The 57671-nt window shown below is 57.3% G+C and carries 53 protein-coding genes and 1 pseudogene (2 of these 54 running past the window's edge); 43 read left to right on the forward strand and 11 right to left on the reverse strand.

Annotation, left to right across the window (positions count from 1 at the left end; translation table 11 throughout):
• A protein-coding gene (locus FLT43_RS22470; RefSeq protein ID WP_087440666.1) for an ABC transporter ATP-binding protein crosses the window boundary here: on the forward strand, positions 1-1215 show its 3' portion. The gene continues 531 nt to the left of window position 1, outside the view; only the last 1215 of its 1746 coding nucleotides appear in the window; the start codon falls outside the window, past its left edge; it ends in the stop codon at positions 1213-1215.
• On the forward strand, positions 1208-3037 hold the full coding sequence (locus FLT43_RS22475; protein WP_087440667.1) for an ABC transporter ATP-binding protein: 1830 nt from the start codon (positions 1208-1210) through the stop codon (positions 3035-3037). The genes FLT43_RS22470 and FLT43_RS22475 overlap by 8 nt, the downstream gene beginning before the upstream one ends.
• A 348-nt stretch (positions 3038-3385) precedes the next feature.
• Here FLT43_RS22475 and FLT43_RS22480 read toward each other — a convergent pair whose 3' ends face one another.
• Positions 3386-3661 carry a hypothetical protein gene (locus FLT43_RS22480; protein ID WP_087440668.1) on the reverse strand — a complete coding sequence of 92 codons (276 nt, stop codon included), beginning with the start codon at positions 3659-3661 and terminating at the stop codon, positions 3386-3388.
• Positions 3662-3805: 144 nt separating this feature from the next.
• On the opposite strand from FLT43_RS22480, the gene FLT43_RS22485 reads away from it, so the two are divergent.
• The 15 genes from FLT43_RS22485 to FLT43_RS22555 all read left to right on the forward strand — a co-directional run bounded on the left by FLT43_RS22485 (position 3806) and on the right by FLT43_RS22555 (position 22573).
• A complete protein-coding gene (locus tag FLT43_RS22485) occupies positions 3806-4867 on the forward strand; it encodes a DUF4198 domain-containing protein (protein WP_087440669.1) in 1062 nt (353 codons plus the stop codon).
• A 91-nt stretch (positions 4868-4958) separates the two neighbouring features.
• Positions 4959-6995 (forward strand): copper resistance protein CopC, encoded by a 2037-nt coding sequence (locus tag FLT43_RS22490; RefSeq protein WP_087440670.1) that lies wholly within the window; start codon positions 4959-4961, stop codon positions 6993-6995.
• Between the two features lie 195 nt (positions 6996-7190).
• Complete coding sequence (locus FLT43_RS22495) at positions 7191-8663, forward strand: catalase (protein ID WP_087440671.1); 1473 nt, start codon at positions 7191-7193, stop codon at positions 8661-8663.
• Between the two features lie 76 nt (positions 8664-8739).
• Positions 8740-9036 (forward strand): Fur family transcriptional regulator, encoded by a 297-nt coding sequence (locus tag FLT43_RS22500; RefSeq protein ID WP_087440672.1) that lies wholly within the window; start codon positions 8740-8742, stop codon positions 9034-9036.
• A gap of 430 nt (positions 9037-9466) precedes the next feature.
• Positions 9467-10654, forward strand: coding sequence for an anhydro-N-acetylmuramic acid kinase (locus FLT43_RS22505; RefSeq protein ID WP_087440673.1), 1188 nt, complete (start codon positions 9467-9469; stop codon positions 10652-10654).
• A gap of 69 nt (positions 10655-10723) precedes the next feature.
• The gene (locus tag FLT43_RS22510; protein WP_087440674.1) at positions 10724-11905 is read left to right on the forward strand and encodes a serine hydrolase domain-containing protein; all 1182 of its coding nucleotides are present in this window, start codon (positions 10724-10726) and stop codon (positions 11903-11905) included.
• Between the two features lie 1169 nt (positions 11906-13074).
• Entirely contained in the window at positions 13075-13836 is a 762-nt protein-coding gene (locus FLT43_RS22515; RefSeq protein WP_087440675.1) for an IclR family transcriptional regulator, read from the forward strand.
• A 74-nt stretch (positions 13837-13910) separates the two neighbouring features.
• On the forward strand, positions 13911-14921 hold the full coding sequence (locus FLT43_RS22520; protein WP_087440676.1) for an ABC transporter permease: 1011 nt from the start codon (positions 13911-13913) through the stop codon (positions 14919-14921).
• 41 nt (positions 14922-14962) lie between these two features.
• Entirely contained in the window at positions 14963-15883 is a 921-nt protein-coding gene (locus FLT43_RS22525) for an ABC transporter permease (protein ID WP_087440677.1), read from the forward strand.
• Between the two features lie 41 nt (positions 15884-15924).
• Positions 15925-17520, forward strand: coding sequence for an ABC transporter substrate-binding protein (locus FLT43_RS22530; protein ID WP_087440734.1), 1596 nt, complete (start codon positions 15925-15927; stop codon positions 17518-17520).
• Between the two features lie 48 nt (positions 17521-17568).
• Positions 17569-18828 carry a M20 family metallopeptidase gene (locus FLT43_RS22535; RefSeq protein ID WP_087440678.1) on the forward strand — a complete coding sequence of 420 codons (1260 nt, stop codon included), beginning with the start codon at positions 17569-17571 and terminating at the stop codon, positions 18826-18828.
• A gap of 1 nt (position 18829) precedes the next feature.
• Entirely contained in the window at positions 18830-19810 is a 981-nt protein-coding gene (locus tag FLT43_RS22540; protein ID WP_087440679.1) for an ABC transporter ATP-binding protein, read from the forward strand.
• The gene (locus tag FLT43_RS22545; RefSeq protein WP_087440680.1) at positions 19807-20769 is read left to right on the forward strand and encodes an ABC transporter ATP-binding protein; all 963 of its coding nucleotides are present in this window, start codon (positions 19807-19809) and stop codon (positions 20767-20769) included. Before FLT43_RS22540 ends, FLT43_RS22545 begins: the two co-directional genes overlap by 4 nt.
• A gap of 90 nt (positions 20770-20859) precedes the next feature.
• Positions 20860-21798: a DUF1177 domain-containing protein gene (locus FLT43_RS22550; protein WP_087440681.1), complete on the forward strand. Its 939-nt coding sequence runs from the start codon at positions 20860-20862 to the stop codon at positions 21796-21798.
• 73 nt (positions 21799-21871) lie between these two features.
• A complete protein-coding gene (locus FLT43_RS22555; protein WP_087440682.1) occupies positions 21872-22573 on the forward strand; it encodes an AroM family protein in 702 nt (233 codons plus the stop codon).
• 881 nt (positions 22574-23454) lie between these two features.
• Here FLT43_RS22555 and FLT43_RS30285 read toward each other — a convergent pair.
• Positions 23455-23811, reverse strand: coding sequence for a hypothetical protein (locus tag FLT43_RS30285; protein ID WP_244194031.1), 357 nt, complete (start codon positions 23809-23811; stop codon positions 23455-23457).
• Between FLT43_RS30285 and FLT43_RS22560 the strand changes: the two genes are divergently transcribed.
• The 5 genes from FLT43_RS22560 (at position 23806) to FLT43_RS22580 (ending at position 28983) form a co-directional block, all read left to right on the forward strand.
• A complete protein-coding gene (locus FLT43_RS22560; RefSeq protein ID WP_244194032.1) occupies positions 23806-24165 on the forward strand; it encodes a glycosyl hydrolase family 8 in 360 nt (119 codons plus the stop codon). The genes FLT43_RS30285 and FLT43_RS22560 overlap by 6 nt on opposite strands.
• A 479-nt stretch (positions 24166-24644) precedes the next feature.
• A complete protein-coding gene (locus FLT43_RS22565) occupies positions 24645-25649 on the forward strand; it encodes a glycosyltransferase family 2 protein (RefSeq protein WP_087440683.1) in 1005 nt (334 codons plus the stop codon).
• Positions 25646-26134, forward strand: coding sequence for a GtrA family protein (locus FLT43_RS22570; RefSeq protein WP_164776474.1), 489 nt, complete (start codon positions 25646-25648; stop codon positions 26132-26134). Before FLT43_RS22565 ends, FLT43_RS22570 begins: the two co-directional genes overlap by 4 nt.
• Before the next feature lie 29 nt (positions 26135-26163).
• Complete coding sequence (gene wsfD, locus FLT43_RS22575; RefSeq protein WP_087440685.1) at positions 26164-27585, forward strand: glycan biosynthesis hexose transferase WsfD; 1422 nt, start codon at positions 26164-26166, stop codon at positions 27583-27585.
• Between the two features lie 144 nt (positions 27586-27729).
• Entirely contained in the window at positions 27730-28983 is a 1254-nt protein-coding gene (locus FLT43_RS22580; RefSeq protein ID WP_087440686.1) for an anaerobic sulfatase maturase, read from the forward strand.
• Positions 28984-29040: 57 nt separating this feature from the next.
• Here the strand turns inward: FLT43_RS22580 and FLT43_RS22585 are convergent, their stop codons facing one another.
• Positions 29041-29700, reverse strand: coding sequence for a hypothetical protein (locus tag FLT43_RS22585; protein ID WP_244194033.1), 660 nt, complete (start codon positions 29698-29700; stop codon positions 29041-29043).
• A 162-nt stretch (positions 29701-29862) separates the two neighbouring features.
• Here FLT43_RS22585 and FLT43_RS22590 point away from each other — a divergent pair, with 162 nt between their 5' ends.
• Together FLT43_RS22590 and FLT43_RS22595 are read left to right on the forward strand one after the other, a co-directional pair.
• The gene (locus tag FLT43_RS22590; protein ID WP_087440688.1) at positions 29863-30441 is read left to right on the forward strand and encodes a hypothetical protein; all 579 of its coding nucleotides are present in this window, start codon (positions 29863-29865) and stop codon (positions 30439-30441) included.
• A 152-nt stretch (positions 30442-30593) separates the two neighbouring features.
• The gene (locus FLT43_RS22595) at positions 30594-31988 is read left to right on the forward strand and encodes an L-cystine transporter (RefSeq protein WP_087440689.1); all 1395 of its coding nucleotides are present in this window, start codon (positions 30594-30596) and stop codon (positions 31986-31988) included.
• Positions 31989-32127: 139 nt separating this feature from the next.
• Here the strand turns inward: FLT43_RS22595 and FLT43_RS22600 are convergent, their stop codons facing one another.
• On the reverse strand, positions 32128-32289 hold the full coding sequence (locus FLT43_RS22600) for a DUF1328 domain-containing protein (RefSeq protein ID WP_087440690.1): 162 nt from the start codon (positions 32287-32289) through the stop codon (positions 32128-32130).
• A gap of 245 nt (positions 32290-32534) precedes the next feature.
• On the opposite strand from FLT43_RS22600, the gene FLT43_RS22605 reads away from it, so the two are divergent.
• The 8 genes and pseudogenes from FLT43_RS22605 (at position 32535) to FLT43_RS22640 (ending at position 41729) form a co-directional block, all read left to right on the forward strand.
• A complete protein-coding gene (locus FLT43_RS22605) occupies positions 32535-33143 on the forward strand; it encodes a DUF948 domain-containing protein (RefSeq protein ID WP_087440691.1) in 609 nt (202 codons plus the stop codon).
• A 176-nt stretch (positions 33144-33319) separates the two neighbouring features.
• Positions 33320-34459 carry a SpoIIE family protein phosphatase gene (locus FLT43_RS22610; RefSeq protein WP_087440735.1) on the forward strand — a complete coding sequence of 380 codons (1140 nt, stop codon included), beginning with the start codon at positions 33320-33322 and terminating at the stop codon, positions 34457-34459.
• An 18-nt stretch (positions 34460-34477) separates the two neighbouring features.
• Positions 34478-37909 carry a response regulator gene (locus tag FLT43_RS22615; protein ID WP_087440692.1) on the forward strand — a complete coding sequence of 1144 codons (3432 nt, stop codon included), beginning with the start codon at positions 34478-34480 and terminating at the stop codon, positions 37907-37909.
• A 51-nt stretch (positions 37910-37960) separates the two neighbouring features.
• Complete coding sequence (locus FLT43_RS22620) at positions 37961-38827, forward strand: CheR family methyltransferase (protein ID WP_087440736.1); 867 nt, start codon at positions 37961-37963, stop codon at positions 38825-38827.
• A 12-nt stretch (positions 38828-38839) separates the two neighbouring features.
• Positions 38840-40048: pseudogene (locus FLT43_RS22625) on the forward strand (response regulator); the annotation flags it as partial.
• A gap of 105 nt (positions 40049-40153) precedes the next feature.
• Positions 40154-40474, forward strand: a complete 321-nt coding sequence (locus tag FLT43_RS22630) for an STAS domain-containing protein (protein WP_087440694.1) — start codon at positions 40154-40156, stop codon at positions 40472-40474.
• A gap of 29 nt (positions 40475-40503) precedes the next feature.
• Complete coding sequence (gene rsbW, locus FLT43_RS22635; protein WP_087440695.1) at positions 40504-40962, forward strand: anti-sigma B factor RsbW; 459 nt, start codon at positions 40504-40506, stop codon at positions 40960-40962.
• Positions 40959-41729, forward strand: coding sequence for a sigma-70 family RNA polymerase sigma factor (locus tag FLT43_RS22640; RefSeq protein ID WP_087440696.1), 771 nt, complete (start codon positions 40959-40961; stop codon positions 41727-41729). Before rsbW ends, FLT43_RS22640 begins: the two co-directional genes overlap by 4 nt.
• Before the next feature lie 108 nt (positions 41730-41837).
• On the opposite strand, the gene FLT43_RS22645 is transcribed toward FLT43_RS22640, so the two are convergent.
• The 3 genes from FLT43_RS22645 to FLT43_RS22655 all read right to left on the reverse strand — a co-directional run bounded on the left by FLT43_RS22645 (position 41838) and on the right by FLT43_RS22655 (position 43419).
• Complete coding sequence (locus tag FLT43_RS22645) at positions 41838-42245, reverse strand: hypothetical protein (RefSeq protein WP_087440697.1); 408 nt, start codon at positions 42243-42245, stop codon at positions 41838-41840.
• 14 nt (positions 42246-42259) lie between these two features.
• The gene (locus FLT43_RS22650) at positions 42260-42634 is read right to left on the reverse strand and encodes a YtxH domain-containing protein (protein WP_244194037.1); all 375 of its coding nucleotides are present in this window, start codon (positions 42632-42634) and stop codon (positions 42260-42262) included.
• An 89-nt stretch (positions 42635-42723) separates the two neighbouring features.
• Positions 42724-43419 carry a phosphatase PAP2 family protein gene (locus FLT43_RS22655; protein ID WP_087440699.1) on the reverse strand — a complete coding sequence of 232 codons (696 nt, stop codon included), beginning with the start codon at positions 43417-43419 and terminating at the stop codon, positions 42724-42726.
• A gap of 205 nt (positions 43420-43624) precedes the next feature.
• Here FLT43_RS22655 and FLT43_RS22660 point away from each other — a divergent pair, with 205 nt between their 5' ends.
• Complete coding sequence (locus FLT43_RS22660) at positions 43625-44635, forward strand: asparaginase (RefSeq protein WP_087440700.1); 1011 nt, start codon at positions 43625-43627, stop codon at positions 44633-44635.
• A gap of 83 nt (positions 44636-44718) precedes the next feature.
• Positions 44719-45441 (forward strand): copper homeostasis protein CutC, encoded by a 723-nt coding sequence (locus tag FLT43_RS22665; RefSeq protein WP_244194034.1) that lies wholly within the window; start codon positions 44719-44721, stop codon positions 45439-45441.
• 59 nt (positions 45442-45500) lie between these two features.
• Here FLT43_RS22665 and FLT43_RS22670 read toward each other — a convergent pair whose 3' ends face one another.
• Positions 45501-45725 (reverse strand): DUF1128 domain-containing protein, encoded by a 225-nt coding sequence (locus FLT43_RS22670; protein WP_087440702.1) that lies wholly within the window; start codon positions 45723-45725, stop codon positions 45501-45503.
• A gap of 177 nt (positions 45726-45902) precedes the next feature.
• Here FLT43_RS22670 and yyaC point away from each other — a divergent pair, with 177 nt between their 5' ends.
• The 6 genes from yyaC to FLT43_RS22700 all read left to right on the forward strand — a co-directional run bounded on the left by yyaC (position 45903) and on the right by FLT43_RS22700 (position 53206).
• Positions 45903-46454: a spore protease YyaC gene (gene yyaC, locus FLT43_RS22675; protein WP_087440703.1), complete on the forward strand. Its 552-nt coding sequence runs from the start codon at positions 45903-45905 to the stop codon at positions 46452-46454.
• Between the two features lie 490 nt (positions 46455-46944).
• Positions 46945-47733 carry an alpha/beta fold hydrolase gene (locus tag FLT43_RS22680; protein ID WP_087440704.1) on the forward strand — a complete coding sequence of 263 codons (789 nt, stop codon included), beginning with the start codon at positions 46945-46947 and terminating at the stop codon, positions 47731-47733.
• Between the two features lie 208 nt (positions 47734-47941).
• Entirely contained in the window at positions 47942-48667 is a 726-nt protein-coding gene (locus FLT43_RS22685) for a DUF6483 family protein (protein WP_087440705.1), read from the forward strand.
• A gap of 368 nt (positions 48668-49035) precedes the next feature.
• Complete coding sequence (locus FLT43_RS22690) at positions 49036-49701, forward strand: PilZ domain-containing protein (RefSeq protein WP_087440706.1); 666 nt, start codon at positions 49036-49038, stop codon at positions 49699-49701.
• A gap of 106 nt (positions 49702-49807) precedes the next feature.
• The gene (locus FLT43_RS22695) at positions 49808-51136 is read left to right on the forward strand and encodes a glycerol-3-phosphate responsive antiterminator (protein ID WP_087440737.1); all 1329 of its coding nucleotides are present in this window, start codon (positions 49808-49810) and stop codon (positions 51134-51136) included.
• Between the two features lie 105 nt (positions 51137-51241).
• Positions 51242-53206, forward strand: a complete 1965-nt coding sequence (locus tag FLT43_RS22700) for an O-antigen ligase family protein (protein WP_087440707.1) — start codon at positions 51242-51244, stop codon at positions 53204-53206.
• A 384-nt stretch (positions 53207-53590) separates the two neighbouring features.
• On the opposite strand, the gene FLT43_RS22705 is transcribed toward FLT43_RS22700, so the two are convergent.
• Complete coding sequence (locus tag FLT43_RS22705; RefSeq protein ID WP_087440708.1) at positions 53591-54535, reverse strand: D-2-hydroxyacid dehydrogenase; 945 nt, start codon at positions 54533-54535, stop codon at positions 53591-53593.
• Between the two features lie 172 nt (positions 54536-54707).
• On the opposite strand from FLT43_RS22705, the gene FLT43_RS22710 reads away from it, so the two are divergent.
• Positions 54708-55718, forward strand: coding sequence for an LLM class flavin-dependent oxidoreductase (locus FLT43_RS22710; protein WP_087440709.1), 1011 nt, complete (start codon positions 54708-54710; stop codon positions 55716-55718).
• 36 nt (positions 55719-55754) lie between these two features.
• Here the strand turns inward: FLT43_RS22710 and FLT43_RS22715 are convergent, their stop codons facing one another.
• Both FLT43_RS22715 and FLT43_RS22720 read right to left on the reverse strand, forming a co-directional pair.
• Positions 55755-56066, reverse strand: coding sequence for a dehydrogenase (locus FLT43_RS22715; protein ID WP_087440710.1), 312 nt, complete (start codon positions 56064-56066; stop codon positions 55755-55757).
• Between the two features lie 78 nt (positions 56067-56144).
• Complete coding sequence (locus FLT43_RS22720) at positions 56145-56597, reverse strand: cupredoxin domain-containing protein (RefSeq protein ID WP_087440711.1); 453 nt, start codon at positions 56595-56597, stop codon at positions 56145-56147.
• Positions 56598-56797: 200 nt separating this feature from the next.
• On the opposite strand from FLT43_RS22720, the gene uptA reads away from it, so the two are divergent.
• Positions 56798-57409, forward strand: a complete 612-nt coding sequence (uptA, locus tag FLT43_RS22725) for an undecaprenyl phosphate transporter UptA (protein ID WP_087440712.1) — start codon at positions 56798-56800, stop codon at positions 57407-57409.
• Positions 57410-57411: 2 nt separating this feature from the next.
• Positions 57412-57671 carry the beginning of a thioredoxin family protein gene (locus tag FLT43_RS22730; protein ID WP_087440738.1) on the forward strand. The gene runs 307 nt beyond the window's last position, so 260 of the gene's 567 nt are visible here — the first part of the coding sequence; its start codon is at positions 57412-57414; its stop codon lies beyond the right edge, outside the window.

Genomic DNA, 57671 nt, shown 5'->3' on the forward strand with positions numbered 1-57671 from the left:
TACTTCGGCCCCCGTATTCGCATGCGCTCCCGCGCCGTGCAGGATGCGCTTGCCGGGATGACCGAATCGGCGGAAGAACAGTTCGGCGGCATCAAAGTAACGAAAACCTTTGCGGTGGAGCATATCGCCCAATCCCGCTTCGACGAGACGGTCGACCATATCCGCGACAATCAGCTTCGTCTCGTGCGGATGACGTCGCTGTTCCAGGCGCTCATCCCCTTCGCCGGCGCGCTGTCGCTGGCGTTAGCGATCACATACGGAGGGATGATGTCCATCCGCGGGGAGCTGTCGCTCGGGAGCTTCGTTACATTGACGCTTTACCTGCGCATGATCATGACGCCGCTGCAGCAGATTGGCAACGTGATCAATACGATCCTGCGCTCCCGCGCGTCGCTGGACCGGCTGAACCGTCTGATGGAAGAGGAGCCGGATATCCGGGAGGCGGAAGAGGCGGTTGCGCTGCGTCCGGGGGAGGCGGAGCTGGAACTGCGCCATCTGTCCTTTACTTATCCGGAAAGCGGTACCCCCTCGCTGGAGGATATCAGCATCCGCGTCGCTCCGGGCAAGACGCTCGGCATCGTCGGGAAGACGGGGAGCGGCAAGACGACGCTCGTGAAGCTGCTGCTGCGGGTATACGATCCGCCGGAGGGAAGCATCTTTATCGGCGGCTGCGATATCCGGCATCTGACGCTGGAGAGCCTGCGCACGCAGATTGCCTACGTGCCGCAGGATGGTTTTTTGTTCAGTACGACAATTCGCGACAATATCGCTTTTTATAACCGCGAGATCGATGACGGGCCAGTTCGGGAAGCGGCGAAGCTGGCGGACATTTACCGCAATATCGAAGACTTCCCCGACCAATTCGGCACGAAGCTGGGCGAACGCGGACTCACCTTGTCCGGCGGCCAGCGCCAGCGCACCAGTCTGGCCCGCGGGCTTATCAAGAACGCGCCGATCCTTATTCTGGACGACAGCGTCAGCGCCGTGGACGTCGTCACCGAATCCACCATCTTGGCGAATCTGCGCCGCGCCCGCAAGGGCTTGACGACGCTCATCATCGCTCACCGCATCAGCGCGGTGCGCCATGCGGACGAGATCATCGTTCTCGATGAGGGGCGGATTGTGGAGCGCGGCACGCATGCCGGGCTGCTCCGCCAAGGCGGATACTATGCTTCGCTCTATGCGATTCAAGAGGAGGGGATGCTCGATGCGTGAACGTGAAGCAGCAAGCACGAAGCCGGCTGCCGCGCAGGACATCTCGCGCGAGGATCGCATGCGCTCCTTCGCCGCGATGCTGGCCTACGCCAAGCCGTACCGGCTCACCTTCCTCGCGGTGTTCGTCTGCACATTCTTCGCCATCGGCGCGGATCTGCTGCAGCCCTATCTGGTCAAGGTGGCGATCGACGAGAATATGCTGACGGGTGCGCACGGGGCAGATACGCTGCTGCTGCTCGGGGGGTGCTACTTCCTGCTGGCGGCGGTCAGCCTGGTCTTCTCCTACGTGCAGGCGAATCTGCTCCAAAAAGTAGGGCAAAGCATCGTCGGCCAGCTTCGCAAAGATCTGTTCCGCCATATTTCGAAGCAGTCGATGTCCTTCTTCGACCGCCACCCGATCGGCAGTCTCGTGACGAATGTCTCCAGCGATACGGAGACAATCAATCAATTTTTCACGCAAGTGCTCTTGAGCTTGGTGCGCGACGGCTTGTCGCTTTTGCTGGTCGTCGCCTTCATGTTCTCTCTGGATGCGCAGCTTGCGCTGTACTGCCTGCTGCTGTTCCCGGTCATCTTCGCTATCGCGGCCGCTTTCCGTTCGCTGCTGCGTTCGGCGTACCAACGGGTGCGGGGAGAGCTGTCGCGGCTTATCGCTTTCCTGGCGGAGAACTTGGCGGGCATGAGCTTGATTCAAGCATTCCATCAGGAAAAGGATCAGACCGACCAGTTCACCCGCCGCAACCGCAGCTATTTGCGCGAAAATTTGCGTGAAGTGCGCACGAGCATTTTGTTCAACCGCTCGTTCGATATGCTGGGCAACCTGTCCGTTGCCTTCGTCGTCTGGCTGGGCGGCATGGCCGTGCTGGATACATCGCTGGAATTCGGGGTGTTATACGCCTTTATCAATTATATTCGCCAATTTTTCCAGCCCATCAACCAGATTACCCAGCAATGGAACACGCTGCAGTCGACGACGGTATCGATGGACCGCCTATGGCGCATTTTCCGCGTCGAGCCGCAGGTGACCGACCCGGAACCCGGGCAGACGGTCGCGGTGAAGCCGCAGGAGGTTCTCGGTCAGGTGGACTTCAACCATATCCGCTTCGCTTATGTCGACAAGCGCGATGTGCTGCATAATCTCGATCTGCATATCGCTCCCGGGGAATTCATCGGCATTGTCGGCACGACCGGCGCGGGCAAAAGCTCGCTCGTCAGCCTGCTGGCCCGGTTCTATGATGCCCGTCAGGGCAGCGTCGAGATCGACGGCGTCGATATTCGCCGGATGAAGCAGGAAACGCTGCACCGGATCGTCGGCCTGGTCCAGCAGGACCCGTATCTGTATTCCGGCACGATTGTAGACAATGTCCGCCTGTTCCAGGAGGAAGTGCCGCGGGATCGAGTGATCTGGGCCTGCCAGGCGGTCGGTTCGGACAGCATGATCAAGCGGCTCAAGCACGGCTATGACACGCGCCTCTCGGAGCGGGGCAGCGGGTTGTCCGCCGGCGAACGCCAGCTGATCTCCTTCGCCCGGATTCTCGTGTTCGAGCCGCGCATTCTCATTCTCGACGAGGCGACGGCCCATCTGGACTCGCATACCGAGCGCCTCATCCAGCAGGCCTTGAATGTCGTCTCGAAGGGCCGGACGACGATCGTCATCGCGCATCGCCTCTCCACGATTCAACATGCCGACCGCATCATCGTCATGAGCGGCGGCCGCGTCATCGAGGAGGGCGATCACGAGGCGCTGATGAAGCAGGGCGGCAGCTACGCCGAACTGGTGCGCCATTCCCGCACCGGCGCCGCGGAGCTGCAGGCGTCGATGTAGCGCGCCGGCTTCTCCGCCAGGGCGGGGAACGCACCGCATGAGGGGTGCGCCCCGGCCGGAAGGCGGCGCTAGCATGGAGGGTACGCCCCGGCGTGAATGCAGCGCTTAGCGTGGAGGGTGCGCCCTGGCCGGAAGGCAGCACTTAGCGTGGAGGTTTGGCCGTGAGGCAGTGTGCGAGGCTATGCCCCGCATGGAGGCCAATTCCCTCCGGAGCGGCCTCGCTCGTATCAGCGTCCCCCCTATTGTCCCCGCCTCCACCGAATCTGGTCGAAGTTGAATCGAAGCCTTTGCGAACCCGCATGGACGGCATCCATGCGGGTTTTTTTATATTCCGGGCGGACGGATCAATCAATTCCTGCATGGGTGCAGCATTTTACCCTTCAGAGGGGAGAATCGGGCAAAATTCCTGCAAAACAGCATCATTTCGCCCCCAAATCCCTTCCAACCCGGCCCAAACGGAGGAAATTGCTGCGGATTTGCAGGATTTCCTTTTTCCTGATTTGAGGTCAAGAAAAAAGCTGCAGAATTGCAGTTTTGGCCGAAGCGGGCGACGAGGAAGACAAGCTTCTCGCCTCCACAGATCGGCAAGAACAAGCCTATGCTTCCGCCAATCGGCAAGGACAAGCTTCCAACTCCCATCGGCGAGGAATGTTCACGTGATTGCTACATTTTATAGCTAGGTGGAGTCATGTCAGCCGTAAGCAACTCGGTTACACTGTGGGAACGTGATCTAGATCACATTTTCGTAACAGAAAGGTTGGGATATGTATGAACATGAAAAAAGCCGCCAGCGTACTGCTGGGCACTCTGCTGTCTGTCACGCTCGCCGTCCCGGCGTTCGCGCATGACGGATGGTCGCAGACGAACAGTCCCGTGATTGGCGCGGGCGAGGTCGCCTATGTTGACATGATGCTCGGCAATCATTCCAATGAGCACCGCAGTTATCGCATCGCCGGCCAGTGGAGCACCGATTCCTCGAAAGTATACGTCATGAATCCGGCGGGCAAAAAGATCGACATTACCGATACGCGCTTCTATACGGGCGAAGCAGCGACAGAGACGGAGCCGGCGCTCAACAACTATTTTGTGTCCTCGTTCTCCTCTTCCCAGCCTGGAGCCTATATTGTCTCGGTCGAGGGAGACAGCATCTTCAAGGGAGCCGATACGGCGAGCCGCACCTTGCGCAGCGCCAAATCGTTCGTCGCCGTCATGGACATCCCGAGGATGAAGCGGGCCTCGATGCTAACCGGCTTCCAGCGTCAAGTGAGCCCGGACCGCGCCGAGCTGGTGCCGTTGTTCAATCCGGCGGCGGCGCAAGCCAATACTTCTGCAGAAGTCCAATTGCTGCTGAAAGGCAAGCCGCTGGCCGACACCGAAGTATCGCTTATTCGCCGCAGCGATTCGGAGGCGGTGACCGTGAAGACGGATGCCAAGGGCGTTGCGAAGTTCAAGCTGGGCGGAGCAGACTATTATTTGCTGCGCGCCAAGCCGGCCACCAATGAGAAGCGCGAGGGCGAGTATGATACCGTCAGCTATGAAGCGACGATGACCTTCATCGTTCAGAACGGCACCTTCGAGCTGTCCGGCACCCCCGCCGAAGCGAAGCCGCAGGTGTTCCTGAACGGCAAGGCTCAACCGGATGCCTCGTTCTCCTTCGCGAACGGCACGCTGATGGCGGATGCGGCCTGGGCGAACGAGGCTCTTGGCCATAAGAGCGCCGCATCTGCGATCTCGCTGCGGGACGCCGCTTCCGAGGCGGGGACCGTGCTGGAATTCTTGCCGGCGGTCGGAGCGACCCGCGCCGCCGTCTATTTGTACCTGACGAAATAAAACCTCTTCCCCTAGGCGGGCCGCTGCATGAGCTGGCGGCCTGTCTGCTGTTCAGGGAATAGAAGTACATGTAAAGTCAGGAGGAACGTTAATGAGAAAATTGCTGGGAACTTCGCGAAAATCCGTCTATTTGCTGGGGATAGCCGTCTTGCTGTTCTCCCTTCTGCTTCATCCGCTGACCGCATCCGCGCATGCGAACCTGGCATCATCCAAGCCGCTGGCGGATGCGCAGCTGGACACGGCGCCATCGGAGATACGCATCACGTTCACCGAGGGCATTGATGCGAAGCTGAGCTCGCTGACGCTGTGGGACGAGGATGGACGCGAGATTGGCGGCGCCGTGAGCGGGGAAGGCGATGACACGCTGGTCAAGTCTCTTCCCGAGCTGAAGAACGGCGTCTATAAGGTGAAGTGGCAGGTGCTGTCGGTGGATACGCATGTCACCGAGGGCTCGTACCGGTTCGCCGTCGGGACGACACTGGACAAGAGCGGGCCTGCGCCGACCAAGACGCTGGATGATGACGATGAGTCACAGGCCAAGCCGGACAGCGGCTCCCAGGGAGAGGGCGGGAAGACCGCTCCCGTGAAGCCCGCCGATCCGGCGGGGGGGCCGCCGGACCGGGACGGGCCGAAGCCATCGGCGGGACCGGCAGAGCGGCCGAAGCCAGCCACGGAAAAGCCAGCCGCAGGTAAGCCTGCCGCCGAGAAGCCAACCCCGGAGAAGCCTGCCGGCGGCGAAGCGGACGCGGGAGCATCCGGCACGAGCAGGCCGGGCCCGCGTCAGCCGGGTGCCGATCAGGCGAAGGAGCCGAAGGCGGCGCCCGCTAAGCCCGCTTCGTCCGGCTCCGGAAGCGGCGTTCCCGGGGACGCCGCCGTATCGCCGGCCGAGGATCCTGGCGGAGCGGATCCGGCCAAGGGGCAGCAAGCTCCGTCCGTCGAGGCACCAGCAGCCGAAGCTGCACTATCGCCCGGTCAAGAGAGCGGAAGCCGGGAAGAGGAAGCGGCTCCCCCGAAGCCGTTCGATCCATCCGGAGCGGAACGTGATCAGGGGATCGCGCCGAACGAAGAAGAAGCCGCTGCACCCGTCAGCCAGGACGGCCGTTCAGCGGATGGGGCTACGCCCGGGGCCTCCGCCGATCACGCGCATATTCATCATGAACATGCATCCGGTCATTCGGCGCACGGTACAGGCATGACCGATCGGTGGAATACCGTGATCCGGATTGTCAATATATTGACGACAGCCGCCTTATTTGCGCTCCTGTACCATCATGATGCGCTCGGAAGGGGAGGACCGCGGCTGGCGGACATGGCCGCACGGACGCAAAAGGCGGCGCAGGCTATTGCGCTTGCGGCCGCATTCCTCTATGCGCTGACCTATGCGGCGCATATGCTGCTGCTTGCCGCGCAGCTGACACCCGCCGGCTCCGGAGCCAGCTCTATGGCCTCCACGGCGTGGACATTGGCCATATCGACGCGCGTCGGCCTGGCGGACGGATTACGCATCGTACTGGCTGCTGGACTATACGGGACGCTGCTGACGGGGCAGCGGGCGCATCATCGGCCGATGGCCGTCCTGCGGGGCCTGCTGCTGCTCGGCCTGGCGCTGACCTTCCCGCTGACTGGCCATGCCGTCTCGGGTTCCCCGCTGCAGACGGCGGCCGCGGTCGTCTCGCATGCGCTGCATTTTGCTGCGGCAGGCATCTGGTTCGGCGGCCTCGCCGGGCTGCTGCTCGTCACCCGGAGCTTGTGCCGGAAGCCCGATGCGGATGCCTTCGCAGAAGCCGGCCGCCTATGGTCGCGCTTCTCGGCCGCCGCCCTGCCGTTGACGGTCATTACGGTGGTGACCGGCTTGGTGCTGGCGGTTATGCATGTCGGCAGTTGGGAGGCGCTCTATACATCTGCGTACGGACAGACGCTTCTCGTCAAGAGCGCGCTCTATGCAGGCGTGATCGTGATTGCCGCCTTCCACCGCTTCTTGTGGCTGCCTGCCTTCGTGAAGCAGGAAAACGACCCGGAACGGGTCCGGGTCTTTCTGCGCGGTGTCCGTCTCGAGGCGGCTTGCGGAGCGGCTATTTTTATCGTAGCCGGGATGTTGTCTACCGGAATGCCGCCGCACTTGGGATAAATGACACCCTTTTGACCTTGAAATGAACTTTCATCGTCAAAAGGGTGTTCTTTTATTCATTTTCAGAATATAATAGATATTAATTTAGAATTATTATTGAATAGCTCCGTTGGATATGATACATTAGTTGATGAAAATGATAATTATTATCACTTAATAGTAATTAGAGTTTACAGGACTAACGGAGGGGATTTGATGAAGGAATCTAATTACATGACGACCAATCAGGGTGCGCCCGTTGCCAATAATCAGCAATCCAAAACCGCCGGTGCACGCGGTCCCGTGCTGCTGGAAGATTACCATCTTATCGAGAAGCTCGCTCACTTCGATCGGGAACGCATTCCGGAGCGGGTCGTGCATGCGCGCGGAGCAGGCGCGTTCGGCGTGTTCAAGCCTTACCGGAGCATGGCGAAGTACACGCGGGCGGCTTTTCTGCAAGATCCCGAAGCCGAGACTCCCGTATTTGTCCGGTTCTCGACCGTGATTCATGGCGGGACCTCCCCGGAGACCGTCCGGGATCCGCGCGGATTCGCCGTCAAATTTTATACGACGGAAGGAAACTACGATTTGGTTGGGAATCATCTTCCGATTTTTTTCATCCGTGACGCCATCAAATTCCCGGACATGGTCCACTCGCTCAAGCCGGCCCCGCATAGGAATGTGCAGACGCCCGATCATTACTGGGACTTCATGTCACTCTCTCCGGAATCCACGAATATGATGACTTGGCTCTTCTCGGACCTCGGCATACCCGCCAACTACCGCGAGATGGACGGCTTCAGCGTCCACGCGTTCAAATGGGTCAATGAAAAGGGCGATGTCCTGTACGTCAAATATACGTGGAAGTCGCTGCAGGGCGTGCGCGGATTGAGCGTGGAGGAAGCCGAGCGGATTCAAGCCAAAGATTTCAGTCATGCGACGCGTGATCTGCATCAGGCGATTGAAGAGGGCCGCTGCCCGGAGTGGGAGCTGTGTGTTCAAATGCTCGAGCCGTCGCGGTTGGACGATTTCGAATTCGACCCGCTTGATCCGACGAAGGTATGGCCCGAAGCGATATTCCCGATGATGAAGGCAGGACGGATGACGCTGAATCAGAACCCGGACAATTATTTCGCCCAGGTGGAGCAGGCGGCATTCTCCCCTAGCGCGCTCGTACCCGGGATTGAGCCATCCGAGGACAAATTGCTCCAAGGCCGTCTATTCTCTTATCCGGATACGCAGCGGCATCGGCTCGGGCCGAATTACTTGCAGATTCCGGTGAACTGTCCGTTCGCGCGGGTAAGGAATCATCAACGGGACGGTTACATGACGGTGAAGCAGGATACGTCCCCGGTCAACTACGAGCCGAACAGCCATGCCGGGGCATATGTTGAAGCGGGCGAGGCCTATGCCGAGAGTGAATCGGTTATAGAAGGAACGACGCTGCGCCGCTCGATAGACAAGACGAATAATTTTGGCCAGGCCGGAGAGAAATATCGTGAGATGTCGCCGGAAGAACAAGACCGGCTCGTGCACAACCTGGTGAACGATCTGAAGCAGGTACGCCCCGAAGTTCAAATGCGGGCGCTGTGCAACTTCTTCCGGGCCGATGCGGAATATGGAGCGAAGCTTGCGGCCGGACTCGGCGTGGAAATAAGCGAATATTTGCAGCATGGATCGCGTTCATAGCATTCATCGCGTGTATAGCGTTTATCGTGACAAATCGTAGAGGCAGAACTTCTTTTCAAATTCTGTGTGGAAGGGAATGGGGCAAGTGAATGATAACAATATGGAAGCTTCGGTTATTCGGCAGGGCAAGGATAAAAAAATGCATATGACGCAGCAAAGAGAAGCCGTCTATGCTTGCATCCGCCAAGCGGCATCCCCTTTGACCGCAATGGATGTATTTCTGGCGTTGAAGTCGGGCGGGCAGCGGGTTTCCCTCTCTACCGTCTACTGCAGTCTGAAGTTTTTCGTCAAAAAAGGACTTGTTCACGAGCTTCAAAACGATCAGCTCTCCAAGCGTTACAAGCATGCCTGCCCCATATGCCGCGGCGCGTAAGCGGCCGTTCACTTTGTTCATCTCATGGTTCCTTGAACCTGATGCGATAGGAAGCCCTTTGCAGAACTGCTGCAGAGGGCTTTTCCTCCTCTGCTTGCAACCGGGCGTGATCACCATCATGCTCTGCCTCGATCCGATGCTGTGAACCACCATGACGCAGTTTGGCGAGAGCCAAGAGATTTTATAAAGTAGACTGAAATAAAATATTAATAAAATGAAATTATATTTAAAAAAATATTTCAATAACGTATAATTTAACTAACTTGCTTGGCAATTCTTTATTCATCCACTTTTCCCATATCACCCCGCAAGAACGGTAAGCCCCCTGTACAACAACGAATGTGCTGAACTCCACTTTTACTTTATATGGTTACTATAAGTGTCGATTGCATTGTGCTGCTTTGATTTTCGAATGGGAGGGGAGACAACGATGCGGATTGTAATGCCGGACCGTCCTTACCGGACCATCATTGGTCTGATGTCAGGCACGTCGCTGGACGGAATCGATGCTGCCGTTGTCCGGGTGCAAGGAAGCGGTCCCGGAACGGAGGTCGAGCTGCTGGCGTTTCATGGTATCGAATATGATGCTGAACTGCGCGACAGAATGAAGCGATTATGCGGAAAAGAGCATTCCCATACTGCCGACCTCTGCATGATGAATGCTTATCTTGGTCAGCGGTTCGCGGAGGCTGCCCGGGAAGCGGCAGCAGCTGCCGGGATCCCGATGGAAGACATCGATCTGGTCAGCTCCCACGGGCAGACGGTCTGGCACCAGCCGGAGGCGGACAGCGAAGATCGCTACAGTGTTCCGTCCACGCTTCAGATCGGAGATTTGTCCGTTATCGCGAAGCTGACAGGACGGCCCGTGGTCGGAGATTATCGCCCCGCTGATATGGCCGTCGGTGGTCAAGGGGCACCGCTTACTCCGTATGCGGATTATATCTTTCACCGCCATGAGCGCATGGGCCGCATTGCTCAAAATATCGGCGGCATCGGGAACTGCACCGTCGTGCCGGCCGGGGCTGATGCGGAACAGGTGCTTGCCTTCGATACCGGTCCGGGCAATATGCTGATTGATCAGGCTGTCTACCGGCTGTCGGAAGGAGCGCAGGCCTATGATCGCGATGGCGGCTGGGCCGCGCAAGGCCAGGTGAGCGAAGCGTGGCTGTCTGAACTGTTGGAGCATCCTTACTATGCCCAGAAGCCGCGGAAAACGACCGGCAGAGAAATGTTCGGCGAATCCTATGCCATGGCTTTGATTCAGGACGGTCTAGCGCGGGGCTTGCCGCCTGCCGATATCGTGGCTGCCTTCACGATGCTGACGGTTCGGACCATCGCCAGTGCATACCGCGACTTTATATTCCCTGAGCACGATATCCATGAAGTCATCGTCAGCGGAGGCGGGGCCCGCAACGAGACGATGATGCGATGGTTGGCGGCAGAGCTGCCCGAACAGCGGGTACAGCGCTCCGATGAGATTGGCTTGCCTGGCGATGCGAAGGAGGCGGTTGCCTTCGCCGTGCTGGCGAATGAATTTGTGCACGGGATCGCGAATCAGCTTCCTTCCGTTACCGGAGCGTCGCGTCCGACCGTCATGGGCAAGCTTGCTCTTCCGTGAACTTCCCGTGGAGTATGAATGTCATTCCGCAGGGCTTGAATTCAATACGACAAGAAGGCGGTTTTTGCCATGAAAAAATGGGATCTATCGGCTGCCGGACAGCTTGGCCTGAGCGAGGAAGGATTGCAGGCTGCTTGGTCCACGCTGGATAAGGCGATAGAGCAGGGGGTGATCCCCGGAGGTGTGGCACTCATTGGACGCCGCGGCGATGCGGCCGCTTATGCTGCCGGGCATGCGTTCGTGAGCGAGGAGCATTCCATTCCGGCCAGCGTGGATACGATCTATGACTGCGCGTCATTGACGAAGGTCGTCGTTACGCTGGCGCTCACGCTCATCTTGACGGATCGGGGCCAAGTGCGGCTTGCCGATCCGGTGGCACAGCATATCCCTGCATTTGGCGCCGCGGGGAAGACGGAGATTACGATTGGGCAATTGCTGGCCCATACCTCGGGCTTGCCCGCACACCGTGATCTGTATTCGCATGGCTGGACGCCGCAGCAGATCCATGAGGAGATCTGCGCGATGGAACCGGACTATCCGCCAGGGACGCGCTGTGTCTACAGCTGCCTCGGTTATATTATCCTCGGGCACATCATCCGGCAGCAGTTCGGGCGTCCGTTGGAGGAAGCGGCCTGGAGCGAGGTGCTGCAGCCGCTCGGGATGACGGCGAGCCGGTATAACCCGCCGCCGGAATGGAAGCCGCGCATCGCAGCGACCGAATACGATGCGGGGCTGGGCGAGTACCGCTGGGGCTTCGTGCACGATGAAAATGCACATGCACTTGGCGGAGCGGCAGGCAATGCGGGCCTCTTCTCGACCGCATCGGATCTGCTGCGGTATGCCCGCATGTGGCTGGCCTTGGCAGGCAGCGCTAGCGGCGCCGTTAGTTACGTAGACGGCGCGGTGGACGCTTCCTTGAGCTGCACCGGGCCAGAGGGCTTCCCGGAATCCCTGCTCTTGTCGCGCGAGGCCGTCAAAGAAGCGCTGCGAAGCCATACCCTTGACATTCCGGGAGCGCACCGGGGGCTGGGATGGGTGCTACGCGGCGACCCGGCCGATGTGACCGGGGAAAGGCTGTCTCCATTCAGCTTCGGTCATACGGGCTTCACCGGAACGAGCCTCTGGATCGATCCGGCGCAGGATCTGATTTTGATTCTGCTGACGAACCGCGTCCATTACGGCCGGGGCAACTCAATCGCGGCGCTGCGGCGACAGTTTCACGAGGCAGCGGCAGCGGCCATACAGACCTAATTCCTATATCAAAACCTTGGGCAGTACATCAAATCCTTGGCAAGCGCATCCCGCCGGATGCCGGCCAGGGATTTTTTTGCTGGCCGACAGCTCTGCCGAAATGATCGAGCGGCTTGGCTTCTGCATAGCGGAAATCGTAAGCTATTTCGGCCGCTTCCCTGTGCGTGGAGTGTGGCTTGTGGAAATTCAACAGAATTGTGGGAATTCAATGGAAGTGTGTGTGGGTTCAACAGAATGTGGCAGTTCAGCAGATTGTAAGAGGGAAAATGCCGCAGCGGGGAATACAGCCTTGAATTGGCGTACGCGACAAATGGCAGCGTGGTCTGTCGAATCAGGCACGAGTGTATCTATCAGCTCTTTGATCCATTCTCCCATTGGCTCAGAAGCGAAAGAACAGTCAGGCACGGCAAGCGGTAGGAGGCGGAGCGAGCGATGAAGCAATCAGGCGGGGAAGCAGTTGAGGTAAGGAGAAGCGCAGCCACCTGGGGAAAGCAGAAGGAGCAAACGATGGAGCAAGGACACGCAGTAAGTAGACGGTGAAAGCCGACGGACTACGCTGACGCACTACGCAGATGGACTACATATATGACTGCACGGATGGACTAAGCAGATGGAACAAGCAGATGGAACAAGCAGATGGAGCAAGCAGTTGAATCAAGCCGTCGTAATGGCAACAATGTGATGGGAACTAAGGGTCCCCCCTTGGCGCGTCCCTGAGCGGAAAGTGGGCATTCCATGCCGTCGCGCCCCTGAGTCAGTGGGAGACTGGCTAAAAGGAACGGCAAGCTGATAAGCCCGGGCCGATTCTGAATCTATGGGATAGTGTCGCTAAGGAAGAAAACACCACATGTACCGGGCAAGTTACTGATTCGAAGGGATAGCGCCCCTGAACGGAAAGAGGCAGTCGCCCCCTAGACTGGCCCCTGGGCAAGGGGCTGGGGCATCCTCACAGGCATTACATCAAGTGTAAGGTATGTGCTTCCATAATATACATAAGTCCACTACAAGGAGACAAGAAAACCGTGATGTCCTCATGTTAAAAACAAGAAAAAATAGTTGTTGATCTTTCGTTGGCATCGTTTATAATGATGAAAAATTATTTATAGAAACAGTGGTTCGATTATCGGTACAGAGGCCTTGCTGAATTAAAAAGGGGAAGAGGTGAGGAAGTGTCGCTCAAGACGCTGGCCAAATCGCTTGAATTGCTCGATTGCTTTACATCGGATCATCCGATATGGGGGGTACGTGATTTAGCGAAGAAGCTGGGAATGCACCACTCGGTCGTGCATCGCATCGTAAGTACGTTTGAACAGCACGGCTTTCTCATTCAGAACAGAGACACGCAGAAATATCATCTCGGCTTGAAGCTGCTGGAGTATGGCAAGGTTGTCACCGATCAGCTTAACATTCAGCAATATTTCCAGCCGATATTGAAGGAGATTGCGAATTCGACCGGGGAATCGGTGTACCTGAATATGCTGGAAGGGAAGGAAGGCGTCTGCGTCTCTATCGTCCTCAGCTCGAAGGATATTCAATATCTGATTCCGGTCGGCGACCGTTCGCCGCTGTATGCCGGAGCTTCGCAGAAGGTCATGATGGCTTACGTATCCGAAGATCTTCAGGAGGAGATTATTCAGGAAGGCTTGACGGCCGTCACTTCCCGAACGATAACGGACTCGCTCCGCTTGCGGGCCCAATTGGCGCAAATCAAGGAGGAGGGCTGGTGCATTTCTGTCGGTGAATATACGGAAGATGTCGTCGGTATCTCCGTTCCGATGCTGGACAGTCATCGCCGCATTCTTGGCTCCATTACGATTGCCGGACCAAGATACCGGATAGACGATGACAGATGCGGGTCGTACTTGCGCATTTTGCTGGACCAAGTCCCTTTAATACGTCAAAGCTGCAATATTATATCGCATATGTGGTAACCAGGGTTCACATTTTTACACAGCTGCACTTTATTTAGATAATGAGATACCGCTTTAAAGGGGGAGGGCTTGCTTTGCTACAATTCATTACTCGACGTCTGTTATACCTCATTCCAAGCTTGCTCGGCATCGTGCTCATCACGTTCATTCTGTCCAGAGTGCTGCCGGGCGACCCTGCTCTGATGATTGCCGGAGAGCAAGCGCCGCAGCATGTGGTGGAGAACATTCGCGCTCAGCTCGGGCTGAACGAGCCGTTGTACGTTCAGTTCGGCGCTTATATCAAGCAGCTGGCGCAAGGGGATTTGGGGATTGCGTGGCACACGGGACATACGGTGGTAGAGGATTTCGCCGTCCGTCTGCCGGCCACGATTGAGCTTGGCTTCGCCAGTCTGTTGATTGCGTTATTGGTGGCTATTCCGGTAGGCATCGTGGCCGCCACGAAAAAAGAATCGATTGTGGATCACATCTCCCGCGTTTTTTCACTTATCGGCGCCTGCATGCCGGTCTTCTGGCTGGGACTGCTGCTCATCCTGTTTTTCTATTCCAAGCTCGGCATTGCGCCTGCTCCTATGGGCCGAATCGGCGGAGATATCCTCCCGCCCACTTCGATTACCGGATTATATCTGGTGGACAGCTTGCTTACGGCGGATTGGGTGGCCTTTAAGCAATCCTTATCTCATCTGATTCTTCCGGCCATTTGTCTTAGCGCCGGCACGATGGCCATCATCGCCCGCATGATGCGTTCCAGCATGCTGGAAGTCATCGGCCAGGATTATATCCGGACGGCCCGCGCCAAAGGCCTTAACGAACGCTCCGTCGTGTACAAGCATGCCCTGGCCAATGCTTCGATCCCGACGATTACGATGGTCGGTCTCCAGATCGGCTACCTGCTTGGGGGCGCGGTCATCACTGAGACAATCTTCGCCTGGCCTGGCGTCGGAAGCTATGTCACGGAGTCAATTCTCGCGACGGATTACGCTCCGATTCAGGCATTCACGCTGCTTAGCGCCGTCGTATACAGCTGCATCAATTTGCTGGTCGATCTGATATATGGCTTCATCGATCCGCGCATCCGCTATGAATAATCAATCTCTCATGTCATGACATCTTAGGAGGTGCAACCGTGATGAAAGCATCAACCTCATCGTCCGCTGCAATCGCGGCGGCGAGCGACACGTCCATGCTGCAGGAGTTCTGGCATGGGCTGCGGCAGTGGAGCAAGCTATTCCTTCGCAACAAGCTTGCCGCGCTCGGTCTCTTCCTGATCGTGCTGTGGACGCTCCTGGCCATCGCCGCGCCTCTGGTCGCGCCCTATGCGCCGGATGCCACGCAGTTGGATGCGAAGCTGCAAGGCCCGAGCGGGGAGCATTGGTTCGGGACCGACCAGTTCGGCCGGGATATTTTCAGCCGCGTCGTCTACGCTGCGCGCATCTCGATCTGGACCGGGCTTATCGCCGTCGGAATTTCCTTCTTCATCGGCGTTCCGCTCGGCGGCATCGCCGCTTATTACGGCGGCTGGATCGGGAATGTGATCATGCGCGTCATGGATATTTTTCTGGCGTTCCCTTCGCTCATTCTGGCGATGGCGATCGCGGCCGCCATGGGCCCTGGCCTCGTCAGCGCGATGATGGCCGTCGGCATCGTCGGTATTCCGGAGTTCGCCCGTCTTATGTACAGTCAGACCATCTATTTGAAGGAACGCGAATTCGTGGAGGCGAGCCGTTCCATCGGGGTCAAGGACGGCACCATTCTTGTCCGCCATATCTTCCCGAATGCGCTGGCGCCGCTGCTCGTCCGCATCACGCTCGGGATGGGCTTCGCCATCTTGACGGCGGCGAGCTTGAGCTTCCTCGGTCTCGGCGTGCGTCCGCCGTTGGCGGAATGGGGGGCCATGATATCCGAAGGCCGCGAGTACATTATTACCGGCGAATGGTGGCTGGTCACGTTCCCGGGACTTGCCATCGCAACAACCATTCTTGGCTTCAATCTGCTTGGCGACGGACTGCGCGACGTACTTGATCCGCGGCTGCGCACAAGCCGGAAATAAGCGATATTTTTCAGACGAATATTCAGGGGGAGGAAACAATGATGAAACGAAGCAACTTGACGATGGCCCTTGTATTGACACTCATTTTGGCTCTGGTTGCGGGCTGCGCGCCGAAGGCGAACCAGTCCGGGGGAGACAGTGCCGCCGGTACAGGCGAGCAAACGAACGCTACCGGAAGCAAAACGCTGACCGTCGCCTATTCCGAAGGCGGGCAGACGCTCGATCCGGCGGAAGCGAACGATCTGACGTCGGATACGCTGGTGCTGTCCACATATGATCAACTGGTCACGTACGGCGTCAAAAACGTAGATGGCGCGGATATCGCGGCCACGGAAGAAATCAAGCCGATGCTGGCCGAGTCGTGGGACGTGTCCGATGACCAGAAGACGTATACGTTCAAGCTGCGCCAGGATGTGAAGTTCCATAGCGGCAATCCGCTCGATGCGGATGCGGTCGTGTTCTCGCTCGATCATATCAAAAACTCGAACTCGGGCGGATTCCTGTATCAGCAAGCCTCCATCGAGTCGTACCGCAAAGTGGACGACCATACGGTGGAAGTGAAGCTGGAGCGCCCGAACCATATGTTCCTGCAAATCTTGGCGATGTACTCCTTCTCCGTCATCGACCCGAAAGCGATCGAAGGGGATGCGAGTGAATTTTTGAAGACCAAGACGGCAGGATCCGGGCCATTCAAGCTGGAGAAATGGGATCCTTCCTCCGAGGCGGTATTTGCGGCGAACGACGATTACTGGCAGGAGCGCGCCAAGCTGGACAAAGTCGTCATGAAGTTCATGAAGGAAGCTTCCTCCCGTACGATGATGCTGGACAAAGGCGATATCGACCTGGCCATGGAGATTCCGCCGAAGGATGTCGATACGCTGAAGCAGAACACCGCACTCACTGTGCGCTCTGATGCGAGCAACCGCATTTTGTATATGGGTCTGAACAATAACATGAAGCCGTTCGACAATCCGAAGGTGCGCCAGGCGATCGCCTACGCGATTCCGCATGATGCGCTTCTGAAGGATGTCATGTACGGACAAGCCAAGCAAATGAAGAGCATCGTGGCAAGCAATACGCCGGGCTTTTCCGATAATGGCTACGAGTATGAATATAACCTGGATAAAGCGAAGGAACTGCTAAAGGAAGCGGGCTACGAGAATGGCTTCTCCTTCGACTTCACGCTCGGATCCGGCTTCAAAGACTGGGAAGACGCCGCTACGGTCATTCAAGCGGAGCTGAAAAAGATCGGCGTCACGATGAACATCAACAAGCTGGCGCGCGCGCAGTTCCTGGAACAGCTTCGCACCGGCAACGTGCAGTCCTTCATGTCGAAATGGACCTCGTTCGTCAACGATCCGGAATATCATCTCGGATTCCTAGTAGATAGCGAGAGCTCGTCCAACTACGTTCATTACGATAATGCGAAGGTCAATGAACTGCTGAAGCAAGCGGCCGTCGAGACGGATATGACGAAGCGCAATGCTATGTATGAAGAAATTCAGGGCTTGATCAATGCGGACATGCCTTATGTGTACATGTACGAGTACAACCGTCTCGTGGCGTTCAACAACGAAGTGAAGGGGTATATTTTCTTCCCGGATGAATGCTTGCGTTTCTACCCGCTTTCCAAATAAGAAAAGAGATAACGATCGCAACGGATATGGATACAGGAGGGGATTACGGTGAACGAATGGAAGCAACGCTGGATAGATGAAGTGGAACAGCGCCAGGACGAATTGCTGGGCTTATGCTCCAAGCTGATTCAATTCCCAACGGAGAATCCGCCTGGAGACTCGCGGGACATCAGCCAATTCATTATCGACTACTTGGCCGAGGTCGGCATCGAGACGAAGGTGTATGACGCCGGCGGCAACATGCTCAATCTGATTGCGACGATCGGCGATGAATCGGCATCGGAACGCCATTTGATCTATTGCGGCCATACCGATGTCGTGCCGGCAGGCGACCGCTCCCGCTGGGATTTCGATCCATTCTCCGGCGAAGTGCGGGACGGCTATGTACTCGGACGCGGGGCCAGCGACATGAAGTGCGGCTTGGCCGGACTTATCTTCAGCGTGAAGCTGCTGAAGGAGCTGCAGGTTCCGCTCAAAGGCAGAGTATCGCTGCTCATCGTGCCGGATGAGGAGACCGGCGGGCATCTCGGCGTGCCGTGGGTGTTCGAGCGGAAGCTGATCCATGGCACGGCGGCGGTTATCGCCGAGCCGTCGCATCCGCTGCATCCGACGATCGGGCAGAAGGGAAGCTGCTGGTTCAACTTCACGGTGACAGGCACGCCGGGCCACGGCAGCCTGTCTCCCCTCCTCGGCGACAATGCGATTATGAAGGCGGCCGCAGCCGTTCAGGCGCTGCAGCAGCTGCATCATTATCCAGTCGAGCTGCCAGAGGAAGTGAAGGATATTATCGAAGTGACGAAGCGTTATATCGCGGAAAAAGAAAATGCCGATTTCTCCGCCATCATCGATCGCGTGTCGGTCAATGTCGGCCTGATCGAAGGCGGAACGAAGACGAACGTCGTGCCAGACCGCTGCACGGTGAGTGTCGATACCCGCCTGCCGTTCGGCGTCGAGCCGGCCCAGGTGCTAGCCGAGGCGAAGCGGCTGCTGTCCGACATCGGCATCGAGACGGAGCTTCATCCGGAAGGGTTCCAGGGGCTGGCCAACTGGACGCCGCCGACGGATCCGATCGTGGAGGAGCTCGTGCAGCATATTTGCGATGTGAAGCAGGAAGAAGGCTACGGCGTCCTGCAATGGGCTTCCAGCGATGCGCGGCATTTCCGCCGCGCCGGCATTCCGGTGCTGCAATACGGTCCGGCCGAGTTGTCCACCATTCACGGCTTCAATGAGAAGGCGCCGGTACAGGACGTGGTGGACGCGGCCAAGGTGTACACGCTGACGGCGCTCAGCTACCTGGGTGGTGAGTAATATGGAACCGGTGCTGGCAGTCGAACAGCTGGAAACGGAATTTGTAACTAACGGGGGCGTATTCAAGGCGGTGGATGGCGTAAGCTTCCACGTGCACCAAGGCGAGACGCTCGGCGTTGTCGGCGAATCGGGCTGCGGCAAAAGCGTCACCTCCTTGTCCATCATGGGACTTCTCCCGAAGAAAATAGGCCGGGTGAAGGGGGGACGCATTCAGTTCCACGGGAACGACCTGCTGCAAGTCCCGGAAAGGCAAATGAGATCCATTCGCGGCAACCGGATCGCCATGATCTTCCAGGAGCCGATGACATCGCTCAATCCGGTGTTCCGAATCGGCGATCAACTGGCTGAGGCCATTCAGCTTCATAAGAAGCTGAAGCGCAAGGAAGCGATGCGGCATGCCGTCGACATGCTGCACAAGGTCGGCATCCCGCATCCCGAGTCGGTGGCGCAGGAATATCCGCACCAGCTCTCGGGCGGGATGCGCCAGCGGGTCATGATCGCGATGGCGATGTCCTGCAATCCGGAGGTGTTGATCGCGGATGAGCCGACGACGGCGCTTGACGTGACCATTCAAGCGCAAATTTTGGATTTGATGCGGCAGCTGCAGGAGGAAGAGAAGACGTCCATCCTGCTCATAACCCACGACCTCGGGGTCGTCGCCGAGATGTGCCACCGCGTCGTCGTCATGTACGCGGGGCAGGTCGTGGAGGAGGCGGATGTGGACACGCTGTTCGAATCGCCGCAGCATCCGTATACGCAGGGGCTGCTGGCTTCGCTGCCGCAGCTCGCTGGGGAACAGGAGCGGCTGGAGTCGATCCCCGGCGCGGTGCCGAGTCCGCTGCAGATGCCGCCGGGCTGCCGCTTCGCCCCGCGCTGCAAATACCGGACGGAAGCGTGCGATCAGGCGCAGCCCGCGCTGACAGACTTGGGCGGCGGCCATCGCTGCCGCTGTCTGCTCGTCGAGAAGGGGGTGGCGCGATGACGGCTTTGCTGCAAGTGCGCAATCTGAAGAAGCATTATCCGATTCGCAAAGGGCTGCTGAATAAGCAGGTCGGATCCGTGAAATCGGTGGATGGCTTGAACTTCGATATTTATGAAGGAGAGACATTCGGCATCGTCGGCGAATCCGGCTGCGGCAAGTCGACGACAGGCCGCTCCGTCTTGCGCTTGATTGAACCGACGGAAGGAGAGGTCTTGTTCCAAGGACGCAATCTTATGGCGCTCTCTCCGAAGGAACTGCGCCAGCTTCGCCCCGAGATGAGCATGATCTTCCAGGATCCGTACGCGTCGCTGGACCCGCGCTGGACCGTTCAGCGCATCCTGGAGGAGCCGCTGCAGACGCATCTGTCGATGCGGTCCCCGGAGCGGAAGCAGCGGGTGCAGGAACTGATGGAGCGGGTAGGACTGTCCGCATTTCAAGCGAACCGTTTTCCGCATGAATTTTCGGGCGGCCAGCGGCAGCGTGTCGGCATTGCCCGCGCCCTGGCGCTCAACCCGAAGTTCATCGTCTGCGACGAGCCGGTCTCGGCGCTGGACGTATCGATTCAGTCACAGGTGCTCAACCTGATGCAGGATTTGCAGGAGCAAGAGAAGCTGACCTATATGTTCATTTCTCATGATTTATCGGTCGTGAAGTTCCTGTGCACACGGGTCGGCGTCATGTATCTTGGCAAAATGGTCGAGCTGGCGCCGAAGCGGAAGCTGTATGCGAATCCGCTCCATCCTTATACGAAGGCGCTCATGTCGGCGGTGCCTGTGCCGAACCCGAAGGCCAAGAAGGAGCGCATCGTCTTGTCCGGCGAAGTGCCGAGCGCCAAAAATCCGCCGCAAGGCTGCGCCTTCCATCTTCGCTGCCCGATTGCGTCGGAGCGCTGCCGCACCGTCCAGCCGGAATGGCAGGAGGCGGATGAAGGGCATTGGGTGGCTTGCCATCATATCTAAGGCAGGCCGGGCAGAGAGGCGGATCGGTTTCGTTGCAATGTAACTATGATATCGACAACTATGAGATCGAGCGGAAAGGGAGAGAGAATCATGGCTTTACTGCAAACGTTGCGAATCTATGAAGCGGTAGACAATGCATTTACATCCGGCGAGGCGGTGAAGGAGCTGTTCCAGCCTTATCCGCTGGCTGACGTAAGCGTGCAGCGGGTTCATGGTGAGAAGGGATTTACGGATTTCATCCGCATTTTTATCCCGGGGACGGAAGGCAAGCACGGGGGCGGACAAGCGCCGAGCTTCGGCATCGTCGGCCGGCTGGGCGGCTTGGGCGCCCGGCCGCAGCGCATCGGGCTCGTCTCCGATGGCGACGGCGCGATTGCGGCGCTGTCTGCCGCATTGAAGCTGGCCGACATGAGCGAGAAGGGCGACCGGTTAAAAGGGGATGTATACATTACGACCCACATCTGCCCGGACGCGCCTACCTTGCCGCATGAGCCGGTCGATTTCATGGATTCGCCCGTTGATATTGCGACGATGAACGAATACGAGGTGCTGGACGAGATGGAAGCGGTCTTGTCCATCGACACGACAAAGGGCAACCGTGTCATCAATCATAAAGGAATCGCCATTTCCCCGACAGTGAAGGAAGGCTACATCCTGCGCGTCAGCGACGATCTGCTTCGCGTCATGGAGATGACGACCGGACAGCTTCCGGTCACATTCCCGGTGACGACGCAGGACATTACGCCGTACGGCAACGGGCTGTATCATATTAACAGCATCCTGCAGCCTTGCGTGACGACGGCCGCGCCGGTCGTCGGCGTCGCGATTACCGCGCAATCGACCGTGCCCGGCTGCGGGACGGGAGCAAGTCATGAAGTCGATATCGCGCTCGCCGCGCGCTACGCGGTGGAAGTCGCCAAGGAATTCACGAATGAAGTCTGTTCCTTCTATAATAAGGAGGAGTTCGAGCATATGCTCAACCTGTATGGGCCGATGAATGCCCTGCAGACGTTGGGGAAAACAGTATAATCTCAGACCTTGCGTAGAATTCATCGTTTTGCTTTAGGCTCCGCCCGCCGCAAGAGAGAAAGGAGGCAGCCGCATGGAACGAAGCGATACCCGGCAACGTGTCAAAATAGGTCTCATTACGATAGGACAAGCGCCGCGAACGGATGTGCAGCCCTTGATTGAACGCTGGCTGGCGCCCTGCTCGGATGTCATCCAGCTTGGCGTCCTCGACGGCATGACGGTGGCGGAGATCGAGCGCGAGCTTGGCCCGCAGCTGGACGAATTCGTCCTGACGACACGGTTGGCTGATGGTCAAGCCGTTGTCTTGTCCGCGGCCAAAACGGAAACAGCAATGCAGCGCTTGATTGACGAGTGCGAACGGCTGGGCTGCCAAGTCATCATTCTGCTCTGTACCGGCGCCTTCCGCCATCTTGCCGCTGAACGGGCGTTGTTGATTGAACCGGAGCGGATACTGACGCCCGCGATTGCGAAGCTGGCCGGCGGGACGCAGATTGGCCTGATCATTCCGCTGGCGGAGCAAGCGGAGGAGATGCGCCAGAAATGGGGCGCGTTCGGCGCCTCGATTACGACGGCCGCCGCTTCTCCCTACACGGCGACGCGCGAGCAGCTTGCGGCCGCCGCACAGGAGCTGAGAGCTGCGGGCGCCGGAATCATCGTGCTCGATTGTATGGGATACACGTTAGAGCATCAGCAGATCGCCCGCGAGGCGAGCGGATGCTTCGCGCTGCTGTCGAGCAGCTTGCTGTTCAAGCTGACAACAGAACTGTGTGGGTAAAGGTTAGAACGATTAGAATAGTTAGACGATTAGAGAATAGCTAGAACGACGGGAATTAACGATGATAACCGCCTGTTGCTTGGGGATGCAAGCAGCGGGCGGTTTTTAAGTTTGAGCCTGCCTCAACCTGCACTAAGGCTGTTTTATTTTGAAGAAAATGCACCTTCTCCCGCCCTTAGCTTCACTATCCCATCGGTTCAGCAAGAGGAGTTCAATGCGCGAGAACCATACTTCTAAGTATAGGCTGCAAGGCGTCCCTAACCTGCTGCCATAATGGGAGAGTTGCTGCGCGCGCCGCTCGGAGATCGGAGGGCTCAGGATTCGCCTCGGCCGCTTCTGAACGAATGGGAGAGTGGAAATAAGGAAGAAAATAGCGCCTGTACCCGGCGCTGAGTCGATGGGATAGTGTGACTAAGGCCTAAGAAGAGAAAGACTGAAGCATCAACTTGAACCCTTGGCGTTGCCCGAACATTTGATTCTGCCCGAACATGTGACTCTGCCCCCCGTAGAACAACAAGGGACTGTCCCATAATCATGTTGTAGGGCAAGAAGGGCAACAGGGAGCACTGGGACGTAAAAGACGGCGGCGGGCCAAGCGGTGAAAGAGTGATGCGGCAATGAAATCCTGCGAATATCAGGCTGTTGAGAAAGTCCAAGGGATTTTGTGGCACTTCATTTTTTGTGTGGTGGATCTCGTCTCTCCGTAGAAAAAATCGATTTAAAACGTTATGGGTGCCAAGTTTTGAGTAGGAAAATGGACAATCCCCACCCCTTCGTAAAAAAACAGGGGTTTTCCAACGGCCTGAACACTGCACCATTTCCCTAGACACGTCTATCTGGTAGGCTAAATCCGCAAAACTGCACGATTTCTCCAGACACGCCTATTCGGTAAGCGAAATCCTGCGTAAATACAGCAATTCGATATGGACGACTTTCCCAGAAAGGGAATCCTGCAAAACTGCAGGAATTTCACGCGTTTCGCTTCGACTTGAAGCAAAAGGGCCTAAAATGATGTAGATTTGCAGCAATTCCTCGGGATGTGGATTCATTGAGCCGAAATTCCTGTAAAATAGCAGCAATTCCCTCCACATGTTCAAGCCGCAGCCGGATCGGATGCCGCCACCGATGGCGACATGGATATGGCCTATGCGCTGCTGCTGGCCGACAAGCAATGAGGCAGTTCCAGCGGCATCAATTACCGCGCAGAAGCGGTCAACCTCATCAATGCCATCATGCAAAGCGAGGTCAACAAGCAATCGTGGCATCTGAAGCTTGGGGACTGGGTGTCCGATTCGGACTCGAAGTGGGGCAAAGGAACGCGGCCGTCCGACTTTATGCCCCATCATCTCCGCGCCTTCAAGGAATCGACCGGGGATTCGCGTTGGGACAATGTGCTGAACCAGACCTACGCCATCATTCAGCAGCTGTTTTCCGGGTACTCAAGTTCAACCGGGCTGATGCCTGATTTCGCAACCAAAGAATCCAGCGGCTATAAACCGGCTGTCGGTGACGTGTACGATTGGTGCTGCGGGAACGGGCGGTTGACGGCCGCGGCAGACACCGTCTTCTCGGATATGACAAACAGGGTCTGAACTTTGCCGAGAAGCAGGGTAAGTCAGAGAAACCATTTTACTGACTTTCGCAAAGCGATACGACTCCTTTCAATTTATAAAGTTGAAGCGATTCAATTTTCATGCAACAAAATTAAATCGGTTTCATTTTAAGCTATGCCGATGGCGGTACGTTCATGATCGCAGGATTATGCCAGAGGAAAATCATCTAGGCCGAAAATATGAGCGATTTAACTTTCGGAGCCGAGTACAAGATCATGCACGCATCAGGAGGCATTTTTTTCATTAGAATACGCGTCCAACAAAAAGATAAGAGAAGATTAGAGCGCTTATAAATCCTTGATATAATTCGCGTTATTTCCCGAAATTGCTGTCGAAAAGAGCCGGACTTAACGACATAAATCCCTAAATTTTGAAAAATCGATTTCATGTTATAGAATATAATGGAAAACGTTTGTATACTAAGGAGGAAATGAATTCCTTCTCCGAAGGAAGCTGTTATGACTACAACACCGATTTTGTATATGGTTGTTCCTTGCTATAACGAAGAGGCGGTGCTTCCCCTCACGATGCAGACGTTGACCGGCGTCCTGTCCCGCTTGGTTCAGGACCGCGTCGTCTCCGCCGAGAGCCGGATATTGCTGGTCGATGACGGCAGCAGAGATGCGACCTGGCTGACCATCGTCCAGGAGCGGGAACGGAACCGCTGGATTGCCGGATTGAAGCTGTCCCGCAATGCCGGGCATCAGAAGGCGCTGCTCGCCGGGCTGATGTATGCCAAAAATTTTGCCGATTGCGTCGTCTCCCTTGACGCCGATCTGCAGGACGATGTCGCCGTCGTGAGGCAATTCGTCGAGCAGTTCCGCGACGGCTGCGATATTGTGTACGGCGTAAGGGATAATCGGGATAACGATACGTATTTCAAGCGGTGGAGCGCCGAATTTTTCTATAAGCTGATGCGGCGGATGGGCATTCCGCTTGTCTACAATCATGCTGATTACCGTCTGATGAGCCGCCGTGCCCTCGACTACCTGAGCCAGTTCCCCGAGTCCAATCTGTTCCTGCGCGGCATCGTGCCGCTCATCGGCTTCCCGTCTTCCGTCGTGTCTTACCGGAGATTGGAGCGGGCCGCGGGCGTGACCAAGTATCCGCTTCGCAAAATGCTGTCGTTCGCCTGGGACGGCATTACGTCATTTAGCATGAAGCCGATGCGGCTCGTCACTGCGCTTGGCTTCGTCAGCCTGGGCGCAAGCGCGCTGGCGGGCCTCTACGCCCTCCTGTCCAAGCTGCTGGGACAGACCGTATCCGGATGGACCTCCCTGATGCTGTCCGTCTGGTTCGTCGGAAGCGTTCAATTGCTAGGCCTGGGGGTGGTCGGGGAATATATCGGCAAGATCTATTCCGAGGTCAAGCGGCGCCCGCCGTACATTATTGAGCAGGTGCTGGCGGACAAGCCAGTCATCGAGCGGCCGATCCGTGCTTATGGAACGGGGTGGGCGGAGTGAGCGGCGCGAAGCTCGCCGCGCCGGGCGGCGCCCGCTTGTTCGGCCGCTATGCCGCCGTCGGAGCCGTGAACACGCTGGTCGGGCTCGGCACGGCGTATGTGCTGCTGTATGCCGGATGGAGCCATCTTCATGCGACCTTCGCGGGCAACTCGGTCGGCGTAGGGATGAGCTATATTCTGAACCGCCGCTATACGTTCCGCTATCGGGGGCAATGGCTGCCAAGCTTGCTCCGCTTCATCTCCATCGCGCTGCTCTGTTACGGGTTGGCGTATCAGGTGCTGCATCCGGCCATGTCTGCCTTGGCGGCCTTCCTGCTGCCCGCATGGGCTTCGCCTTGGGAGCCGTATGCAGCCATATTGGGGGAAGCGGCGATCTATACCGCCGCCTCGTTCCGGCTTCACCGGGGCATCACCTTCGCCCGGACAAGCGATGGGGAGGACACACCATGCCTATCGAAGCCGGCGTCAAATAGCAAGCAAACATAGCGAATTCCACACGGGAGGGTGATTCAGGCATGAAGCAGAAAGATTGGGTAACGTGGGGAGCCATGGGAATAGGCGCGCTTATTCTCATCGGAATTCTGTTCATTCCCCCGTTCATCGGAGTCGCGAACAACGGCGACTTCGAACGGATTGTGGGCAGCGGCGGCATTGCCCCGCTGAGCGACAAGTTCACTTATGAACAAAAATATTTCGGATACAGCCACTCGCGCTATGACTACGGTCCCTTCTCCTTGAACTATTTGTCATCCCAAGCGCTGTTCGTCTTCCTGGCCGGGCTGCTCGGGCGGGCATGGAGTTCCGCTTCGTTTCCACTGGAAGCGATGGGGGCGATCTATGCCGCCCTGCTGCTGGCGGCGCTGTTCCTTATTCTCCGATACGCCTGTTCCGGACAGCGCTGGCTGCAATTAACCGTCGCGCTCTGCGTGCTGTTTATCTTCTTCGATATTGGCTATGTGGCGTATTTTCAATCTTTTTTCGGCGAGCCGGTCTCCCTTATCTTCTTGCTTCTCGCATCCGGAACGTCCTTCGTGCTCGCATCGCGCCGCAAGCCTTCCATCGGCTGGCTCGTTCTGTTCTTCGTCTCCGTCCTGATTCTATCCGCATCCAAGCTGCAGAATGCGCCGATCGGCCTCGTCTTCGTCCTCTTCGCTTTCCGGTTATACCGGACGCGTCCGGAGCGGAGCTGGAGGAGCACGGTCATTGCCGGCTCGGTATCGATACTGGCCGTGTCCGTCTTGATGTATGCCTATGCGCCGCAGGAGCTGAAGCAGATTAACCTGTATCAGACGATTTTTTACGGAATATTGAAAGACTCGCCTCATGTGGAGAAAGATCTGAAGGAGTTGGGCATTCCGGACAAATTCGCCCCGCTCGCCGGCACGAATTACTTCCAGAAGGATGTGCCGATCCGGCAGGACGATCCGGAATTGGCGGAGCATGTCTATTCCCGGCTCGGGCATGCTGATGTGGCTGCATACTATATGCGCCACCCCGGGCGGATGATCGATAAGCTGGAGGCCGCCTCTTCTCAGGCCGCGATGATTCGGCCGTACTATCTGGGCAATTACGAGCAAGAGGCCGGCAAGCCTCGGGGCGCACTGTCGTATACATACAGCGTCTGGAGTGAGACGAAGAAGGACCTGCTCCCGCAGCGCTTCGCTTTTTATCTTGTTTTTTTCCTTCTATATATAGGTGTCGCGCTCAGGGAGTATACCCGCAGACGATACGCGAAGCATGTAGTCGACGCAGCGCTGGTCATCGGCTTCGTGGCCATAATCGCAGTGGCGGTGCCGCTTGTGGGGGACGGCGAGGCGGATTTGGGCAAGCATTTGTTCCTGTTCAACGTCAGCTTCGACATGATGATGGTCGTAACGGTCGTCTGGGTGATAGCCCAGATCCGCAGAATCTTCGACCGCTCCCCCGAACTGCATTGATGAAGGCAGACGACATGGCGATAAGGGGCGTATGCACCCGCCGGCATATGACCTTGTTCCTAGCGAATCGTTCAAAAATAAGGATATTGTAGATGGGACAGCTAATGAACCGAGCCACATCTACAGATTAAGGGGGCACAGCCTATGAACGTTGACGTGAGAGACATCGCCCGCCATCCATTCACTGGTGTCATGTGGAAGACCGTGTCCGAGGATTGCAATCTAGCCTGCGACTACTGCTACTACAGTTCCTGCCAGGGACGGCCTGGCCATGCGATTCAGCGGATTGATGACGATGTGCTGGATACGTTCATCCGCCAATGGATGGAACAATCCAAGGGGGTGGCCTCATTTGCCTGGCAAGGAGGAGAACCGCTGCTCGCCGGCAAGCCTTTCTTCGAGCAGGTCGTCCGGCTACAGGCGGCCTATGCGCCGCCGCGTACGGTGATCAGCAATGCGCTGCAGACGAACGGGACCCTGCTTGATGCGGAGTGGGCGGCCTTTTTCAAGCAATACGCCTTCCTGATCGGCATCAGTCTGGACGGTCCGCAGCCGATTCACGATAAGCACCGCGTTACCGGATCGGGAGCGGGCTCCTATCAGGCCGTCATGCGGGGAATCGATCATTTGCGCAAGGCAGGCGTGGACTATAATATATTGACCGTCATCCACGAGGACAATGTGGGAGAGGCGGCCGCGCTGATGGATTTCTTCGCGGCGGAGCGGTTTACGCATGTCCAGTTCATACCGTGCATGGATTTCCGCTCCCAGAATGTTGACGCGCCCGGCATGTATACGATTACACCAGAGCAGTACGGACAATTTTTGTGCGAGGCCTTCGATAAATGGTACAACGGCGGGGAGCCGCTCTTCTCCGTCCGCATGTTCGACAACGTCCTCCAGGCCGAATTGGGCCTGGAGCCGGAAATGTGCACTCATCGCGAATCCTGCCCCTCGGCGCTCGTGCTCGAGCCGAACGGGGATGCCTATCCGTGCGACTTCTTCCTGCATGACCGCTACCGGCTCGGCAACGTCGGCACCGGCCGGCTGGCCTCCTTGTCCCGCCATCCGAGCTGGCAGCAATTCCATCAGATGAAGAAGGAGGTGCCGGACGCTTGCCGCGCATGCGAATATTGGCGCTACTGCCATGGAGGCTGTCCGCGCAACCGAATCGATCGGGATGGCTTGTGGGAAGGACATACCGACTATTTCTGCGAGAGCTACCGGATGCTGTATGCGCATGCGGGAGAGCGCATCGCCACGCTGGGCCGGAAGATCCGCCTGCAGGAGCTGCTGCGGCTCCGCGGGAGCGGCCGTCCGCTCCCTGGGCGCAATGAACGTTGCGTGTGCGGGAGCGGACGCAAGTTCAAGCAATGCTGCGGGCCGCTGCTGCCGTAGCCTGTCAATATCCAATGACAAGAGGCGATGCCCAGACGGCATCGCCTTCTATGTATACTACCACTTAATCCACAAGTCGCCTTTCCAGGTGAACACCTTGCCCCAGCGCTGCTTATTTCCGTCGTATCGGACTTCTGACACGGTCACCGTCTGCGGGGAGAGCGCGCCTGCCTTGCGGCCATTGACTTGGTCATACAACGCAGTCTTCTTCGTTAGCTTGGCCTTCTGCTTCTCCTGGCTTGGGGATATGACCCAGGCCTTGCCCTTGTAAGTATGAAGCTGATACCAGACGAACCCGGAGTCGTCGACCTGTTCATTGATCACGTTTACGGTCTGGCGGCCGAGCAGACCGAGCCGCTCGCCGTTTACTTTATCGTAGAAGGCCGTCTGATCAGGCAGCACAATCGTCTTGTAGGAAGCGTTCGGATCCTTGAAGTAGCCGTATCCGATCCAGGTCAATGCTCTATGCCAGGTCCGGTTCTCCTGATCCACGACCGATTCTTCGATCTTGACGACCTGGGGCGCCAGCGCCCCCATCCGCTTCCCGCCCGGAAACGTATAGAACGGAACGGACTCATCGAGATCGATTTGCTTCGTCGTCTTGCCGAGCGCGCCGGGAACCACGTGTCCCTCAGATTCCGCGGCCCACGCCGCCGTAGCCGAGAAGGCGCTTAAGGCTGCGGTCAGTGCCAACACTGCCGATAATTTCTTCATCATTGAAATCTCCTCTCTCATGGTTATACAATGGTATGGTTTACAGGGGTGACATAGACGGTACGCCGTCTATTCATAGTTGCTTGTACACTATGTAACCGTGGGCAATTCGGATTGAAACAGGGCCTTCCCGCTGGTTAAATAGAAGGAGAGGGAGGAGATTGCATGAAAAAAAGGTGGAAATGGCTGGGGAGAACGATTGCCTTCCTGATCTTATTCGTGATTATCGCAAGCGTTGCTTTCATATTCTATATTCGGCCGGCGGACAAGATTGGGTGGCCGGGCCATGTCGAGGTATCTATCCTTGGCAAGCTGGAGCAGATGGTGAAGAACCGCTCCTTGTCCTTGCAGCTGAATGAGGACGAGATCAATGCGCTGGCGATTCAAGGGATGCAGAAGACGGAGCCGTACCGATCTTATATGAAATTATGGAAGCTGGACGGCATGCGGATTCATCTGCAGCCGGGCGGCCTGGAGGCGCAGGTGCAAATGGAGCCGTTCCCGGGCATTCGGGCCGAAGCGAACATTCTCTATGATATGGAATGGAACCCGGAGCAGCAGAGCGTGCGCGCGGTTCCGCAGTCGGTGCGCATGAAGGGCTGGGAGATTCCAGAGTCTTGGCTGAATCTGAAGCCGATGGAATTCCCAATCGCGGCGGAGCTGCCGGATTGGGTGAAAGTCAAGGAGTTCGACTTCAATGCTGACGGCTGGGTGATGAAGCTGGGACTATCTTTGACCAGGTAAAAATACCCGCGTGCCATCCAATAACAGGCCGTCCATTGCATGCATCACTTGCCTGGGCTGGATAACTGTTCCCGAATTGGGCAGTAATAAAAACGCAGGGGACCGGCAAACGGCTGCTCCGCGATTTGAACCAGGACAGGGGAGTGATGTGGATGACAGTCGGATGGTGGGTAGCGCTTCACGCCATCATTATGCTGGGCCTGGTGGTGCTGTTGTACCGCATGCAGCGCAAGCATGTCTCTTTTACGAAGCGGGTGTTCGCGGGTCTTGGTCTTGGAATTGTATACGGGGCGGTGCTGCAATGGCTCCATGGCCCGGACAGCGCCATAGTGGAACAGGCGGCCGACTGGTTCGAGATCGTCGGCGTCGGCTATGTGCGGCTGCTGCAAATGGTCGTCATGCCGCTCATTATCGTATCCATCATGTCCGCCATCATTCATGTGAAGGCCAAGGCGGGGGTGGGCAAGATGAGCGCCTCCATCATCGGCATCTTGATCGGGACGACCGCTGTGGCGGCCGTGGTCGGCATCGTGACGGCTCTTGTCTTTCAACTGTCCTCGTTCGAGATTGAAGCGGGCAAGCAGGAGATTGAGCGCGGCAATTATTTGGACAGCAAGCTGGGGGAAGTGAGCGAGATGACGCTGCCGCAGCAAATTATTGAATTCATTCCGGCCAATCCGTTCCTCGATATGACGGGGGAGCGGCGGACCTCGACGATCGCTGTCGTCATCTTCGCGGCCTTTGTCGGCGTCGCCGCACTTGGCGTGATGCGCAAGAAGCCGGACGCAGGGGCTGCCTTCATGTCTATCATCGACGCGCTGCATGCCGTCGTCATGCGTATGGTGACGCTGGTGCTGAGGCTGACCCCTTATGGCGTGATGTCGCTGATGGCCGTCGTGGTGGCCACGACGGCGCCGTCGGAAATATGGAAGCTCGGGAAATTCATCATCGCTTCGTATGTGGCACTCGTCATCATGTTCTGCCTGCACCTGCTGTTCTTGGCGCTGTCCGGCATCTCGCCGCTCCGGTATGTGACCGGGGCGCTGCCGGCGCTTCTCTTCGCGTTCACCTCCCGCACGAGCGCAGGCTCGATTCCGATCAACGTGGAGATGCAGGTCAATCGGCTCGGCGTGCCGGAGAGCTTCGCCAACTTCAGCGCCTCGTTCGGCGCCTCGATGGGGCAGAACGGCTGCGCCGGCATCTACCCGGCGATGCTGGCCGTCATGATCGCCCCGAGCGCGGGCATCGATCCGTACAACCTTGGATTTCTGCTGCAGCTGGTCGCGGTTGTCGCTGTTAGCTCGTTCGGCGTTGCCGGGGTCGGCGGAGGAGCGACCTTCGCTGCGCTGATTGTGCTGTCCTCGATGAACTTGCCGGTCGCGCTGGCGGGGCTGCTGATTAGCGTCGAGCCGCTGATTGACATGGGGCGGACGGCCTTGAATGTGAACGGCTCGATGACTGCGGGCGTCCTGTCCTCCCGCTGGCTCGGCCAATGGAACCGGAAGCGGTTCTATGAGGAGCGCCAGGCGCAGCGCGAGGATATATAGCGGGTGAATCCCATGGAAAATATGAACAAGCTTTCACACTTTTTTGCCCGCAAATGCGATACAATACAAAGGACGCCTTCTTCGTCGGAAGGCGTCCTTTGTTGCATTGCGGGGCAGACACGGCTGCACGCTATATCCGCTATGGCGTTCTTCGTCCCGTGAAGAGGGAGAGCACGAACAGAATCAGGAACAGGAAGAACAGGACTTTGGCAATGGACGCCGCGGCCTCCACAATGCCGAAAAACCCGAATACCCCGGCAATGATTGCGATAATCAAAAAAATGACGGACCATCTTAGCATCGGTTTCCACTCCTTTGGCAGATTCATGCGGCGGATGAATGCATGGCTCCTCACCGGCCGATGGTTCCACGGTGAAGGTAAGCATGAATAACCGGTCTTCAGCCGGAATGAAACAAATGAATAAAGCTGTTTCACAAGCGGCCTATACGGGTACTAAATGGATGATTTCATGGCAACATGCACATCCGTTTTGCAAATAGATGATTGGGTTCACATTTATACAGAGAGAGAAAGGCGGAGATGTTATGCTAGTTGAAATCAGCGCGCTGATCGCGGCGCTGGCCTTTGCCGTGTTGGTCGTCTTCCTGATTCAGACGCTGCGGTCAGCCAAGCACTCGCTCGACAAGGCGTCTAGGACGATGGAGGATGTGCAGCAGACCGTGCAGATGCTGAGCGGGGATCTGCAGGCGATCGCGCGGAATGCCAACCATATGACCGAGGAATTGCAGGGACAATTGAAGAAGATCGAGCCTGTGGCCGATTCGGTCCAGAATGCCGGAGAAGCCTTGAATGAATTGACGCTGGCCGCGAAGCAAGTCTCGGTCGGCTTCGTCAGCGGCGTCCGCAAAGCGGCGAGCCGCTTCGAGAAGAAGCGCCAGGACGGGCCGGCACCGGGCAGCCAGCCGGCGAACGCGGGAGGCTCTTATGCGGGCAGCCCGGCACCCGGCGGACAGGCCGCTTCTCCGGTGCAGGACGGGGTGCCCGGAGCAAGCTCCGCTTCCGCGCTGCCGCTCGCGGCCGCAGCTGCAGAGCACCCGCAACCGGGAGCGGCGGCGAAGCAGGGCGGGGACGATTGGAAGGCCTGGGTCGATCTGGGGATTCGCGCATGGCAGCTGTGGAGACAACGAAGCTAGTTATCCAGCCGGACTAACGGTTACGTTAGCCGGCTTTTCCGATCTGAACGGGAATACGACTGGATCCTATGGCATAAAAAGGGGTGCGAAAGCGGCCGCGTTTCCGTTATATTGGAGGTAGAGATTGTAAGTGTTCGGGCAGTGGAATGCTGTCGATTGAGGGGAGGAGAAGGATGTTGAACGTACTTGTTGTCGACGATAATCCGACCAATGTGATGCTGATTCGGGAGATCCTTCGGAAGGCAGGCTATACGGGGGTGCAATCCGCCTCTTCAGCGAGGGAAATGTATGAGGTGTTAGGGCTGGAAGGACCGGTAGGTCCGCTGTATGTGCCGGATATTGATCTCATTTTGCTGGATATGATGATGCCTGAGATTGACGGGCTGGAGGCATGCCGGACCATTCAGCAGTATTCCGAGCTGCGGGATATTCCGATCATTATCGTGACGGCGATCGGCGATTCGCATATGCTGGCCGAAGCGCTGGACGCGGGAGCGGCCGACTACGTGACGAAGCCGATCAACCGCATCGAGCTGCTCGCCCGCATCCGGCTGGCCCTTCGCTTGAAGCAGGAGAAGGACTGGCATAAGCAACGCGACCGCCATATCCGGGAGGAGCTGCGCCTCGCCGCCCGGGTCCAGAGCTCGGTGCTGACGGAGCCGCTCTCCGATGAGCGGATTACGATAGACGCCCTCTATCAGCCGTCCGAGGAGCTGGCTGGAGATCTGTATGCCTGGTTCAAGCTGGGGGAGGGCCGGTACGGCATCATGATTATCGACATGATGGGGCATGGCGTCTCCTCCGCGCTGCTGTGCATGTTCATCGCCTCGGTCCTGAGGGACGCGGTGGTGCAGACCGAGCAGCCGGACATGGTGTTGAAGCGGTTGAACACGAAGTTCCACCAGCTTCATATGAGCGGGAATCTGATGCTGTATTATATGACGGCGCTCTATGTCGTCGTCGATACGAACGAGCGCACGATCCAATATGCCAATGCGGGCCACCCGCCGGGAATCGTCATGATGGAGGACGGCCGGATGGTGACGCTGGAGTCGACAGGGTATCCTGTCGGTATGTTCCCCGAGCTGGAAGTGGATACCCATGCGCTCAAATTCGATTCGCGGGCGAGAATCGCACTGTATACCGACGGGCTGCTGGAATCGGCGGGCGCAACCGTGGAGAGCGCGATGGAGCGGATAGGAGCGCTGTTGAAGCAAGAACCATCCTTGAAAAGCCAAGCTTGGGACGAGCTGCTCCACCCGCCCGGAAAAGAGAGCGAGGACGATAAATGCCTCGTATGGGCCGACATTCATTAAGCAGAGGGGGAGCAAGCGTTGAAGCTGCGTACGAAGCTCATCATCGGCTATGTCATGTTCATGATCATCATTCTCGCATTGGGCGGGTATTCGTTTGCCCAGATGGGCGGCCTGAAGCAAGACCTTGATCATTTCTACCAGGACAGCTTCCGGAAGGTTGAGCTGGCGCTGGCGGCGCGGGACGATGCCAATGCGATTGCCCGTGACCTGGTGACCGAGCTGCTCAATCCGGATAAGGCGGATCAGACGGGCAGAGAAGTGCTGGATAAGGTCGACGGCTACAAGGAGCGGATCAACCGCTCCCTGGAAGAGCTGACCCGGCAAGCGGCGAAGGCCGAAGAGAAGCAGATGGTGGAGGCGGCGCTTCACGATTGGGGCCGGTACGATCAATTCGTGATCGATGCAATTCGGCTGAGCATGGAGAACGAGTATGAGCAAGCGAACCAGCTCCGCAATGAATACGGGCTTGATTATCAGAACTATTTGTTGAACAGCCTGGGCGATCTGGCCCGCTACCATGAAGCGATAATGGAAGATCAGGTGACGGCCGCGACCGGTACGTATGAAGCCGCCCTGACTTGGACAGCAGCAATTATGCTGATCGGAATTGTCGTGACCGCAGCGGTCATGCTGTGGGTCATTCCGAGCGTCACGCGCAATCTGAATACGATGTCGGTTATGATGCGGAGCCTGGCCCGCGGACGGATGCGCGTCATTCAGAAGCTGGAGCCGCATACGAATGATGAGATTGGGGAAGTCATCGATGTCTTCAAGCAGATGGCCGAGGACATCGAGAGACGGAAGCGGAGCGAGGAGCAGTTCCGGTTGATGCAGGAGGAACAAGCCTGGATGGATGCCAATATCGCCCGCGTGACGGAGCTGTTGCACGGTGCGACGACCTTGAACCAGGTCGGGGAGACGTTCGTAAGCGAGTTCGTGCCGACGCTGGGCGCGCAATACGGGGCGCTGTATATCCGGGATGACCTGAAGAACCCGAACTGGCTTCATCTGTGCGGCGCCTATGCGGCCAACGGCAGCCTCCAGGCCGAGACAGGCTTCCGCGTCGGCGAAGGCTTGGTCGGACAGTGCGCGCATGACGAGAAGCCGATCTATATTCATGATTTGAAAAACAGTTCGCTGCGCATCCAGAGCGGGATTTGCGATACAGCCCCGGTGGAGCTCGTGGTCTATCCGATCATCTTCGAAGCTACGGTCATTGCCGTGCTGGAGCTGGCGTCCGTGTCGCCGCTGACGAACAAGGAGCAGCAGCTGCTTGAGCAGCTCGCAGACAAGCTGGGCGTCATTATCCACACCATATCCGGACGGCTGCGCGTCGAGGAATTGCTGCGCGAGTCGCAGACGCTGACGGAGGAACTGCAGTGCCAGTCCGAGGAGCTGCTGACGCAGCAAGAAGAGATGCGGCGCTCGAACGAGCATCTGGAATCCCAGACCGAGGCGTTGAGGCGGTCAGAGGAGATGCTGCAGCGCCAGCAGGAGGAACTGGAGCACTACAATACGGAACTCATCGCGAAGACGCGCGCGTTGGAAGAGCAGATGCTGGCCTCGCAGGAGAAGAACGAGGAGCTGGAGGGCGCCCGCAAGGAGCTGGAGCGCCAGGCGCTCCGGCTTGCGCTCGCTTCCAAGTACAAATCGGAATTCCTGGCGAACATGTCGCATGAATTGCGGACGCCGCTGAACAGTCTGCTCGTCCTGTCCCAGCTTCTCTCCGAGAACAAGGAGGGCAATCTGCAGCAGAAGCAGATCGAGTATGCGCGTACGATTCATATGTCCGGATCGGATCTGTTGAAAATGATTGACGAGATTTTGGACTTGTCCAAAGTTGACGCGGGCCAAATGCAGCTGAACTATGAAAAGGTGCATTTGTCGGAGCTGACAGCCTATATCCGTGACAGCTTCTCCGAGATCGCTTCACAAAAAGGCCTCCGGCTTGAAGTCCATATGGATGAGAACGTGCGGGACAGCCTGATGACCGATGGGCACCGTGTCATGCAGATTATCCGCAATCTGATGTCCAATGCGGTCAAATTCACGAACCGCGGAAGCGTCGCTTTCCATATCGGAATGGCGGCGGAGGAAGAGATTCCGTCCCATATCCGCAAGGAGGGAATGCCTTTCTTCGCGCTGCGGGTGACGGATACCGGAATTGGAATTCCGGAGGAGAAGCAGGACCTGATCTTCGAAGCGTTCCAGCAGCTGGACGGCACGACCAGCCGGAAGTACGGCGGAGCCGGGCTGGGGTTGTCCATCAGCCGGGAACTCGCCCGTCTGTTGGGCGGAACGCTTACGGTGGAGAGCAAGGAGAAGGAGGGCAGCACCTTCACCTTCTATTTGCCGGTTCAAGCGACCAAGCAGCCGGAAGCAATGGAGGGCAGCGTCCGTCTCATCGACCAATGGAATGAGAAGGCGATGGCGTCTGCGGCGGCGGAATTATCCGCAGCGGCAGGATCATCTCCAGCGGAAGGACCATCCGTAGCGTATCCGGATGAGGAGCAAGAAGACGATGAGCCGGCGGCTTCGCCCGATCGGACGTGGAAGAAGCCGTATCGGGAGTGGGACAACGCGGTGATGCATGAGGCCGCTGCAGCCGAGGAGCAGGAGCAGAAGCGGGAGCGGGTATGGCCGCTGGAGCGGAAGAAGCTGCTCATCGTGGAAGACGACGGTCCGCAGCGGCAGTCGCTGATCGCGCTCATCGAGGGCGCCGATGTGGAAGTGCATGCCGTCTCGACCGGGACGGAGGCGCTGAAGTCGCTGGCAGACACGAAGTACGACGGCCTGGTGCTGGATCTGCTGCTGCCTGACATGAACGGATTCGAGCTGCTGGACAGCATGGGCGCTCATGCGGAACTGAGCAAGGTTCCGGTTATTGTATACACGGGCAAGCTGCTGGACAAGAAGGAAGAGCTGGAGCTGAAGAAGCGCGCCCGGAGCATCATTATCAAGGATGTGAAGTCGCCGGAGCGGCTGCTTCAGGAGACAATGCTGCTGCTGAACCGGTCCGGAGAAGCGGAAGCGGGGGCGCGCGCCAGCGGGCACGCATCGAAGGATCAGCTGCTGGCAGGCAAGCGCATCCTGCTCGTCGATGACGATGTGCGCAACGTATTCGCTCTGTCCAGCGTGCTGGAGCAGTACGAAATGGACATCGTCTACGCGGAGAACGGCCAAGAAGCCATCGAGGCGCTGACCGGGGATCCGGAGCATTTCGATCTGGTCCTGATGGATATGATGATGCCGGAAATGGACGGCTACGAGGCGATGCGCCTCATTCGTAAGATGCCTTCGTTCGAGAAGCTCCCGATCATTGCCCTGACCGCCAAGGCGATGAAGGAAGACCGCAACAAATGCATTGAAGCCGGGGCTTCCGACTACGTGAGCAAGCCGTTCCAGACGGATCAGCTGCTATCGCTGATGCGGGTCTGGCTGTACAAGTAGACGGGTATCCCTTGTCAAGATGACACAGACATGAAGGAGTATGGGATGGAGATGACAGGCAGAGAAACCGGGCGGAACCGTGAGGAACCTCGTCCGCATGATTCGGATCGGGAGCGAGTAGAAATCGAACTGCTCCTGGAAGGAATTTATCGGGTCTATGGTTACGATTTTCGGGACTATGCCTTTCCTTCTCTCCAACGGCGAATCTGGCATCAAGTATACACCGAGCAGGTGGAGACAATCTCCGAATTGCAAAGCCGCGTGCTTCATAACCGGGACAGCCTGCAGAGGCTCGTTCACAGCCTGTCCATTCCGGTGACGGAGATGTTCCGCGATCCCCAGATGTTCGGCGCATTTCGCCGCACCGTCGTTCCTTTGCTCCGGACCTACCCGTATATCCGCATCTGGCACGCCGGCTGCTCGACCGGGGAGGAGGTCTACTCGATGGCCATCCTTCTTCACGAGGAAGGGCTGTACGAGAAGACGAGACTGTATGCGACCGACATGAATTCGCGTTCGCTGCGCATCGCCAAGGACGGTATCTGCCCCCTGGACAAAATGAGATTGTACACCAAAAACTATATGGAAGCGGGCGGCACCCGTTCCTTCTCCGAATATTATACGGCTTCCGGAGATGGGGTCGTCATCCATCCCGATTTGCGCAAAAACATTATTTTTGCCGAGCATAACTTGGCGACGGACCGTTCCTTCAATGAGTTCAATGTCATTCTCTGCCGCAATGTCATGATCTATTTCAACGAACCGCTGCGCAACCGGGTGCATGAGCTGTTCTACGAGAGCCTCGCCCCGCTGGGCGTGCTCATTGTCGGCGCCAAGGAATCGCTGCATTTCACGGTGCATGAAGCGCGCTATGAGGAGATGGACCGGAACGAGAAGATTTATCGCAAAATACGGTAGGAGGTACTGCGGATGACTACCTTGGAACCGATAAATATACTGTTGGTCGATGACAGACCTGAAAATCTGCTGGCGCTGGAGGCGGTCCTGTCCGAAGAAAGCTACCGCCTGGTCAAGGCAACGTCGGGCGAGGAGGCGCTGCGCCATCTGATGAAGAGCGAATTCGCCGTCATTGTCCTCGACGTTCAAATGCCCGGCATGGACGGCATCGAGACCGCCAAGTGGATTAAAGCGCGGGAAAAGACGAAAAACATCCCGATCATCTTCGTATCCGCCAACTACAAAGAGACCGAGCATCTCTTCGCCGGCTATTCGGCAGGCGGGATAGATTACATGATCAAGCCATTTGTCCCCCATATTCTCAAATCCAAAATCCACAGCTTCGTCGGCATGTTCCTGGCGCAGAAGCGGCTTCAAGCGCAGAAGATGCTCCTTCACCAGAAGACCCAGGAGCTGGAGCGGATGAACCGCGAGCTGGCTGCGGCGAAGGAGGCCGCCGAACGCGCCGCTCTCGCCCGCACGCAGTTCCTGGCCATGATGAGCCATGAGATCCGGACCCCGATGAACGGAGTGCTCGGCATGGTCGACTTGCTGATGGATACCGAGCTCTCTCCCGAGCAGGGGAATTATGCCGAGATGATCCGGAAGAGCGCGGATGCGCTCATTCGGACGATCAACAACATTCTCGACTTCACGAAGATGGAATCGGGCAAGCTGGAGCTGGACGAATTCCCGTTCGACGGCACAGCGCTCGTCACGGAAGTGTATGAGTTGTTCACTCCGGAAGCGAGCAAGCGCGATTTGAATCTGACGTACACGATTGCGCCCGACGTGCCGAATTGTCTCTACGGCGACATGTTCCGGCTGCGGCAGATTCTCGTCAACCTGGTCGGGAACGCCGTCAAATTCACTGACAGCGGCGAGGTCGAGATCCACATCTCTCTTCTGCCGGGACGGCAGGGAGATGCGGACCGGGAACGGGTGAAGGTCCAATTTGAAGTGAAGGATTCGGGCGTCGGCATTCCCGAGAATAAAATGGACGGGCTGTTCCAGCCGTTCTCCCAGCTGGATTCATCGATGAACCGCAAGTATGGCGGAAGCGGGCTCGGACTCGCGATCTGCAAATCGCTCGTCCATATGATGCAGGGAGATATCCGCACCGTTCCGGTAGAGGAAGGCGCATTGTTCGTCTTCCATGTATGGCTGGGGATATGCGAGGAGCCGTAGGATTTGTTTCGATGTTTCGGGCCCTCGTATTTCGGTTATTTACGTTACAGTGAGGGGATTAGATTAGAACCTAGAAGTCGTGAGTTAGGAGAGGAAGCTATGAACGGCAATAAATTCAATGTAACGATGCAGCAAGACGAACATCAAGTGACAGCGCATTTGCAAGGGGACCTGGACTTGGCGGCCGCAGGGGAGTTCCGCAGCCTGCTGGAGCCGATTGTCAATGACCCGGCATTGGATTTGACGCTGGATCTGCAGAAGCTTACCTATATCGACAGCACCGGGATCGGGATTCTCATCTCCGTGCTGAAGCTTCGGAAGGAGCAGCAGGCGCCGTTCCGCATCGTTCATGTGCCGCAGCAGATTCAGAAGCTGTTCGATATGACGGGGATTTCGAAGTTCTTGACACCGAACGCATAAATTTAAGGGATTATGAAAGGGAATGACTTATGGAAAATGACAGAGAACGGAAGCAAATCAAGTTAATTCTTCCCGCGCAAGCGGCATATGTCGATCTGGCCCGTCTGACGCTGTACGGCATTGCAAGCCGCATCGGGTTCTCTTACGAGGATATCGAGGATATGAAGGTCGCCATCTCCGAGGCCTGCAACAACGCGGTATTATACGCTTATCGAACGACGCAGGGGATGGTCGAGATTGTTTTCGAGGAGGGGCCGGACGAGATTGGCATCATGGTCAAGGACGAGGGCGGCAGCTTCGATGCGGACAGCAAGACGAGCGGCTTGCGCGGATGGCATGAGAAGAGCCTGGACGAGGTGGAGGCCGGGGGGCTCGGGTTCTACCTGATGCAGGCGCTGATGGATGATGTGGAAGTGATGAGCACGGAGGGGCGAGGTACTGTTGTCAAAATGCGCAAGCGACTTTTGAAAAGTGGAGAACTGCTATGAGCGAGCCCTCCCGGCATGGACCAACGGAAGATGCGAATCAGCTCATCAGTGCTTATCAAGAGACGCAGGACAACGATATCGCCACGATACTCATCCACAAGTATGAGCCCATGGTCAAGATGGCCGCCGGCAAAATTTCGCGCAACCGTCCCGATTTATATGAAGACCTGATGCAGGTCGGGAATATGGCATTGATTCGTCTGCTGCAGCAATTCGACAGCTCCTTAGGCGTGCCCTTCGAAGCTTATGCGATGAAGAGCATGATCGGTCATATGAAAAATTTCCTCCGGGACAAGTCGTGGTATATTCAAGTGCCGCGGCGAATCAAGGAGAAGGGGGCCCTCATTCAGCAGACGATCGACGAATTGACCGTTCAACTGGAACGTTCGCCGAATGTGGAGGAGATTGCGGAGCGGCTGGAACTATCCGTTGAGGAAACGGTCGAAGTACTAGCTGGCCGGGAATGCTATCACTATGTGTCGCTGGACACGCCATTGTCGCAGGAAGAGAGCGCGGCAACACTAGGGGAGCTGATCAGCTCGGACAGCAACGATTACGAAGCAGTCGAGCGCCGGATGGATCTGAGCGATGCCATGGCATCGCTCAAAGCGGAAGAGCGGCAGGTGCTTGCCCTCGTATTCGAGGAAGGGCTGTCTCAACGTGCGGCCGCGGAACGGCTCGGGGTATCCCAGATGAGCGTCTCGCGGATTCAACGCAGAGCCACCGACAAGCTTCGGCATATCCTATCTTCCCGCTATGACGGATAGCTGTGCTGCGCTTCATGCCGCGGACAGAACGAAGCACGCCCTGAAGGCGTGCTTCGATCGTGCTTCTTTGGCTGCTCTTCTCGATGATTCGGATCATCCCCAGAACACTCAATCTGTCATGGCTTGAACCTGTCTCATCCTCGCTGCGCGCGATGCGAGGGCATGGAGCAGATCCGCATCGGGAGCGGAAGGCTCCATGCAGGGAACGCTGAGCTTGCGCTCGAGTTGGGCGCACAGCTTCGACAGGATCGTCCACGCTCTTGCTTGTATGGCTTCCGGTACAGGCGCGTTGCTCGAGAAGCCCGCCAAGCCGGCTTCGACATGCAATGCTCCGTTCGCCAGCTTGACGGCCGGAACGGTGAACATATGGCTTGCCCTTTCGGTGTCAAGCGCCTCGTTCATTAGACCCAGTACGAAGACTTCTTGCTCGCTGCACTGAATACCGGTGAAGCCGTGCCGCAAAAATAATTTGCGCACGGCTTCGGCCTGAGCAGAGACCGGAGGTATCGGCGTCATTCCCATTCCTCCCGTCAGTTCGAGTTCAGTTGACTCGCCACTTCATCCGCCACATCGGCGGAAGCTTCCTTCAACTGCGTTGTCGCCTCGGATGCGGCGTCCTTCACGGTAGCCGTAACCTGATGGGACGCATCCTTCATGCTGTTAACGACCGCTTCGGCCTTGCTGCCGACCGACTTGACGGCATCAGCGGTCTTCGTGCCGAGATCACAGGCGATATCCTTCGTCTTCTCGCCCACCTTCTGCGCCGTGTCGCACAGATCGGAACGCAATTCGCGGCCCGGCTTCGGTGCCAGCAGCAGGGCAGCTGCCGCGCCGATAATGCCGCCAACAATGGCGCCTTTCAAAAATACGCTGGAATTGTTATTATTTTCACTCACTATGGTCATCTCCTTGTACGTCATTCGTTGCTATCTACCATACGATTACACTCATTTACCACTTTTGAAACAGGCTGTGCCGAAATTTGCTCCCCCAATTACGCCCGGCGCTTCCGGCGAATCCATTGCAGCGCGTAAATAGAGGCGATGAGCCAGACGCCTCCGGCACAAAAGCCGGCGATCACATCCGTAGCATAATGCACGCCCAGATAGATTCGGCTCAAGCCGATGGCAAGGACGAGCAGTCCGGTCAGGACGAGAATATAGGCGGCGGGCCGCCCCCGTTCCTTCCGATGCAGCCAGATCAGATAGCCAAGCATGCCGTAGAACGCGATCGAAGCCATGGAATGACCGCTCGGGAAGCTGTAACCGGATTCGACCACCCAATGCTCCCATGACGGTCTGACGCGCTGAATCAGGTTTTTGATAATCAGGTTCAGCGTGTAGCTGCCGCCAAGCGCGACCAGCAAGCCGAACGCGTCCCAGCGCCGCTTGAATCCCCAGGCGCAAATGCCTGCGCACAGCAGCGAGACGGGGATGATGACGTGGCTGGAAGCGAGATCGGTGAGCAAGGATACGGCCTTGGTCAGCCCCGGCGAAGCGGCGAGCCGCACCGTGTCCGTGACGACGGCGTCAAATTGCTGAAAGTTGTCCGCAAGGACTCCCCGGATCAGCACAAAAAGCAGCACGATCAGAATCAGAACGGCAAGGCCGCCCCATAATAGGCTTAATGTGAACATCGCCGTTTCTTTTGGGGAGGGTGCGGCCGGTTTGTTGTTAGATTGGTGATTCATCGCAGTCAAACTTCTCCTTAAGCGGCACACAGGCGAGTGAGCACATGCTCTCGCCTGAAGCTCTGTGAATATAAATAGACCGAATACAGGAAAGAGCCCCATTATATGAATATCACAAAGCTTCTATCGAATGCAAATAGACCGATAGGCAGCAGCTTCGGAAAGGGATATAATTTAGGAAGTGGCTACGAGGAAAGGAAGACCGATGATGAATGAACGACTGATAGAAGAAACGCGCAACGGCTGGCTGGAATGCGAGCATCGGGGCGCGATATGCGGCGTGGACGAACATGGCCGCATCCGCTATGCTGTAGGGGACACGGCCCGGCTGATGTTTCTCCGTTCGGCAGCCAAGCCGCTGCAGGCGATTCCCGTCGTGCGAAGCGGCATGCTCGAGCATTTCCAGCTTGGGGATCGGGACTTGGCGCTAATGACCGCCTCGCACCGGGGGGAAGCGGCGCATGTCGATACGTTAGAGCATGTGATGGAGCATTGCGGGCTTCACGACGAGGCGCTGATCTGCAGCCCTTCCCTGCCGCTTCATGAGGAATCGAGGGAAGAGCTGCTTCGCAAGGGCGGAGACCGGCGGCGCATGTACCACAATTGCGCCGGCAAGCATTTCGGCGTGTTGGCCTGGAGCAAGATGGCCGGCATGGATATGGGATCGTATGCCGATCCCGCGCATCCGGCGCAGCGCCAGATGAGAGACACGATCAGCTGCCTGTCGGAAGTGCCGCAGGAATCGATGATTCAAGGGACGGACGGATGCGGATTCCCGGTATACGGCATTCCGCTCACCGGTCTGGCGACCGCCTACCTGAAGCTGGCCTGTCCCGATCTGATCGAAGACGCGCCCACGAGGGAAGCCGCGGCGCGCGTTCGCCGCGCGATGCAGCGCTATCCGTTCCTGGTCGGCGGCACGGACCGGGTCGACTCGCTGCTGATGGAGGATGACAACATCATCGCCAAGGGCGGGTTCAAAGGGATCTTCGCCTTCGCGCTGACCAAGGAGCGGCTTGGCTTCGCCTTCAAGATCGCCGACGGATCAGATGAAGAGTGGGCGTTGGTTACCGCATCCATTCTGGAGCAGATCGGGTACGAGCGCCGGGAGACGGTAGAGCGGCTTCGCAGCCGGATACCGGCGGTGATTCTCAATGACAACGGCCGGCAGGTCGGGGAACAACGGACCGTCTTCGTGCTGAAGCCGGGAACGTGAGCGGCTCAAGCAAAGATGGGAACGTAAGCGGCCCAAGCAAAGATGAGAACGCAAGCGGCCCCAAGCGAAGGCGGGAACGCAACATGGAGAGAGGCAGGGTGATGAAGATGAAGCAAGTGCTGCTGGAAGTGATAGGGACGACACGGGAAGAGGTGGTGACGGCGGCCCGGAACGGGGCGGATCGAATTGAGCTGATTACCGCCATTACCGAAGGCGGGCTGACGCCGAGCCTCGGACTCGTGCAAGAGGCGGTGGAGGCAGTGGACATTCCGGTCAACGTCATGATCCGGCCGCACAGCCGCTCTTTTCAATATGATGCGGATGATATGCGAACGATTGTGGCTGATGTGCGGCTCATCCGTTCCACCGGAGCGAACGCGATCGTCTTCGGCGCCCTGACGCCGGAAGGAACGATAGACAAGGCAGCCTTGGAGCAGGTCTTGGAGGCTGCCGACGGTCTGCCGATGACCTTCCATCGAGCCGTGGACGAGACGAGGGACATCTATGAAGCGCTTGATGTGCTGCTCGGGTATCCTCAGATAACGAGCGTGCTGACCTCGGGAGGACAGCCGAGCGCCTTGCAGGCGACTGATGTGATCGCCGAGATGGTCCGGCGCGCGGAAGGATCCTCGCTGGCGATTCTGGCCGGCAGCGGGCTTACGGTGGAGTCGGTGGGCGGATTCATTCAGGAGACCGGCGTCCGCCATGTCCATTTCGGCTCGAATGTAAGGCAGGGAACGCGGGCACTGTCACCGATTGATCCCGAGCGGCTGTCGGGTCTGGCCGCGCTGCTTCGCACGGTATAGACGCCGAATCCCGCCCTTGACCGGCTGCCGGCCCAGCCGGCCCGGTCAAGAGCAGGAACTCATCCCCGGCGCAGGCGGCCGAGCTCGGAGACGAGCGCTTCCATTTCGCTGATGCTGTACGACGATTTGCTCATGACGATATCGTATACGTCCTTAATATCGTCATACTGCTCCACAGAGAAGGCGGAGGGCTGCATCGCGGCTGCCGTCGCCATCTTCAGTCGCCCCTTTATCGCCTCAATCATCAATTCCACGTTCTGCTGCGTTTTTTCATTGGTAATCATGCTATTCCTCCTCGAACGGTTGTGAACAACCTGCTCGTATTGTATCACGAATGCGGCGGAAACAGAACGAGCTCCGGGGATGCGCTCTGCGCCAGCCGGCCTGCGGGACAGGCTTGGCATGGCAGGAAATGTGAAGTACAATAAGGCATCATGAAGATGAAAAGGAGTACGCAACCGATGCAGCTCAATTTATTTCCGCCCCTGGATCCCCGGTCCGCGGAGCGGCGGCAGAAGATGGCGGGAGCACAGCTATCCGGTTTTTTGCAATCGGTGGCTGCGGCGCATCCGTCCGAGCCGATCATGTTCATCTGTATCGGAACCGACCGTTCAACGGGAGACGCGCTTGGCCCGCTGGTTGGAACAAGGCTGCGGGAGAGGGGATGGACGAATGTGATCGGCTGTCTGGACGAGCCTTGTGATTCGTCCAATCTGGAGGCGAGGCTCGCCGAATTGCCGGAGAATCTCCTCACCATTGCGATTGACGCCTGCCTGGGCCATCCTTCGACAGTAGGCTATTATCTGGTCGGTAATCAGCCGCTGGTTCCCGCAGAGTCGGTTGGTATGGCGCTCCCTGCCGTAGGCAGATACAGCATCGCTGCCGTCGTCAATACGAACGGACCGAAGCCGTACTGGACCCTGCAGACAACCTCTCTCCGCTTCGTGATGAAGATGGCGCAGGAACTGGCGGACGCTATTTTACAATCTTTCCCAGTAAATCATCAGGAATAAAAACAGTATTTTCCCCATATGAATGATGTCGTGGGCCTGGGGAGGGATCTCGTACGACAGGTTCGGATACAGAATAAAGAGCCGGACCCGACATCCGACTCTTTGGCACTGAACGCGGTAACCCCTATGTGTGATCCGTTCCTGGCATGAACGGATCATTTTTTATCCTGCCGGTCCGTCAGCTTAATGATGAGCTGAACCAGGCCGAGCACAAACGCACTCGTGGCGAAGAACATTTCGAACCCTTCCATGATGGTCACCTCCTTTCGCGGCTGGACAACAAATACTGGTGCAGACACTGCGCCATAGAAGGTGCTGATTCAGCAGTATACAATTTGTGTAATCTTATTCTATATCTATGTAGAAAAAGCGTTTCATAGAATCCATCTGTAGGAAATTTTGAATTTTTTTTGCACTTTGTGACAAGCATTCATAATAGTACAACGTCGTGCATACGATGGGCGGCGCATACGGAAAAGAGGAGATAGCTATGCCAACGATCGCGGTTCATCCACAATTCAGCATGCGTATAGAGGAGCAGGGCCAGGGGCCGGCCGTCGTACTGCTCCACGGGTTCTGCGGCAGCTCGCGGTACTGGGCGGAGCTGGCGCCGCTGCTGGCAGGAAGCTGCCGCGTCATTACCCCGGACCTGAGAGGCCACGGCTCATCGGATGCGCCTGTCGGTCCCTACACAATCGAGCAAATGGCGGACGATGTGCTCCACTTGGCCGATACGCTCGGCCTGGATCAATTCGTGCTGTTGGGCCATTCGTTGGGAGGGTATATTACGCTGTCATTCGCGCAGCGGCATGCGCACCGCTTGAAGGGATTCGGGCTGATCCACTCGACCGGGAAGCCGGACACGGAGGAGGGCAAGCAGAAGCGGCTTGCGACCGTAGAAGCGCTCCAGCGGCATGGCATCGTTCCGGTCGTGGACGATCTCGTGCCGAAGCTGTTCGCCGAGGATAGCGGCCCGGGGGAGGCTCTCGACAAGGCGAAGGAGATTGGCTATTCCACGCCGCCTCAAGGCGCGATCGGCGCGGTGCTCGCGATGCGCGAACGGCCCGACCGCACGGCGGTCCTGCAAGCGGCCACGCTCCCGGTGCTGCTCGTGGCCGGGGAGAAGGATCGGATTGTTGCGCCGGAGAACGTATTTACCGCGGCGGGAGACCATATCGAGCACGTCACTCTCGAAGGGGTCGGCCATATGGGCATGATGGAGGCACCGCAGAAGCTGGCGGCCGCAATTCGTTCCTTCATGGACACTGCATACGCTTGACAGACGGCCGAATGATACATGGGCCCTTGTGAGAACGGGAGTGCTGCACCCTTGTGGACAGCACTCTTTGTGCGTTATACTGGATGTAATTTTTGTACAAATTAGACAGTTATCAAAACGAATGCCTCAGCTGCCCGATCATGATTATCACCGTTAGTTCTGTAGGTTCGAGGCTGCACCTTATCGTCTTCGGCAGGGAGGTGGATTCATGTATAGAAAAGATTATTTGCTGCGGTTGGTGCAGGAGATGACCGACCTGATCGGCAAAGCGATGAACCTGCGGCAGCAGAAAAAACGAACCGAGCTGCTGTTCGAATGGGACGAGCTGCTGCGGGAACGGTTCCGCATCAATGGCGATCTGTCCGATCGGCTGACCGGAGAGGACTTGATTCACCTGTTCCGGACCAATGGGCGTCTGCATGCCGATGAACTTCAGGCCTTCGCGATCCTGCTTCATGAACGGGCGAAGCTCGAACGGGAGAAGGAACTGGCGGAACGCCATGAGATGCCTGTCAGTGACGCTTCCCGTTCTGGTCCGGATGACATCGAGGACCTGTATGTCCGGCGTTCCCTCAAAAGCCTGCATCTGCTGCTCGAGGCGATGCTGCATGGCAGCGATCGGCGGCTGCTTCCCGTCATGGAGACGACGGATCGCCTGCTGTTAGAGCTGAAGGGCTACCGGCTGCCGGACGAGTTGCTTGAACGCCTGTGGGCTTGGCTCGAGCGGGAAGGCCGCTACGCCGGGGCTGAGGATGCGCTGTTCCGTTGGGTGCGGCAGGCGTCCGGCCAGCCGGAAGAAGCGGAGCGGCGCAAGCGCCAGGGGGCACGATTCTATGAACGCCTCGCGGAATGTCCGGATGAAGCGCTCGAGCAGGGCGGCCTGCCTCGCGAAGAACTGGCCGACGGCCGCGCTGATCTGGAGACGATTCAATGAACCCGGCCTTGGCCGGCCTGTGCGAGTGCCGATGGGCGCCCCATGCCAACCCTTCTTCACAACCGAATATGCGACGTGACGATGAAGATGACAAGAACCTTGCCGAACCGCAGGGTTCTTTTTCGATCCGCGCGAATCGGTTCTCTTGCGCAGAATCATAGTTCCTAAGTCCTCCGAGATAAGAAGCTCTTCACAATTATGATCGATCGGTCGATAAAGTATAGTAGGTAATTCGGACTATGCATATTTTTCAATCTCTGGAAACAGGAATTCCCGGATGACGAGGAGGCTTGCCTATGTGGCCGTTAGCATAGTGCATCCGGACCGATATAACACCCTGGCGCGAGAGACATGAGGAGGTTTATTACATGGGAAATCAGGCATACACGATGGACAGCCCGGGTTTATTATCGGGAGCTTTGTTGAACTGCAGAACTGTGATCGAAGGCAGTGGCTGCGTGGCAACGGGTATGTTATCTTATATGGAAGGCGACTTGATTGAGATTGAATTGCCTCAATTCGAACACTTCGAATTGGGGGAACAAGTCAAAGTTACGATCTATTCCGGAATGGGCATCGTCAATTTTTTCACCAAAATCATCGCCCGGAACGAGGGCTCCCTGCTGCTCATCCATCCGCCTCAGCAGCAGCAGCGGTTTACGGACAAGCGCGAGTCGCCGCGAGTCATTATCCGCAAGCATGGCTTTATCCATTCCGAAGCCGCGTCACAGAAGAACCAGAGCGCCGCTTCGAGCGGAACCCCGATACACCTGGTCGATATTAGCCTGACCGGCGTAGGCTTCACGATGAACGAAGGCGAGCCGCTGCGCGAAGGCATGCGGGTCGAAGCGGAGCTTCATTTGGGCTTCACCTTGCCCTGCCGCCTCAAGATTATGCACCGCTCCCGCCATTCCGAGGAGATGCTGTACGGAGCCAACCTGGAAGGCCTCGACGAAGGCTCCCTCCGCTCCCTGCGCGCATTCATCCTGCGCGAACAGATTACGGCTTATGTGGATAAGAAGCAGAATATATAGATAACATGTCGGCACTATATCCCTTTTCGTAGAAAGGAGAAGCAATTTGAAAATATCATCCTTACGGTATTTCCTAACTTGCTGCGGACTAGCTGTATTCGGCGTCATGTTATTTCTTCTTCCAGGAACTGCAGAAGCCGGAACGGTCTTCCCGTCGAAGCAGATCGATTCCTACGATGTAGAATTGGAGGCGGTTCCGACCTATGTTCCGACTCCGCTGAGCGTCACAGAAGCTACCTACACCCAGACCGTCAACCTCGACCCGGCAGTGGCGGAAGTCTCGGTCGATCCGGTTCTGGGCCAATATGCGATTACAGGCAAAACCTACGGCACGACGACCATCGAATACAAATGGATCACTGCCGAAAATGCAGAACTCGTACATAAGTTCACGGTCACGGTTGATTCTGGCGGGATCGCGCCGCGTGTTAACATTTACGGTCAGGACAATATCTATTTTCCATTATCCAAGAGCACTACATATGACATAAAATTAAATACTATTTTCTCAGGGAATATGAACTGGGCTTTAAATTCATTTGAGTATACTGATAAAAATAATCTGTTTCGTCGTGGCTACAACTTTAACGATCCCAACAATTGTTCTTATACGTTAATATATGATGACCGCACAGGTGATACGAGAATAGAGCTCAAGGTGAAGGATCTGAATGGTTATTACGCATCCTACTTCTTCGACGTCTCAACCAACTGGGATCCCGTCTTTCAGCCGCAGCCGGATATGACTCTGATTCAAGGGAAGGAGTCCACCTTGAATTTGAACGACATGCAGGTCTTCACGGACGCAGATGATGACACATTGCATTACACCATCGATCCGGTAACTGGAGTAACCGCATCCGTTAATGGGGATATGTTGACCATTACGTCCACTATCGACCAGGAGTTCGCGTTGACGATCCGGGCCGATGACGGGCGGAACGGGACGGCTTCCGGCGTGCTTCATTTCAAGGCTTGGCGCTCGGAGGAGGTTGGCATTGCAGGTACCTATCCGGAGACGCAGAACATGATCCGATTTACCCAGGTCGCTCCAGGGAGATACGTGCTCGCTCCCCTCAAACCTACGATGCCTAGCGAGACGGAGCTGCTGGGGTGGATAAATGATGGTACAGCGCGGGCTGCGGATTCAGACGGGGATCTTGAATTTGCAATCGATGAAATTAATGATTTGAACCAAAAGCTTCCGGCCTTGCAGGCAGACACTTACGGGCTTTATTTCTATGACTCTTCTAATATTACTCTCGACAGAGCCGTGCATCTTATCGGCATCGATGTCGTGCGAAGCCAGTTAGAGCAAATCGACCGTGACCATGAAAATAACGGACTGGATATTATGGATGCCCATAGATGGTTAATGATGTACAATAATACGTATTTCAATGCGAAAGTCATTCTGTCGCTGCTTCCCTCTTAACATCGGAATTGCGCGTCAGGACCTACAGGCTAACCTTAGGGTTGGCCTTTTGCTATTATGAGCAAAATAAGAGAGATAGATAAAGCGATAGGTGGAGAAGAACGTATGAACGATGTACGGGAACGCAACGAAGGATGGAGCGCGGCGGCTGCCGGAGCGGCAGCGGGCATACTGCTGTTGACGCTGTGGCTGAACGGCTTATTCTACAACCAGGATACTGTCTTGCTATCCGCTCTAATGTGCGCTGCAGCTGGTGCGCTTCTTCTTATGAGGCGCGCAGTTCTCTCCGCTGCCATTCTGCTGCCGCTCGTTCTCCTGATCGCCTATGGCATCGTCCGTTTCCTCGATCCGGCGAGCGTGCATGGCACTCACATGCAGATGATTCGCTATGCGATGTATACCGGGTGGGCAGTAGTGATATCCGCGTTATTTTGCCGGCGAACCTCTGACTCATCGTGGACAAAAGGACTGCAAGCTCTCCTCGTCGTTGGCATCATTAACAGCCTGAGTTCGCTCCTTATGTTGGGCGGTTGGCTGCCTTATGCAGCCGGGGTCATGACAAGCGAGAATGTTGAAATTTCCGCCTGGGGATTCCGCCTGGCTGGATTCCTGCAATATCCGAACACCCTCGGGGCGGTAACGGGAGCTTTTCTGCTCCTTCAGCTTTATCTTGTTCAGACCGCTTCCGGCTTCCGGGCGCGTACGGCAGCGCTGCTGCCCGTCCTTCCTCACATGGCCGTCCTGTTATTGACGGAGTCCCGGGGCTCGTGGCTGGTCGTTGCCTTTGTATGGATTGTCGGGCTGCTATTTTTGCATAAAAGACGGCGCGCTTCTATTGCGTTTGCCGCCCGTTCGGCAGCCTGGGGCTTCGCCGGGGCTGCGAGCGCCGCTTCCTTGTGGCCGGATCATCGCGATATGATTCCGTTAGCCGTGGCGGCGGCCTGGGCGGGATCAATAGGGGGAGAAGCACTGCTTCACCGTCTGCGGCATTCCCGCCGGCCCGGAATCGTATGCTCGTTCTTGATTGCGGCGGCACCTGCTGTGCTTGGCCTGGTGCTGATGCCACAGGGAGCATCCGAGCGCCTAACCGATCATTATGCGACCGCAGGCGCGCGGACGCAGTTCTACCGCGATGCGGTGACATTGTGGCGGGAGCATCCATGGTTCGGCGCGGGCGGGGAGGCCTGGCGGCAGCAGTTCGCACGCATTCAGAGCGAGCCCTATGTCGGCAAAGAGGTGCACAGCAGCCTTTTCGACCTGCTGCTCGACGTCGGCGTCATCGGAACGGTGCCTGCCCTCATACTGGCCGCGGCGGCGCTCTATATTGCTTGGCGCCGTCACCGGGGGCTGGCCATGGCTGCGGCCGTGCTCCTGCTGCATAGCGCAGTCGACTTCGACATGGCCTTCGGCTTCTTCGCACTGCTGCTCCTTGCCTTGCTGGCTCTCGCGGCAGGCGCGAACGAGCCGGGCCATGACAGGCCGCTCAAGCGCCTGAGCCGCACGGCCTCGCTTCTGCTGGCGCTGCCGCTTGGGGCCGCATGGTTACTTGCGGCTGTGCACGCCGTGGCCCAGCCGCTCGCCGACGCCGACGGCTTGCTGGCGTTGAAGCTGACGCCAGCCGACACCGAGCTTCGCATCGCGGTGTCACGGACCCTGCCGCCGGAAGAGGCCGCCGCCATGCTCGCGGAAGGCCGCCGCTATGAACGGAGCGGCTTCGCTCTCTATCGCGAGCTTGCCTTGGCGAGCAGCAGCCTCGGCCGGACAGCGGATGAAGCCGGCTATTGGCGGGAGGCCATCGCCTGCGCCCCGTTCGACCGCGACTTGCGGACAGAAGCGATTGAACGGCTGGCCGAGCAGGCACGACACGCCGCGCTGACCGGTGACCGCGAGAATGCCAAAATATTGGCGGCTGCTGCCGAAGACTTGTACCATCGCTATGAAGCCGAGGTAGAGCGCGTCGAAGCGATGCCGAATGTCGCCAATGACAAGCATTTTGCGATGACCGAGGAGGCCAAACGTGCGCATATGGCTATCGTGCCGCTTCTTGGCTTTACTAATGACCGGCGATGATTCCGCCTGCAATCGTAGGAGGGGATTATCGGCCGGTTATTTTTTGACTGTTTTCTCATATGATGTGTCGAATCCGAAACATGTGCTGTAGAGCTCTTTGATCCACTCTCCCTTTTACTCAGAAAAAGAAAATGCTAAATTCCCGATAGGCTATTCTCACGCTAATCTTCCTTATATATTGATATTGCTTACTGAGCCAAGTGCCGCTTCTCGCACGACCGAGCCTGAGTCAATGGGAGACCGAGCAAAAGGCCCGCGAACCCGCTTGCATACCGCGTCTGAGTCAATGGGAGACCGGCCAAAAGAGAAGACAGAGCCTCCTTGTCCAATCCCAGATAAATATCGATTAAAGAACCGGGGGCGGCGCCCTCCGGTTTTTTCGTGTCAGTATTGGCGGTCGTAATCGACAAGATTGCGGGCGGGGGAGCCCGTCTCGAGGTAAGCAGCCAGATTTTCGAGGAATAATGCCGTGACTCTTTCCTTAAGACGGTCGGTATTCCCTCCGGTATGCGGCGTGATGATTACGTTGTCCAGTGACCAGAGGGGATGATCTTCCGGCAGCGGCTCGGTCTCGAACACGTCCAGGCCCGCGCCGGCCAGATGGCCATTCGTCAAGGCCTGGACGAGCGCATCGGTGCGGACCGACGCGCCGCGGCCGATGTTCACGAAGAAGGCGCCTTGCTTCATGGCGGCAAAGCGGGCTTCGTCGAACAGGCCGTCCGTCTCCGTAGTCTTCGGGAGCACGTTGACAATGACGTCGCTGGCGGCAAGCGCCTCGTCCAGCTTGTCCGGTGTAAGGACGGCATCGACATGCTCTGCCGGGCGAGCGGTCCGGCGCACGCCGATGACGCGCATGCCGAAGGCTTGGGCCAGGCGGGCGATCTCGGTGCCGATGCTGCCGAGTCCGATAACGGCCATCGTGCGGCCGTTCAGCTCGGTGAAGCGGCCTGCCTTATCCCAATGGCGGCGTGTCTGGTTGCGAATCGCGCGCGGCAGCTCGCGCGTGAAGGCGAGCAGCATGGCGAACACTGTCTCGGCCATCGGGACGGGATGGACCCCGCTCGCGGTGGTCAGCATAACCTCCCCCTCCTTAAGCTTCCCGAACGGCATATAATCGGCTCCGGATGACCATAATTGGATCCAGCGCAGCTTGCTTCCGGCCGCCAGTCCTGTCTCTTCAACCGCATCGCACCAGCCGAATATCACTTCGGCATCGCGGAATTCGGCCGGATCCAGATCCTTCGGCCGCCCGAAGATGAGATGCCAATCCGGCGCCGCAGCCCGGATGCCGGCTTCCTGCTCAGGCGCCAGTCCGTGCAAACATATCATTTTACGCACAGCTTGTCCTCCTTTATCATCACATATCTCTTCTTCAAACATTCCCCGTTTCGAGGGGGATTTCCTCTTTTACCCGAAATAAGCTACTATATAACGTATAACGGCTATGGAAACCATAGCAATTGCATAGGTTCTACTCCATACGAGTAAGGAGGCCCGCGATATGAACATCGGAATTCTTGATCAATCCCCTATACTGCCAGGCGAGAATGCGACCGACGCATTCCGGCACACGCTGGAGCTAGCCGCGCATGCCGATCGGCTTGGCTTCAGCCGATATTGGGTGTCCGAGCATCACGATGCAACCGGGCTGGCCGGTTCCTCTCCGGAAGTGCTGATTGCCTCGATTGCGGCCCATACGAAGCGGATTCGGGTCGGCTCCGGCGGCGTGCTGCTTCCGCATTACAGTCCGTACAAGGTGGCTGAAAATTTCCACGTGCTGGCGGCGCTCTATCCCGGGCGGATTGATCTCGGCATCGGACGCGCTCCGGGGGGGATGCCGCTCGCGACGCGGGCCCTCCGCTATGGCCGGCCTGCGGATTATGAGAACACCTTCGACAGGGCGCTCTCGGATCTTGGCGGCTTCCTGAAGCATGACCTGCCTGCGGAGCATCCGCTGCACGGTCTGAAGGCGACGCCGATCCCCGAGCAGGCGCCTGAAGTATGGCTGCTTGGTTCGAGCGGCTATAGCGGAAGGAAGGCTGCGGAAATGGGGGCTTCGTTCTCGTTCGCCCACTTCATTAACGGGGAAGGCGGAGAGGAGGTCGTCCGCGCTTATTATGATGCGTTCCGCCCCGGGCCGCTCGGCGACAAGCCGCGAGCGAACGCTTGCATCATTGTTATCTGCGCCGATTCGGATGAGGAAGCGGAGAGGCTGGCAACTTCCGTAGATTTGCGGCTGCTGCTGCTCGATCGGGGGGATTCGAGGGCAACGTTCGTCTCTCCGGAGGAAGCGGCGGCCTTTCCCTATACAGAGTGGGATCGAGATCGGATCCGGTACAATCGCGGCCGGATGATTGTCGGCGGACCGGATAAGGTGAAGCGGGACTTGGAGGCATTTGCGGAGCGGTACGGTATTGATGAGGTGATCGCCATGACGGTGACGTATGACTTCGAGGCGAGGCTCCGATCGTATGAACTGCTCGGGGAGATGTTCCACCCGCATAGGGAATAAGCCGGTTCGCATCGGGCGGCCGGCTGTTCGAGCTGCCTATCCGCCGAAGGCTTGGCGGAAGCTGGCGGAGAGCTTCTTCGCATCGACCTCCCATAGGGCGGCAAGCTCCTCGCATACGGCTTCGTCCCACCAGTCTGACAGCTTCTTGCGGTTGGCGTGATTTTCGTGAATCCATATCAGATTGCCAATTACTTTGCGGTAATAGAGCTCTTCGCCTTCCTTCCGTTTGTCTTCAGGAATCCAGGCATTCATGCGCTTGATCGTGCGATACAGCTCGTTGCTGCAAGCCCGGCGGATGCCCCGGGCGGTAGGCAGGGCAGCGGTGTGGCGCTGTCTCGGTGTCTTCATGGCTGTTGGCCCCTTTTCATCAGGTTGTGTTATACCATATGCAGGATGGGGGCCCGCTGCCAGAAAGATCTCCTGCCGCTAATCTACCACGATGTACCCGATCATCGGACCGTTGTTGGCCGCATCGGCATGCGTCGTGCAGACGATGCGGTAAATCCCTTCCTTCGCGGTGAACCGAATGATCGTCTCCTTGTTTTTTTCGATTGTGCCGGAGATACCCAGCCCTTCAATCACGAAATCATGGCGGTGCCCGTTCACGCCCCGGATACGAAGCTCGACGCGCTCGCCTTCGCTCGCGTTCAATGTACCGGGAGCAAATTGATATGCTTCGATCTCGGTTCCGTCTTCAAGGGTGGACTTGAATTCGCCCGTCACCATATGCAGGATGCGGGTCTCTTGGGGGGCGGCTTGCGCAGCCTGCTCCATCCGTATTGATTCGTACCGCCAGAAGGCGGCGCCGACCATGATGGCAGCGATGGCGAGCAAGCCGATGCGCCATTGCTTAGGGGTGATGACCCAGAAATTAGCCATAGATGTGAACCTCCTCGACATGTATTCGGAAAGCTTGGAGTACGCAAAATCGGTGTAAGAGAGCGAAAGTGGCCATGCTGTCCAGCTAGTCCATATGTATGCCGGAGAGGGCGGTAACATGAGCCCTGCCGGTTGATTGCTTTAGGGTCATGTCTCATCGTATGATAGAATATACTGATAGCAAAAAGAGGAGATGGGACATGGAATTTTTGCACCAAATTGTGACTACACTTTTGCATTGGGTGCAGCAATTGGGAGAATGGGGAATCATGCTTGGCCTGATGATAGAGGTTATTCCGAGTGAGATTGTACTTGCCTATGGAGGTTATCTCGTCTCGATTCAACAGATTACCTTTGTGGAAGCGGTCATCTTCGGCGTCATCGGCGGGGTTATTGCTCAACTGTTCGTCTATTGGATCGGCAGATATGGGGGAAGACCTGTGCTTGAACGGTATGGCAAATACATTCTCATCCAGCCGCATCATATTGCGAAATCGGAAGAATGGTTCCAAAAATATGGGACAGGCGTTATCTTCACGGCCCGGTTCGTTCCTGTCGTACGGCATGCCATCTCCATTCCGGCGGGCATCTCCAAAATGAATGTGTGGCGATTCACGATCCTGACGACGCTGGCGGTCATCCCGTGGACGATATTGTTTGTTTATTTAGGCTTCGTGCTGGGCGATAAATGGGAGCAAATCAACGACGTGGCCGGCCAATGGGTCAAGCCGTTCATTCTCGTTGCCCTGGCGCTGTTTATCGTGTATGTTGTCATTAAATATACGTATGCCAAAAAGAAAGCGGGGAAATGAATATGGCCAAGCGCGTAGCCGGCGTAATGGGAAAAGGAATTCGGCCCCAAGCCTTTGTGGACGGGATGCAAAAGAACAAGGAGGCCTTCGTCTCTTGGTATGACCAATTTGCATGGGCGGATGAAGAGGACAAATCTTTCTTCGAGTCGCTGCAATACCGCGACGACCTGCGCTGCCTTATCCTGGCGGCGGATTGGTGCGGCGATGTCGTCCGCAACGTGCCGGTCGTCTTCCGTGCGATGGAAGCGGCACAGATCGAGAC

Origin of the sequence: Paenibacillus thiaminolyticus, from assembly GCF_007066085.1 — a bacterium.
Taxonomy (GTDB): Bacteria; Bacillota; Bacilli; order Paenibacillales; family Paenibacillaceae; genus Paenibacillus_B; species Paenibacillus_B thiaminolyticus.

Excerpts from the sequence above, each read along its gene's own strand:
- FLT43_RS22475 (WP_087440667.1), top strand. The coding sequence starts at position 1,208 with ATGCGTGAACGTGAAGCAGCAAGCACGAAGCCGGCTGCCGCGCAGGAC.
- FLT43_RS22485 (WP_087440669.1), top strand. The coding sequence starts at position 3,806 with ATGAACATGAAAAAAGCCGCCAGCGTACTGCTGGGCACTCTGCTGTCT.
- FLT43_RS22490 (WP_087440670.1), top strand. The coding sequence starts at position 4,959 with ATGAGAAAATTGCTGGGAACTTCGCGAAAATCCGTCTATTTGCTGGGG.
- FLT43_RS22495 (WP_087440671.1), top strand. The coding sequence starts at position 7,191 with ATGAAGGAATCTAATTACATGACGACCAATCAGGGTGCGCCCGTTGCC.
- FLT43_RS22500 (WP_087440672.1), top strand. The coding sequence starts at position 8,740 with ATGGGGCAAGTGAATGATAACAATATGGAAGCTTCGGTTATTCGGCAG.
- FLT43_RS22505 (WP_087440673.1), top strand. The coding sequence starts at position 9,467 with ATGCGGATTGTAATGCCGGACCGTCCTTACCGGACCATCATTGGTCTG.
- FLT43_RS22510 (WP_087440674.1), top strand. The coding sequence starts at position 10,724 with ATGAAAAAATGGGATCTATCGGCTGCCGGACAGCTTGGCCTGAGCGAG.
- FLT43_RS22525 (WP_087440677.1), top strand. The coding sequence starts at position 14,963 with ATGAAAGCATCAACCTCATCGTCCGCTGCAATCGCGGCGGCGAGCGAC.
- FLT43_RS22530 (WP_087440734.1), top strand. The coding sequence starts at position 15,925 with ATGAAACGAAGCAACTTGACGATGGCCCTTGTATTGACACTCATTTTG.
- FLT43_RS22540 (WP_087440679.1), top strand. The coding sequence starts at position 18,830 with ATGGAACCGGTGCTGGCAGTCGAACAGCTGGAAACGGAATTTGTAACT.
- FLT43_RS22545 (WP_087440680.1), top strand. The coding sequence starts at position 19,807 with ATGACGGCTTTGCTGCAAGTGCGCAATCTGAAGAAGCATTATCCGATT.
- FLT43_RS22550 (WP_087440681.1), top strand. The coding sequence starts at position 20,860 with ATGGCTTTACTGCAAACGTTGCGAATCTATGAAGCGGTAGACAATGCA.
- FLT43_RS22555 (WP_087440682.1), top strand. The coding sequence starts at position 21,872 with ATGGAACGAAGCGATACCCGGCAACGTGTCAAAATAGGTCTCATTACG.
- FLT43_RS22560 (WP_244194032.1), top strand. The coding sequence starts at position 23,806 with ATGCAAAGCGAGGTCAACAAGCAATCGTGGCATCTGAAGCTTGGGGAC.
- FLT43_RS22565 (WP_087440683.1), top strand. The coding sequence starts at position 24,645 with ATGACTACAACACCGATTTTGTATATGGTTGTTCCTTGCTATAACGAA.
- wsfD (WP_087440685.1), top strand. The coding sequence starts at position 26,164 with ATGAAGCAGAAAGATTGGGTAACGTGGGGAGCCATGGGAATAGGCGCG.
- FLT43_RS22580 (WP_087440686.1), top strand. The coding sequence starts at position 27,730 with ATGAACGTTGACGTGAGAGACATCGCCCGCCATCCATTCACTGGTGTC.
- FLT43_RS22585 (WP_244194033.1), bottom strand. The coding sequence starts at position 29,700 with ATGATGAAGAAATTATCGGCAGTGTTGGCACTGACCGCAGCCTTAAGC.
- FLT43_RS22590 (WP_087440688.1), top strand. The coding sequence starts at position 29,863 with ATGAAAAAAAGGTGGAAATGGCTGGGGAGAACGATTGCCTTCCTGATC.
- FLT43_RS22595 (WP_087440689.1), top strand. The coding sequence starts at position 30,594 with ATGACAGTCGGATGGTGGGTAGCGCTTCACGCCATCATTATGCTGGGC.
- FLT43_RS22600 (WP_087440690.1), bottom strand. The coding sequence starts at position 32,289 with ATGCTAAGATGGTCCGTCATTTTTTTGATTATCGCAATCATTGCCGGG.
- FLT43_RS22605 (WP_087440691.1), top strand. The coding sequence starts at position 32,535 with ATGCTAGTTGAAATCAGCGCGCTGATCGCGGCGCTGGCCTTTGCCGTG.
- FLT43_RS22620 (WP_087440736.1), top strand. The coding sequence starts at position 37,961 with ATGACAGGCAGAGAAACCGGGCGGAACCGTGAGGAACCTCGTCCGCAT.
- FLT43_RS22630 (WP_087440694.1), top strand. The coding sequence starts at position 40,154 with ATGAACGGCAATAAATTCAATGTAACGATGCAGCAAGACGAACATCAA.
- rsbW (WP_087440695.1), top strand. The coding sequence starts at position 40,504 with ATGGAAAATGACAGAGAACGGAAGCAAATCAAGTTAATTCTTCCCGCG.
- FLT43_RS22640 (WP_087440696.1), top strand. The coding sequence starts at position 40,959 with ATGAGCGAGCCCTCCCGGCATGGACCAACGGAAGATGCGAATCAGCTC.
- FLT43_RS22645 (WP_087440697.1), bottom strand. The coding sequence starts at position 42,245 with ATGACGCCGATACCTCCGGTCTCTGCTCAGGCCGAAGCCGTGCGCAAA.
- FLT43_RS22650 (WP_244194037.1), bottom strand. The coding sequence starts at position 42,634 with ATGACCATAGTGAGTGAAAATAATAACAATTCCAGCGTATTTTTGAAA.
- FLT43_RS22655 (WP_087440699.1), bottom strand. The coding sequence starts at position 43,419 with ATGAATCACCAATCTAACAACAAACCGGCCGCACCCTCCCCAAAAGAA.
- FLT43_RS22660 (WP_087440700.1), top strand. The coding sequence starts at position 43,625 with ATGATGAATGAACGACTGATAGAAGAAACGCGCAACGGCTGGCTGGAA.
- FLT43_RS22665 (WP_244194034.1), top strand. The coding sequence starts at position 44,719 with ATGGAGAGAGGCAGGGTGATGAAGATGAAGCAAGTGCTGCTGGAAGTG.
- FLT43_RS22670 (WP_087440702.1), bottom strand. The coding sequence starts at position 45,725 with ATGATTACCAATGAAAAAACGCAGCAGAACGTGGAATTGATGATTGAG.
- yyaC (WP_087440703.1), top strand. The coding sequence starts at position 45,903 with ATGCAGCTCAATTTATTTCCGCCCCTGGATCCCCGGTCCGCGGAGCGG.
- FLT43_RS22680 (WP_087440704.1), top strand. The coding sequence starts at position 46,945 with ATGCCAACGATCGCGGTTCATCCACAATTCAGCATGCGTATAGAGGAG.
- FLT43_RS22685 (WP_087440705.1), top strand. The coding sequence starts at position 47,942 with ATGTATAGAAAAGATTATTTGCTGCGGTTGGTGCAGGAGATGACCGAC.
- FLT43_RS22690 (WP_087440706.1), top strand. The coding sequence starts at position 49,036 with ATGGGAAATCAGGCATACACGATGGACAGCCCGGGTTTATTATCGGGA.
- FLT43_RS22695 (WP_087440737.1), top strand. The coding sequence starts at position 49,808 with ATGTTATTTCTTCTTCCAGGAACTGCAGAAGCCGGAACGGTCTTCCCG.
- FLT43_RS22700 (WP_087440707.1), top strand. The coding sequence starts at position 51,242 with ATGAACGATGTACGGGAACGCAACGAAGGATGGAGCGCGGCGGCTGCC.
- FLT43_RS22705 (WP_087440708.1), bottom strand. The coding sequence starts at position 54,535 with ATGATATGTTTGCACGGACTGGCGCCTGAGCAGGAAGCCGGCATCCGG.
- FLT43_RS22710 (WP_087440709.1), top strand. The coding sequence starts at position 54,708 with ATGAACATCGGAATTCTTGATCAATCCCCTATACTGCCAGGCGAGAAT.
- FLT43_RS22715 (WP_087440710.1), bottom strand. The coding sequence starts at position 56,066 with ATGAAGACACCGAGACAGCGCCACACCGCTGCCCTGCCTACCGCCCGG.
- FLT43_RS22720 (WP_087440711.1), bottom strand. The coding sequence starts at position 56,597 with ATGGCTAATTTCTGGGTCATCACCCCTAAGCAATGGCGCATCGGCTTG.
- uptA (WP_087440712.1), top strand. The coding sequence starts at position 56,798 with ATGGAATTTTTGCACCAAATTGTGACTACACTTTTGCATTGGGTGCAG.